This is a genomic window from Nonomuraea sp. NPDC005730 (assembly GCF_040630865.1).
GTDB lineage: Bacteria > Actinomycetota > Actinomycetes > Streptosporangiales > Streptosporangiaceae > Nonomuraea.
This window is the reverse complement of the sequence record NZ_JBEXYK010000025.1, coordinates 52,596-109,404: the sequence shown is the minus strand read 5'-3', so window position 1 is coordinate 109,404 and position 56,809 is coordinate 52,596. Positions and strand designations below refer to the sequence as shown.

Genomic DNA, 56,809 nt, shown 5'->3' with positions numbered 1-56,809 from the left:
CACCCGGTAGACGTCGAAGACGCCCTGGATGCTGCGCACGGCCTTGAGCACGTGGCCCAGGTGTTTGGGGTCGCCCATCTCGAAGGTGAACTTGCTGATCGCCACCCGGTCGCGCGAGGTCGTCACGGACGCGCTGAGGATGTTGACGTGCTGGTCGGACAGGGTGCGCGTGACGTCGGACAGCAGGCGCGGCCGGTCGAGCGCCTCGACCTGGATGGCCACCAGGAACACGCTGTCGTCGCCGGGCGACCAGCTCACCTCGACCAGCCGGTCGGGCTGCTCCCTGAGCTGCTGGACGTTGGTGCAGTCGGCCCGGTGCACGGACACGCCGTGGCCGCGGGTGACGAAGCCGACGATCTCGTCGCCGGGCACCGGCGTACAGCACTTGGACAGGCGCACCCACACGTCGGCGTCGCCCGCCACGACCACGCCCGCGCCGCCGCCGCGCGGACGGCCGCGCAGCCGGGTCGGCAGGGACGTCTCGGCGATGTCCTCCTCGGCGCTCTCCACGCCGCCGATCGAGGCCACGAGCTTCTGCACGACCGTCTGCGCGGCGATGTGCCCCTCCCCCACGGCCGCGTAGAGCGCCGAGACGTCGGGGTAGCGCAGGTCGCGAGCGAGCGCCAGCAGCGCCTCGCCGGACATCAGGCGCTGCAGCGGCAGGCCCTGCTTGCGCATGGCGCGGCCGATGGCCTCCTTGCCCGCCTCGATCGCGGTCTCGCGGCGCTCCTTGGAGAACCACTGCCGGATCTTGTTGCGGGCCCGGCCGGACTTGACGAACTTCAGCCAGTCGCGCGACGGCCCGGCGTCGGGCGACTTGGAGGTGAAGATCTCGACCGTGTCGCCGTTGCCGAGCCGCGACTCCAGCGGCACCAGCCGCCCGTTGACGCGCGCGCCGATGCAGCGATGCCCGACCTCGGTGTGGACGGCGTAGGCGAAGTCGACCGGCGTGCCGCCCTCGGGCAGGGCGATGACCTGGCCCTTCGGGGTGAACACGTAGACCTCGGAGACCGACAGGTCGAAGCGCAGCGACTCCAGGAACTCGCCCGGGTCGGAGGTCTCCTTCTGCCAGTCGAGGAGCTGGCGCAGCCAGGCCATGTCGCTGCCCGGCTTGACCTTGCCGGTCGGCCCCGGCGCGCCGACCTCCTCCTTGTACTTCCAGTGGGCGGCCACGCCGTACTCGGCCCTGTGGTGCATCGCGTGGGTGCGGATCTGCAGCTCGACCGGCTTGCCCTCGGGACCGATCACCGTGGTGTGCAGCGACTGGTACATGTTGAACTTGGGCATCGCGATGTAGTCCTTGAACCGGCCGGGGACCGGGTTCCAGCGCGCGTGGATCGTGCCCAGCGCCGCGTAGCAGTCGCGCACGCTGTCGACCAGGACCCGGATGCCCACCAGGTCGTAGATGTCGTCGAAGGCGACGTCGCGGGCGATCATCTTCTGGTAGACGGAGTAGTAGTGCTTGGGCCGGCCCTTGACCACCGCGCGGATCTTGGCCTCGCGCAGGTCGCCGGAGACCTTCTCGATGACCTCCTGCAGGAACAGGTCGCGCCGCGGCGCGCGCTCGGACACCATGCGCGCGATCTCGTCGTAGCGCTTGGGGTAGAGCATGGCGAACGCGAGGTCCTCCAGCTCCCACTTGATCGTGTTCATGCCGAGGCGGTGGGCCAGCGGCGCGAAGATCTCCAGCGTCTCGCGGGACTTCTGGTGGCGCTTGTGCTCGGGCAGGTAGCGCATGGTGCGCATGTTGTGGAGCCGGTCGGCGAGCTTGATGATGAGCACGCGGATGTCGCGCGACATCGCCACGACCATCTTGCGCACGGTCTCGGCCTGCGCCGCGTCGCCGAACTTGACCTTGTCGAGCTTGGTGACGCCGTCGACCAGCGAGCCGATCGTGTCGCCGAAGTCGCCGCGCAGCTCGTCGAGGCTGTAGGCGGTGTCCTCGACGGTGTCGTGCAGCAGCGCGGCGCACAACGTCTCGTCGTCGGTGCCCAGCTCGGCCAGGATCGTCGCCACGGCGAGCGGGTGGGTGATGTACGGGTCGCCCGACTTCCGCTTCTGGTCGCGGTGGTGGTAGGCGGCCATGTCGTAGGCGCGTTCGATCAGGCGCAGATCGGCCTTGGGATGGGTGGCCCGGACCGTGCGGAACAGCGGCTCCAGCACCGGATTCATGGCCCCACCCCCAAACCGCCGTCGACGCACCGCAGGAACGCCGGGCGCGTCGGCATTACCAGCGTCGGTTACGTCGGGCGCGACCACATCACGGGGCACTCAGACTCCTCACGATCGAGTCCAGATCCCCCCAGTGTATCCAGGCTGTGAACCCCGACTCGCTCGGGCCGTCTCAGACGATCACCAGGGAGTGCAGGTCGACGGCCGGCAGGCGCTCGCGCCCCTTGAGAAACGCCAGCTCCATCAGCACCGCGATGCCGACGACGTGCGCGCCCGCCCGCTCGACGAGCTCGATGGTGGCCTTGGCCGTGCCGCCGGTCGCCAGCACGTCGTCGACGATGAGCACCCGGTCGCCGGGCGCGAAGGCGTCGCGGTGCACCTCGATGGTGGCCGAGCCGTACTCCAGGTCGTAGGACTCCTCCAGCGTCGCGGCCGGCAGCTTGCCCTTCTTGCGCACCGGGACGAACCCGGCCGCCGCCCGGTAGGCCACCGGCGCCGCCAGGATGAAGCCCCTGGCCTCGATGCCGACGATCTTGTCCACCTCGGCGAGGCCGGCCAGCTCCTCCACCACGGCCGCCATCGCGACCGGGTCGCCGAGCAGCGGGGTGATGTCCTTGAACAGCACGCCGGGCTTGGGATAGTCGGGGACGTCCCTGATCCGGTCCAGGATCAACTGGCTGAGCTCGCTCATCGTGCTTCCATCGCCTTCCTCGTGGGTGCCGCGCTCCATGATGGCCTACTCCGGCCCCTCCTCGGACCGTCCGCCGTCCCCGACGGCCCCTGGCGGGCCTCAGGCGCCCACCCGGGGACCAGGCCCGGCGCCCGGGTGCCCCACGACCCCCTCCGGCGCCGTACGGCCCCTCTGAACGCGACGACGCCCCCGCCCTGACGGACGGGGGCGCCGGGACGAGCCCCGGACGGGCTCAGCCCTTCGCTACGGCTGCGCTTTTGGAACCCTTCGCCCCCTTGCCGGAGGTGGAGGCGAGCCGGCGCGCGATGGCCTGGTACTTCGGCTCCCGCTCCTTGAGCGTCACCAGCATCGGCGTGGCCACGCACAGGGACGAGTAGGTGCCGACGATCATGCCGACGAACAGGGCCAGCGACAGGTCCTTCAGCGTGCCCGCGCCGAGCAGCGTGGTGCCGATGAACAGGATGGCCGCCACCGGCAGGATCGCGACCAGCGAGGTGTTCAGCGACCGGATCAGCGTGTGGTTGAGCGCGTTGTTGGCCGCCATGGAGTACGTCATCTTGGAGGTCGTGCCCAGCTTGGCCGTGACCTCCTTGATCATGTCGAACACCACGACCGCGTCGTAGAGCGAGTAACCGAGGATGGTCAGGAAGCCCAGCAGCGTCGCCGGCGTGACCTCGAAGCCCGACCAGGCGTAGACGCCGGCGGTGATGACGAGGTCGTGGATGAGCGCGACGATCGCCGACAACGCCATCTTCGGCTCGAACGCCATCGACAGGTACAGGATGATCGCGAGCATGAAGACGCCCAGGCCGATCCAGGCCTTCTGGGAGACCTCACCGCCCCAGGAGGCGCCGATCGACTGGACGCTGACGTCCTTGACCGGGACCTTGTAGTCCTTGGCGATCGTGGTCTGCATCTGGTTGAGCGTCGACTCCGTCAGGGTCTCGGTGGTGACCCGCCAGTTGTCGCGGGCCCGCTGCACGATCACCTGATGGGCGCCCTGCGCGCGGAAGTCCTCGCGGACCTCCTCGACGGTGCCGCTGCTGGCCGGGAACGTGAAGACCGTTCCGCCCTTGAACTCGACGCCCAGGTTGAGCCCGTTGAACAGGATGCCGGCCAGGGAGACGAGCAGCAGCAGGCCGGACAGGCTGTACCAGAGCCTCCACTTGCCGACGAAGTCGACATCGATCTCGCCGCGGTAGAGGCGACGCCCCAGTCCCATCTCAGGCCTCCTGCGGAGTGGTCGTGGCGGCCGGCTCGGTGCTCATGCGCTCTGCGTCGAGGCCGGACAGCGGGTGCCCCTTGGCGAAGAACTTCAGCCTCGCCAGCAGGGCGATGAACGGCTTGGTGAACATGAACACCACCACGATGTCGATCAGCGTGGTCAGGCCCATCGCGAAGGCGAACCCGGCCACACCGCCCACCGCCAGGAAGTACAGCACGATGGCGGCGATGAACATGACGGCGTCGGCGATCAGGATCGTGCGCCGGGCACGGACCCAGGCCACCTCGACGGCCGCGCGAAGCGTCCGCCGACCTTCCTTCATCTCATCACGTATGCGTTCGAAATACACGATGAAGGAGTCGGCGGTGATGCCGATCGAGACCACCAGGCCGATGATGTGCGGCAGCGAGAGCCGGAAGCCGGCGTTGTGGCCGAGCACGACCACCGCCGTGTACGTCAGGATCGAGGCCACGACGAGGCTCAGCACGGCCACGATGCCGAGGCCGCGGTAGTACAGCAGCGAGTAGACGACCACCAGGGCGAGGCCGATGATGCCGGCGATCAGGCCGCCTTCGAGCTGGTCGGCGCCGAGCGTCGAGGACACGGTGTCGATCGAGCTGCGCTGGAACTTCAGCGGGAGGGCGCCGTACTTGAGCTGGTCGGCCAGGTTGGTGGCGCTGACCTGGTCGAAGCCGCCGGTGATCTCGGCGCGGCCGCCGGGGATCGGGCTGATGATGTTCGGGGCCGTGATGACCACGCCGTCGAGGACGACCGCCACCTTGTTGCGCGGCTCCTGTGCGTTGTAGGCGGTGGTGGTGAGCTTGCTCCACTCGCCCGCGCCCTTGCTCTTGAAGTCGAGCTGGACGATCCACTCCACGGTGCCCTGGCGCACGCCCGCCGAGGCGGTGTCGATGTCGGTGCCGACGACCTTGGCGACGTCGAGGACGTACTTGAAGCTGCCGTCGGTCTCGCAGGCCGCGTACTGCTTGTTCGGGTCGTCCTGGACGCCCTGGCCGCGGTTCTTGGGGTCGGCGCAGTCGAGCTTGTGGAACTGCTGCAGCACCGCCGGGTCGATGCCCTGGGTGTTGATGCCGGCGTTGGGGTCCTGGTTCGGCTGCGTGGGCGGCGTGCTCGGCGACGGCGTCGGCGTGGCGTTCCTGCCCTTGGTGTTCTGCTTCTGGCCCGTCTGGTTCTGGGCCGTCTGGTCGCGCCCGGTCTGCGTGGCCTCGGGCGTGGCGCCCGGCGTCGGCGCGGTCAGCGCGGACGACAGCGCCTTGCCCGTCGGGGACGCGCTCGGCGTGGTCGCCGACTGCGTGCCGGACGGCTTGCCCGACGGCCTGGCGGTCGAGGACGGCTTGGCGGAGGGCGAGGCGCCCGGCGTGGGCGCCTCGGTGGTCAGGTTCTGCGGGACCTGCGTGGCCTCCATGGCGAGCACCTGGCGGAAGCGCAGCTCCGCCGTGGTGGCGACCAGCTTGATGGCCTCGCTCTGTCCGACGCCCGGGATGGAGATGATGATGTTGTCGCCGGACTTGGCGACCTCCGCGTCGGAGATGCCGGTGCCGTTGACCCGGTCGCGGATGATGTTGACCGCGCGGTCGAGGATCTCTTCAGGCGGAGACTGACCGGACTGGGTCACGGGTGACAACGTCACCGTCGTTCCGCCGGCGAGGTCGAGTCCCAGCTTGGGCGTGAACGCCTTCTGCAGGAACATCGTCCCGCCCAGGGCGAGGATGAGCGCCAGCAGCACCAAGAGCGTGCGCCCTGGTCGGCTGTGGCGGCTGGTCGGTCGGGCCACTGGTCGTCGATTCTCTCAGATAGGGGTTTGTCGCAGAGCTTAGTCAGGACTGCTTGCTGCTGGAGCCCTGATCGCCGTTGGGCTCGACGGTCGCGTCGGACTCCTTGGCGTCACCGTCGGCGAGGTCGGTCGCGACCGGCTCGTCGGCCACCACCGGGGCGTCACCGGGCTGGACCACACGGCCGATGGCCGCCTTGACCCAGCGCGTCTCGATGCCGGGCGCGACCTCCAGCACGACGTCCTCGTTGTCCACCGCGACGACCGTGGCGAACAGGCCGGTCGTGGTCATGACGCGGGCGCCCGGGGTCAAGGAGTTCTGCATCTGCTGCGCTTCCTGCTGGCGCTTGCGCTGCGGACGGATCAGCAGGAAGTAGAACACCACCACCAGAAGGATCAGCGGCAGGATGCTTCCGAGTTGTCCCATGTCCATAGGGGCGACCTTCCATAGTCGTTCAAGAATTTGACACCGGCCTCGCGCCGGAAATTCCGTTGCGTAGCTCTCGGGCCGCGCCGCTCAGCCCGTCAGCCTACACAGCCAGCCAAGCCACGGAGTGTAGGCGCTTGTTATGAAACGCGGCAACGAGGCAGCGATTCGGCGCGCGGGGAAGTTCCCGATTCGAAATGGTTGCAACCGTTTCGTGATCACGGTGAAACGACGGCCCCGAACGCGTCCGGCGGTGGTGTCATACCCATGTGTGTCCAGGCGGAAGCGGTCGCGACCCGGCCGCGCGGGGTCCTGGCCAGCAGCCCCTGCCGGACGAGGAACGGCTCGGCCACCACTTCGACGGTCTCGGGCTCCTCCCCCACGGCCACGGCGAGCGTGGACAGGCCGACGGGACCGCCGCCGAACTTGCGCAGCAGCACCCCGAGCACCGCCCGGTCGAGCCGGTCGAGCCCTTCGGCGTCGACTTCGTAAAGGTTGAGCGCCGCCGAGGCGATATCCCGATCGATCACGCCGTCGGCGCGCACGTCGGCGAAGTCGCGGACGCGGCGCAGCAGCCGGTTGGCGATGCGGGGCGTGCCGCGCGAGCGCCGCGCGATCTCGTGGGCGGCCTCCTCCGGCAGGACGACGCCGAGCAGCCGCGCCGACCGGTGGAGCACCTGCTCCAGCTCGCCGACCTCGTAGAAGTCCATGTGGGCGGTGAACCCGAACCGGTCGCGCAGCGGCGCCGGCAGCAGCCCGGCCCGCGTGGTGGCGCCGACCAGCGTGAACGGCGCGATGTCGAGCGGGATCGCGGTCGCGCCCGGCCCCTTGCCCACGACGATGTCGACCCGGAAGTCCTCCATGGCCAGGTAGAGCATCTCCTCGGCGGGCCTGGCCATGCGGTGGATCTCGTCGATGAACAGCACCTCGCCCTCCGTCAGCGTGGACAGGATGGCGGCGAGGTCGCCGGCCCGCTCCAGGGCGGGGCCGGAGGTGATGCGGAGCGGCATGTTGAGCTCGGCCGCGATGATCATGGCCAGCGTGGTCTTGCCCAGGCCCGGCGACCCGCTCATCAGCACGTGGTCGGGCGGACGCTGCCGGCGCATGGCGCTCTCCAGCACCAGGGACAGCTGCTCGCGCACCCGGCCCTGGCCGATGAACTCGCCCAGCCGCTTGGGCCGCAGCGCCGCCTCGATCTGCAGCTCGTCGCCGCCGGCGTCGGCGGAGACCAGCTCGCGCTCATAGTCCATGGCCACCGCTCCTTCCCGCGCGCCGGGACGTCGTCTCGGACTTCATGATCATCTTACGCTGAGGGACCGGAGCGCGGCCTTCAGCAGCGCGGCCACCTGCGGCTGACGCCCGGCGGCGAGGTCGGCCTCGGCCTCGGGCGCGACCCCGGCCACGGCCTCGTCGGCGTCCTTGCCCGAATAGCCCAGGCCCACCAGGCCGGAGTGCACCTGATCGCGCCACAGGGCGGCGCGCCGCTCACCGCCGATCGCCGCGTTGACGGCCTCCTCGGGGGTGCCGAGGCGGTCCTTCAGCTCCAGCACGATGCGCTGGGCGCCCTTCTGCCCGATGCCCGGCACCCGCGTGAGCGCCTTGAGGTCGGCGGCGGCCACGGCCACCCGCAGCGCGTTGGGCGTGTGGACGGCGAGCATCGCCAGCGCCAGCTTCGGGCCGACGCCGCTGGCCGTCTGCAGCATCTCGAAGACGGCCCGCTCGTCGTCACCGGCGAAGCCGTAGAGGGTCAGCGACTCCTCGCGCACCACCAGCGAGGTGGCCAGCCTGGCCTGCTCGCCCACGCGCAGCGTGGCCAGCGTGCCGGGGGTGCAGTGGGCGAGGATGCCGACGCCCCCGACCTCGATCACGGCTCCGTCGGGCGCGACCGACGCCACCCTGCCCGCCACCGACGCGATCACGACTCGATCTCCTTCTCCACGAAACGGTCAGCCCGCGATCTCCGCACGGGTCAGCGCCCCTTGCCGGCGCGGGCCATGGCCTCGGCCAGCCGGTGTTGGGCGGCGCCGCGCCAGATGTGGCAGATGGCCAGGGCCAGCGCGTCGGCGGCGTCGGCCGGCTTGGGCATCTCGGCCAGCCGCAGCAGCCGGGTGATCATCGTACCGACCTGCTTCTTGTCGGCCGTGCCGCTGCCGGTGACGGCGGCCTTGACCTCCGAGGGCGTGTGCAGCGCGACGGGCAGCCCGCGCCGGGCCGCGCACAGCACGGCGATCCCGGCCGCCTGCGCGGTGCCCATGACCGTGCGGACGTTGTGCTGGGCGAAGACGCGCTCCACGGCCACGGCGTCGGGACGGACCTCGTCGAGCCATCGCTCGATGCCGGCCTCGATGCCGACCAGCCTGGTGCCGAGCTCCTCGTCGGCGCCCGTGCGCACCACCCCGACGGCCACCAGCGACAGCGGCGCGCCCGGCCGCCCCTCGACCGCGCCCAGGCCGCACCGGGTCAGCCCCGGATCGACGCCCATCACCCGCACCGGCTTGCCTCCCGCGCCGCCGAACATCTGTTCGGCACGAGACTCTACCCCGGCTGAGCTGGCCGCGCACCGTGAATCGCCCGCCGCGAACGGCGGGCGGGCCCGTCAGAAGTAGTCGAGCATGTACGGCTTGGCGGCGAAGGCCGCGTCCAGCAGCTCGTCGTGACCGTCGTCGCCGGACATCAGGCCGGTCCTGCGCAGTGTCGTGGTGGGCACGCCCGCGTACAGGGCGGAGAAGCCGCCCACGCTCAGCGCCGCGCCCCCGCCGGCGGCCGGGACGTCCGGGACGGCCGTGCCGGCGCCGCCGGAGAACTCCAGCCGGAAGGAGCCGCCGCCGCGCAGCGGGTCGTCCACGGAGACCACGGCCCCGCCCGTCACGGCGGCGGGAAAGCCCCTCCGTCCGACGGCCGCGGCCACGTCGAGCACCCTGAACATCCAGCGCACCTGCCTGACGTGGTCGGTGGAGCGCTCGCCGAGCAGCCACAGCACCGGGTCGTCGGGGGCGACCGGCGCGGTGACCTTCCTGGCGATGGACGACGAGCTGCCCACCATCGACCACAGCGTCCTGGCCGTCTCCCCGGACCCGGCGACCAGGTTCTCGACGTGCATGTCGTCGCCGTTCCAGCGGTAGACGAGGTAGCCGTCGGGGGCCAGGTAGAGGAAGTCGTCCTCGTTGGACAGCCAGACGCGCCAGGCGTTCTCGTCCCAGGCGACTGGGCCGCTGGAACGTGCCGCCTCGTGCGTCCGGTGGAGCAGGGAGACCACCTCGGCGGCGTCGCCGGGACCCATCCTGCGCAGCTTCACCTCGCCCGACGGCCTGATGCGGCGCAGCGACTCGGCGGGCAACGTGATCATGTGCCGGGCTCCGGCGTGCTCGTAGCCGAGCGAGCGGTACAGGGGCGTGGTGGCCGGGTAGAGCGCCGAGACGGCGTCGCCGTGGGCGGCGGCGCGGTCGATGACGGCGCGCATGATCGCGGTGCCGACGCCGTGGCCGCGGTCCTCCGGGTTGACGGTGACCCCCGCGACGCCGGCCATGGGCTGCGGACGGCCGTACCACCATTGGGTGAAGCGGCGCAGCCGGGCCGAGGCGGCGAGCCTGCCGCCCTCGAACGCGCCCAGGTAGCGGCCCTCGACAAGCGTGGGCGTCACGGTGTGGCGCCACCGCTCGGCCTCCGCGCCGGAGATCGGGCCGAAGGAACGTTTACGCAGGTCGAGAACGTCATCGAGGTCGTCGGGGGTGAGATCGCGAATTTCCACAACCCCTCAACCTACGGGCTGGTACGGGCAGGTCGCGAACCGTTGACGCCGATGGCGAGCCGGTCGAGGTACAGCAGCTGGGCGGCCACGACGGCGGCCAGCGCGACCGCGACGACGAGCAGCGGGGTGCTCGTCCCGACGTCGGGGACGCCGTGGTAGCCGCCGAGCCGGCCCATCTGCGTGACGGGCGCGGTGAACAGCTCCGGGCTCTGGGCCACGAGCAGCGGCCAGAGCACGTCCTGGGCGTTGACCAGCGTGACGGCGCCGGCCAGCACGCCCGCCATGGGCAGGGACGGCAGCAGGACGCCGCCGAAGAAGTCCCTGTCGTTCCGCTCGGAAAGCCCCTTGCACAGCAGCGTCAGCACCAGCAGCGCCGGAACGCTGACCAGCAGCGGCGGGAAGAGGGCGAAGAAGGTGTCCACGAGGCGCAGGTTGCGCATGTTCTGCCAGTCGGCCACGCCGAGGGGGCCGGTGCCGACGAACAGCCAGGGCGCGAACGGCAGCAGCAGCCACTCGCTGCGCGCGCCCAGGGGGCGCAGGCCGCCGATGCCGAGGGCGGCCAGGTAGGCGACGCCGACCGACACCAGCGCGCCGGCCACGGCGGGGACCCAGGTGTTGACCTGCACGCGCAACCCGCCGGATGCCGCGCCGTCGCCGCCCGCGAGCACGCCGGAGATCCACGGCCAGGCGCAGACCAGCCCGACGGCCACCACCAGCACCAGCGCCACGGCCCCGACGACGACGCCACCTCCGGTCCGCGCCCGCCCGGGATCAGAGACCCGCCCGGAATCCGAGGCGGGGAACGCTCCACGCTGATCCCGCTTCGGGAGCACGGTGACACGGAGGCGGGCGGCCACGGCGACGACCACGGCGACGATGCCGAGCACGCCGAGAAGTACGCCCGTCAGGGCCGCGACGGCCGCGCCAGGGCCGAACTGGGCCATTCTGAAGGCGAAGTCGTACTGGAGGCCCGCGAGGGTCTGTGTGGCGCGCTCAGGGCCTCCCCGGGTGAGCGCCATGCCGATCGAGAACGCCTGCGCCCCCACGGCGACGGTCGCCAGCGCCACCAGCACCGCCACCACGACCGTGGCGCGCCCGGCGGTGCCGCCGCGCAGCGCGGGCAGGAACGCCGTCAGCGCCAGCGCGCACACCACCCCGAAGGTGGCGGCCACGACGACGAGCCGCAGCGTCCCCGGGGCCGTGGCGGGGTCGCGCAGGCCCTCGGCCAGCGTGGCGATGCCCGGACCGTCGGGCATCGTCCCCCGCAGCCAGGCCGCCGCCACGCCGATCGGGGAGAACGTGACGATCGCCAGCGACGACACGACCAGGCCCGCGCGCCGCGGCAGGGGGCCGCCCCGGTCGAGCGCCAGCGCCAGCAGCGGCCCCACGACCACGGCCACCAGCAGCGGCCCGGCGGTCAGCGAGAGCGTGAAGCCGAGCGCCCGCCAGAACTCCTCCCCGCCCAGCACCTTGCCGTAGTTGTCCAGGCCCACGAACCTGCTCGGCTGCAGCACGCCGCCGCTGTGCAGGCTGAGCACGATCGTCTGGACCGTCGGCAGGACCAGCGTGATCAGTGTGCCGAGCAGCGCGGGCACGGCCAGCAGCCAGCCCAGCGCGCGGTAGGACGCCGGGGGCCGGGCGGCCGGGGGCACGGGGACGGGGGTCGGTGGGATGGGGGAATTCACGTCGCCCGACCCTAGCCGCGTCAGGGCGCGGGCGCACGCGTAACGGCCGGGTGGGCATTTGGTGTCGAACGCCCCCGAGCCCGGCAAGCGCCAGGTCAAGGACGGAAACCGGCCCCGGGAAAGGGTGAGGGCCCGGAGTCGCCCCCGGGCCCTCGGTGGCGCGGGGTCAGTCGAGGGCGGCCAGGACGTCGTCGGAGACGTCGAAGTTGGCGTAGACGTTCTGGACGTCGTCGCTGTCCTCCAGCGCGTCGATCAGGCGGAACACCTTCTTGGCGCCCTCCTCGTCGAGCGGCACGCTCATCGTCGGCAGGAAGCTCGACTCGGCGGAGTCGTAGTCGATGCCCGCCTCCTGGAGCGCCTTGCGGACCGGCACGAGGTCGCCGGCCTCGGAGACGACCTCGAAGGAGTCGCCCATGTCGTTGACCTCTTCGGCGCCCGCGTCGAGCACGGCCATCAGGACGGTGTCCTCGTCGAGGCCGTTCTTGGGCACGATCACGACGCCCTTGCGGTTGAACATGTACGACACCGAGCCCGGGTCGGCCAGCGAGCCGCCGTTGCGGGTCAGGGCGACGCGGACCTCGGAGGCGGCGCGGTTGCGGTTGTCGGTGAGGCACTCGATGAGCACCGCGACGCCGCCGGGCGCGTAGCCCTCGTACGTGATGGTCTGCCAGTCGGCGCCGCCGGCCTCCAGGCCGCCGCCGCGCTTGCGCGCCCGCTCGATGTTGTCGTTGGGCACGGAGTTCTTCTTGGCCTTGAAGATGGCGTCGAAGAGGGTGGGGTTGGCGTCCGGGTCAGGGCCACCGGTCCGTGCCGCCACCTCGATGTTCTTGATGAGCTTCGCGAACAGCTTGCCGCGCTTGGCGTCGAGCGCGGCCTTCTTGTGCTTCGTCGTCGCCCATTTGGAGTGGCCGGACATTACCTAGAGCTCCCTCACCATGTCTACGAAGTAACGGTGCACGCGCGTGTCCCCGGTCAGCTCGGGGTGGAACGACGTCGCGAGCAACGGCCCTTGACGGACCGCGACGATCCTATCCCCAGGCTCGGCCGTGCCCAGCACCTGAACGTCGGCGCCGACCGATTCCACCCACGGAGCACGGATGAACACAGCGTGTACGCGTTCGTCGGCGAAGTCCAGGTCCGACTCGAACGAGTCCACCTGGCGGCCGAAGGCGTTGCGCCTGACCACCATGTCGATGCCGCCGATGGTCTGCTGGCCCTCGATGCCGTCCTCGATGCGGTCGGCCAGCATGATCATGCCGGCGCACGAGCCGTAGACGGGCAGGCCCTCCTTGATCCGCATCCGCAGCGGTTCCAGCATGTCGAAGGTGTCGGCGAGCTTCCACATGGTGGTCGACTCGCCGCCGGGGATCACCAGGCCGTCGACCGCGTCGAGCTCGGCCGGGCGGCGCACGGCGACGGCCGACGCGCCGGCCTCCCGGAGCATGCGCGCATGCTCGCGCACGTCTCCCTGGAGAGCGAGTACACCGATCGTGGGCACAGCGATCCTTCCGTCAAGGTCCGGTTTCCGACAATTCAACACCATGATGGCCCGGCATCTTCCTACCACAGCACTCTGGCGTAAAAGCGAGGTCAGGCGGCGGCCTGCACGGCGTCCACGCGGGCCAGGGCGCTCAGGTGGTGGCGACGGGCGTACAGGAAGGTCATGCCGATCGCGCAGCAGGCGGCGCCGACGACGTAGGGGACGGCGACGCCGATCTCCTCGCCGAGCTTGGTCGCGATGAACGGCGCCAGCGCGCCGCCCATCCAGCGCACGAAGTTGTACCCGGCCGAGGCGACGGGCCTCGGGGCGTCGGAGACCTCCATGGCCGACTCGGTGAAGACGGTGTTGTTCAGCCCGATCGGGATGCCGGACAGGACGGTGAACACGACGATCCCGGCGGGCGCCCCGGCCGTCCCCGACACGGCGATGCCTACCTGGAAGAGCGCGAGCAGGCCCAGGGCCAGGTGCAGCACGTTCACCGAGCCGATCCTGCGCTGCAGCGGCGGCGCGCCGAACACCGAGGCCAGCGCCACGCAGACGCCCCAGCCGAAGAACACCGCGCCGATGCCGTACGGCGACATGTGCAGGATGAACGGGGTGAAGGCGAGGATCGTGAAGAACGCGAAGTTGTAGAACAGGGCGGTGAAGGCGGTCGTGGACAGCCCGCCGTGGGCCAGGGCCCGGATGGGGGCGCTGAGCCTGGTCTTCACCGCGGGCCTCGGCCCCGTCCTGAGCAGGGTGGCGATCAGCACGAAACCGGCGGCCATCAGCGTGGCGGTGCCGAAGAACGGCGCTCGCCAGTTCCAGTCGCCGAGCAGCGCGCCGACCAGGGGCCCGGCCGAGATGCCGAGACCGAGCGCGGCCTCGTACAGGATGATGGCCGACTCCGCGCCGCCGTTGGCCGCGCCGACGATGACGGCCAGCGCGGTGGCCACGAACAGGGCGTTGCCGAGGCCCCAGCCGGCGCGGAAGCCGACGAGCTCGGCGACGCTGCCTGAGGTGCCGGCCAGCGCGGCGAACAGCACGACCAGCGCCAGCCCCGCCAGCAGCGTGCGTTTGCCGCCGATGCGGCTGGAGACCCAGCCGGTGATCAGCATGGCCACGGCGGTGACCAGGAAGTAGCTGGTGAACAGCAGGGACACCTGGCTGGGCGTGGCGTGCAGCCCTTGGGCGATGGAGGGCAGGATGGGGTCGACGAGGCCGATGCCCATGAAGGCCACGACCGCGGCGAACGCGGTGGCCCAGACGGACATCGGCTGGCGCAGGATTCCGCCGCCGGTTTGCATGTTGTCCCCTTACTGGGTGGTTCTGTCGATGCCGAGCCTGGCCAGGACGGGCAGGGCCGCCGCGAGCACGTCGCGCTCGTCGTCGGTGAGCGCGGCCAGGTCCTGGGCGAGGCGGGCGATCCTGACCCGGCGCACGGCGTGCAGCCGGTCGCGGCCCTCTCCGGTGAGCTCGACCGTCCTGACGCGGGCGTCGGCCGGGTCCGAGCCGCGCGCCACCAGGCCCGCGTACTCCAGCCGGTTGATCTGCACGGTCATGGTCGGCAGCTGGACGGCGTGCTCCTCGGCCAGCTCGGTCATCCGGCGCGGGCCGTGTTCGAGCGAGCCGAGCACGGCGTACTGCTGGGTGGTGACGGGCTGGCCGGCGCTGGAGCGCCGCAGCAGCAGGACCAGGTGGCGCAGCACCTTGGAGACCTGCTCGGCCATCTGGGTGGGATCGTCCCTCATACTTAGCCCAACTAACTTAGCCTGGCTAATATTCCGAGCGAAGAAAAGGCGGCGTCCCAGCCCCCCGGGGACGCCGCCTGCCTCAGGGCTACGGGCGTTCGGTCTCCAGCCGGACGGTGTCCTCCACCGTCACCTGCTTCCTGGCGCCGATCGCCGGGTCCAGCGGCCGCAGGTACGTCTGCCGCACCCCCGGCACCCGGTCCTCCACCACGAACGTCGCCCGCGTGTACGCCTGCGCCCCAGGCTCGCGCACCTGCGGCACGACCTTGAAGTCGGCCGTGAGCAGGTCGCGCTCGATCTTCGTCAGCACGTATCCGCGCTGGTTGTTGTAGAACTTCAGATGCGGGTTGATCGTCAGGTACGGATGCGTCGCCGGGTCGGAGTCCGCGCCGTCACCGCCCGTGGTGATGGAGGTGGCCACGAGTTCGGAGCCCACGGTGGGCCCGGTCGGGTCGTCGTAGTCGAGCTTGAGGTCGCCGGCCCAGTGGGCGTGCACGTCGCCGGTCAGCACCACCGGGTTGCGGACCTCGGCGTCCACCCAGCCCTGGGTGATGCGCCGGCGGGAGGCGACGTAGCCGTCCCAGGCGTCCATCGAGGTGATCTTGGCGGGGCCCGCGTTGTTGTCGCGCTGGGCGAAGAACACCTGCTGGCCCAGGATGTCCCACTGGGCGCGCGAGCGGTGGAAGCCCTCGATCAGCCACTGCTCCTGCGCGGCGCCGGTGATCGAGCGCGCCGGGTCGATCGCGGCCGGGCAGTCGCGGTAGCCGTCGCCGCAGCCCTGGTCGTCGCGGTACTGGCGGGTGTCCATCATGTGGAAGGTGGCCATCCGGCCCCACCGGATCCGCCGGTAGAGCTGCATGTCGATGCCGCGCGGGATCGAGGTGCGGCGCAGCGGCATGTTCTCGTAGTAGGCGCGGAAGGCGGCGGCGCGGCGGGCCAGGAAGTCCGGCTGGGGCACCTCCGGCTTCTCCGGCACCTCGTCGGCCCAGTTGTTGTCCAGCTCGTGGTCGTCCCAGACGACCAGCCAGGGCGCGGCGGCGTGCGCGGCCTGCAGGTCGGGGTCGGCCTTGTACTGGGCGTGCCGCTGGCGGTAGCCGGCCAGGGTCTCGGTCTCGGGGCCCTCGTGGTCGCGGACGTTGCCGCCCGGGATGGTGTAGGTGTCCTTGGTGTACTCGTACTGGTAGTCGCCCAGGTGCAGGACCAGGTCCGGGTGCTCCTCGGCCAGCCTGCGGTAGGAGGTGAACCAGCCGTGCTCGTACTGGGCGCAGGAGACGAAGGCCATCGACAGCGCGCCGCCGTAGGACAGCGGGTGCGGGGCCGTGCGCGCCCGTCCCATGGGCGAGACGTACGGGCCGACGCGGAAGCGGTACCAGTAGTCCCGGTCCGAGCTCAGCCGGTCGACCTCGACGTGCACGCTGTGCCCCCACTCCGGCACGGCGACGGCCACCCCCGACCGGACGACGCGGCGCCCGCGCTCGTCGGCGTAGACCTGCCACTGCACCGGGAACGGGCGCTGCGGCATGCCGCCGAAACCGTCCTCGGCCAGCGGCCGCTGGGCCAGCCTGGTCCACAGCACGAACCCCTCGTGGTCGGGGTCGCCGCAGGCCACGCCGAGCGTGAAGGGATCGGTCGACAGCCCGCGCGAGGCCAGTGCCTGCGCGGTCTCTGCGGCGGGATCGGGCTCGGCGCTCGCCGACGTGGCGGGGATCGCCGCGGCGGCGCCCGCCGCCAGGCCGGTGACCAGGAAATGCCGTCGGTTCAGCTTGGACACGGTGCGCTCCTCGGGACGATCAAGGGTGAGGGACGCCCGTAGCCTGACCGAGTCTCATGACAGGCCGGTGAACCGCGGACAACACGAAAGAGGCGACATCCTTCGCGAATGCCGCCTCTTACGAAGCTTTTCATCGTCACACGACGATCATGGACCTACGGCGGGCCGCCGGCCTGCGGCGACGCGCCGGTTCACCAGCCGCGCTCGGCCAGGCGGTGCGGCTGCGGGATCTCGTCGACGTTGATGCCGACCATGGCCTCGCCGAGACCGCGCGAGACCTTGGCGACGACGTCGGCGTCGTCGTAGAACGTGGTGGCCTTGACGATGGCCGCGGCACGCTTGGCCGGGTCGCCCGACTTGAAGATGCCCGAGCCGACGAACACGCCCTCGGCGCCGAGCTGCATCATCATGGCGGCGTCGGCCGGGGTGGCGATGCCGCCCGCGGTGAACAGCACGACCGGCAGCTTGCCGCTCCTGGCGACCTCGGCGACCAGCTCGTAGGGGGCCTGCAGCTCCTTGGCGGCCACGTAGAGCTCGTCCTCGGGCAGCGAGGTGAGGCGCTTGAGCTCACCGCGGATCGTGCGCATGTGGGTGACGGCGTTGGAGACGTCGCCGGTGCCGGCCTCGCCCTTGGAGCGGATCATGGCCGCGCCCTCGGTGATGCGGCGCAGGGCCTCGCCCAGGTTGGTGGCGCCACAGACGAAGGGCACGGTGAACTGCCACTTGTCGATGTGGTTGGCGTAGTCGGCCGGGGTGAGCACCTCGGACTCGTCGACGTAGTCGACGCCGAGCGACTGCAGGACCTTGGCCTCGGCGAAGTGGCCGATGCGGGCCTTGGCCATGACGGGGATCGACACGGCGGCGATGATGCCGTCGATCATGTCGGGGTCGCTCATCCTGGACACGCCGCCCTGGGCGCGGATGTCGGCGGGCACACGCTCGAGGGCCATGACGGCGACGGCGCCGGCATCCTCAGCGATCTTGGCCTGCTCCGGGGTGACGACGTCCATGATGACGCCACCCTTGAGCATCTCGGCCATGCCGCGCTTGACGCGGGCCGTTCCGGTGACGGGGGTGCTTTCAGGCGTGCTGGACAAGGTCTTCCTCACGGGCTCTCAGGGCGGACGGTAAGTTATCAAACCCATCGTAGGTCCTGATGGACCCCTCCCCCGACATGCCACGATGTCAGGATTTGCCGCTCAAGTTATACAGAACGGTCATCAAGGGGTGACGGGCTTGCGGCTGGCGAGCGCGACCCAGACCTGGCCGGGGGCGAAGTTCATCGGCTCGCCGCTCTCAGTGGTGAACGTCGTACCGCTCTCCTCCGATTCCCGTTCCCAGTTGGCCGCGTAGGCTTTGCCGTCGCGCAGCACGACGGCCTTGCCCTTGCCGGTGGTGTGCACGAGCGGGGTGTAGCTCTGGTGGAAGTCGTGGAACTGCGAGCGCTCGGTCTTGGTGTACTGCACGACGATCGTGGGCGCGCCGAGCTGGCCGCCCTCGGCCGCCATGTCCTTCTTGCCGTCCTGCCAGATCAGCCACTGCTTCTTGGCCTCCGACCAGGCGAAGGTGAAGCGCGCCGCGGGCCACCTGACGGTGTACGACTTCTTGTCCACGCCGCCCTCGGCGGGCGCGTCGCCGAAGGTGAAGCCGATGTCCTTGGCCTCGGTGGCCTTGGGGGCGCCCGACAGCAGCTTCTTGGTGTTGGCGAACAGGTTGTAGGGGGCGTAGCGGCCCGGCTGGCGGAAGTAGGCGCCGGGGTTGCGGGTGTCGCCCACGTCGTACAGCGGGGCCTTGGCGATGAACGGCAACATCTTGGTCTGCGCGCCGGAGTAGGCGAACGCCGGCTTGCCGAACTGCGGGACGATGTGCAGGTCGGAGATGCGGGCGCTGCGCACCGGGCCCACCTTGGCCGGGATCTTCGAGGAGAAGATCGCCATGAGCCGGGTCAGGCCGGCCTCGACCTGCTCGACGTAGACGACGTCGGCGCTCTTGAGCCCCATCTGGGGCTTGCCGGCGGCGGTGTTCTCGATCTTCACCGCGAGCACCGGCTTGAGCTCCTCATAGGGCTGCCCGGTGAACGGGTGCCCCTCGGCCTGCTCGGTGGGCTCCTCGGAGGGGGCGGCGGTGGCCGCCTGCGGCGCCTTGCCGGGCGCGGGGGGCTCGTCGGACGAGCAGGCCGCGACGGGCCCCAGCACGGCCGCCCCTGCCAGAGTCACCGAGATCATCCGGGATAGCCGCACCTTGCAACAACTCCTCGCCTTTGCCCAGAAATCGGGAGAAGCTTACCGGCCTCCCCACATTTGGTCATTCAGGCGACATAGTTGCGGGCGGATTGTCATCGATCTCGAAGAATTCCGGGAACTCGGTGTGCCCGGCCAGCCGCAGCGTCCTGGCCAGCAGGCGCCGCTGCGCCGTACGGGTGACCCCGACCGCGTTGTTGTAGAAGCGACGCGAGTAGACGACCTTGGCCACCGCCGCGTCGAGCTCCTCCAGCAGGTCGCCGCCGCCGGGCGCCTCGGCCAGCTTCTCCCTGAAGCGCTCCTGGTCGGCCGCGGCCCGCAGGGCCCGCGACAGGTCGCTCTCGGCGTGCTCGCGCTCCTCGGGCCCGGCGATCCTGGCCTCGTGGGCGGCGGCGGCCAGCACCAGCGAGGTCGCGGGGTCGAGCAGCCGCGAGCCGGCCAGTTCGAGCACCACGGCCCGGCGCCGCATGAGCGCGGCCTCCAGCGCCTCGCGGGCCAGTTCGAGCCGGATGTGCAGGCGGTCGAGCCGGCCCGCGCGCCAGGAGATGTAGACGGCCGTGAGCACGACGACGATGCCCACGATCAGCACGATCATGGTGGATGTCACAACGGATCCCTACAGGAGCTCTCGGCAGACGGTCACAGGTCCTCCTCCACCCGGCCCGCGCCGCTGGTGGTCACCGTCTCGTAGACGCGCACCACGTCGCGGGCGACCGTGGACCAGTCGTACTTCCTGACCGCCACCAGCGCCTCGGCGGCCAGCTTGGCGCGCCGCTCGGGGGCGTCGAGCAGCGCGGCGGCCTCGCGGGCGAGGGAGGCGGCGTCGCCGTTGGCGAACAGCGCGCCGGCCTGCCCCTCGCCCAGCACCTTGCGGAAGGCCGGGATGTCACTGGCCAGCACCGTCGCCCCCGACGCCATGGCCTCGGCCAGCACGATGCCGAAGCTCTCGCCCCGGGTGTTGGGGGCGCAGAACACGTCGACCGAGTGGTAGGCGCGGATCTTGTCGGCCTCGCTCACCATGCCGAGCACGGTCACCCGCTCGTGGAAGGGCTTGGGCACCTTGTCGTAGACGTCTTTGGCGTCGCCGGGGCCGGCGATGAGCAGCTTCAGGCCGGGACGCTCGGCGGCCAGCGTGTTGAAGGCGTCGAGCAGGATCGGCAGGCCCTTGCGCTCTTCGTCCATGCGGCCGAGGAAGCCGATCGTGGCGCCGTCGGGGCCCCAGCCGGGCAGCGGCTCGGCCTCGGTGTAGCGGGCCACGGTCACCCCGTTGGGGATCAGCACGGTGTCGCCGCCGAACTGCTCGACCAGGCTCTTGCGCGCCGCGTCGGAGACCGCGATGCGGCCGCTCAGCTTCTCCAGGGCGCTGCGCAGCAGCGGCTCGGCCACCGCGATGGCGCGCGAGCGGGTGAAGGAGGCGTGGAAGGTGGCCACGATCGGCCCCTTGGCCGCCCAGCAGGCCAGCACGCCGAGGCTCGGGATCAGCGGCTCGTGGATGTGCAGCACGTCGAAGTCGCCCGTACGCACCCAGCGCCGCACCCGCGCGGCCGACAGGAACCCGAACGACATCCGGGCCACCGACCCGTTGTAGGGCACCGGCACCGCCCGGCCGGCGCCCGTCACGTACGGGGGCAGCTCGTCGTCGTCGGCGGCGGGCGCGATGACCGAGACCTCGTGCCCCTGCGCCATCAGCGCCTGGGCCAGGTCGTCGATGTGCTGTTTGACCCCGCCGGGCATGTCCCAGGAGTAGGGGCAGACGATGCCGACCTTCATCTCGGCAGGTCCTCCAGCCAGAGCCGCTGCAGCATGTGCCAGTCCTCCGGGTGCTCGGCGATGCCCTTCTCGAAGACGTCCGTCATGGCCTGGGCGACGGCCGCCACCTTCTCCTGCCGGGTGCCCTCGGCGGGCACCGGGATCTCCTCGTGGATGTGGATGCCCCAGTCGTCGCCCACGAAGTAGACGGTGGCCGGCAGCAGCGCGGCGCCGGTCTGGACGGCCAGCAGCGGCGGCCCGGCCGGCACCTTGGTGGTGGCGCCGAAGAAGCGCACCTCGATGCCGCTCTTGGTCAGGTCGCGCTCGGCGGGCAGGCAGACCACGCCGCCCTTGCGCACGCGGCCGGCGAGGGTGCCGAAGTTGTGGCCGTCGCCGCCGGTGAGCGGCAGCACCTCCATGCCGAGCCCCTCGCGGAAGGCGACGTAGCGGCGGAACAGCGACTCGGGCCGCAGCCGCTCGGCGACCGTGGTGAACGGGTGGCCGACGCCGACCAGCCAGGCGCCCGCCGCGTCCCAGTTGCCCATGTGCGGCAGGGCCAGCACCACGCCCCGGCCCGCGGCCAGGGTGTCGTGGACGTGCTCGGCCCCGATGACGTGGGTGCGCCGGACGATCTCCGGCCGCGGGATCGAGGGCAGGCGGAAGACCTCGTGGAAGTAGCGGAAGTAGGAACGCATGCCGGCCCTGCTCAGCTCGCGCAGCTCCGCGCTGCCGGCGTCGATGCCGGTGACCCTGGCCAGGTTGGACTCCAGGCGGCGCACGGACTTGCCGCGCTTGCGCCACACCCGGTCGGCCAGGAGGCGGAAGAGCGCCGCCGTGGGCCGCTCGGGCAGCAGCGGGACCAGCTTCCAGCCCGCCGCGAAGCCCGCCGCCACGATGCGGTCGCCGATGGAGGTCTTCTCGCTCATCGCTCCCTCGTCTGCCGGTGGACGTGCACGACCCGCTGCACGACGGTGATGGTGGAGGCCGCCGCCAGCAGCCACATCCCGAGCGGCAGCACGTACGGCACCCCGATCCCCGAGAAGAAGGTCGCGACCAGGGCCACGACCAGCCGCTCCGGGCGCTCGGCCAGCCCCACGTCCGCCGTGAGCCCGAGGCCCTCGGCCCTGGCCTTGGCATAGGAGACCAGGGACCCGGCGACGAGGCAGGCCAGCGTCACGCCGGCCATCAGCGTGTCGCCCGCGGCGACGAAGTACAGGATCAGGCCGGCGAAGATGGCGGCGTCGGCCACCCGGTCGAGCGTGGAGTCGAGGAAGGCGCCCCAGACGGTGCCCCCCTTGCCTCCGAGCCGGGCCACGACGCCGTCGAGCAGGTCGAACAGCACGAAGACGGTGATGAGCAGCGCCCCCCAGGCCAGATGGCCCAGCGGGAACAGGAGCAGGGCGGAGATCACCGTGCCGAGGGTGCCGATCGCCGTGACGGCGTTCGGGCCGATCCCGCGGCCGACGAGAGCCCTGCCCAGCGGGGTGAGTATCCGGGTCATGGCCGGTCGCAGGAGTTTGAGCATCGCGGTCCGATCGTAGGCCATCGCGTGAGCGGCCACTTTCTTTGCCCCGCACCCCTTGTGATATTCGCCACAGGGGTATTTGGTGAACACACCGCGTCCATGCGGTTCCTGACACCCTCCGCGCGGGCGCGGCGTTGGATGCACCGACGACGTGGGAGGCGAAGTGGCGGATAGGAACTCCGGCGGGGCCATGGGAGCCGCGGGCAGGGCACCCACGGCCGACAGGGCGGATGCGATACGCAACGTCGTGCTGGTCGGCCACTCAGGAGCGGGCAAGACCACCCTGGTCGAGCAGCTGCTCGCGGCGACGGGCACCGTCCAGCGACCGGGCCGGGTGGAGGACGGCAACACGGTCAGCGACTTCGACGAGGTCGAGATGCGCCAGCAGCGGTCGGTCAACCTGGCGCTGGCGCCGCTCGTGCACAACGGCATCAAGATCAACCTGCTCGACACCCCGGGTTACGCCGACTTCGTCGGCGACCTGCGCGCCGGGCTGCGCGCCGCCGACGCCGCCCTGTTCGTCGTGTCGGCCTCCGAGGGGATCGACGGGCTCACGCAGATGCTCTGGGAGGAGTGCGCCCAGGTCGCCATGCCCAGGGCGGTGGTGATCACCAAGATCGACCACCAGCGCGCCGACTTCGACGACGTGCTGGTCACCTGCCAGGACGTCTTCGGCGACGGCGTCGCGCCGCTCTATCTGCCGGTGATCACCAACGGGCACGTCAACGGCCTGATCGGGCTGCTGTCGCAGAAGTTCTACAACTACGCGACCGGCGCCCGCACCGAGAAGGAGCCGGGCGCCGAGTACGAGGCGCAGATCGAGGAGCGGCGCGGCGAGCTGATCGAGGGCATCATCCAGGAGAGCGAGGACGAGTCGCTCATGGACCGCTACCTGGAGGGCGAGCCCATCGACACCAAGGTCCTGGTGGACGACCTGGAGAAGGCGGTCGCGCGCGGCAGCTTCTTCCCGGTGTTGTGCAGCGGGCTGGGCAACGGCCACGCGGTGGGCATGACGGAGCTGCTGGAGCTGGTGACCCAGGGCTTCCCCTCGCCGCTGGAACACCGGATGCCCGAGATCACCGACCTGTCCGGCAAGCCGGTCGGCGGCATCGCGTGCGACCCCGACGGCCCGCTCGTGGCGGAGGTCGTCAAGACCACCAGCGACCCGTACGTGGGCCGCATCAGCCTCGTCCGCGTCTTCTCCGGCACGCTGCGCCCGGACATGACCGTGCACGTCTCCGGCCACGGCCTGGCCGACCGCGGGCACGAGGACCACGACGTCGACGAGCGCATCGGCACGCTGACCAGCCCGCTCGGCAAGACCCAGCGCCCGGCGGCCAAGGGCTCGGCCGGGGACATCGTGGCCGTGGCCAAGCTGTCGCGGGCCGAGACCGGCGACACGTTGTCGGAGGTCGACCGTCCGTTGCTGATGACGTCCTGGCAGATGCCCGATCCGCTGCTGCCGGTGGCGATCAGGGCGAAGTCGAAGGCCGACGAGGACAAACTGGCCCAGGCGCTCGGCCGGCTGGTGGCCGAGGACCCGACGCTGCGCCTGGAGAACAACGCCGAGACCAGGCAGCTCGTGCTGTGGTGCATGGGCGAGGCGCACACCGACGTGCTGCTCGACCGCCTGGCCAACCGGCACGGCGTCGAGGTCGAGCGGGTCGAGCTGCGGGTGCCGCTGCGCGAGACGTTCGGCGGCAGGTGCCAGGCGATGGGCCGCAACGTCAAGCAGACCGGCGGGCACGGCCAGTACGCGATCTGCCACCTGGAGGTCGAGCCCCTGCCCTCGGGCGGCGGGTTCGAGTTCGTGGACAAGATCGTCGGCGGGGTGGTGCCCCGGCAGTTCATCCCGTCGGTGGAGAAGGGCGTGCGGGCCCAGATGGAGCGCGGCGTGGTGGCCGGCTACCCCATGGTGGACGTGCGCGTCACGCTCTACGACGGCAAGGCCCACTCGGTCGACTCCTCCGACATGGCCTTCCAGATCGCGGGGCAGCTCGCGCTGAAGGAGGCGGCCGCGAAGGTCCCGACCCTGCTGCTGGAGCCGGTGGACGAGCTGTCGGTGCTGGTGGCCGACGACTACGTGGGCTCGGTGATGTCCGACCTGTCCTCGCGGCGCGGGCGCGTGCTCGGCACCGAGCCGGTGGGCACCGGGCGCACGCTGGTCAAGGCCGAGGTGCCCGAGCTGGAGATCACCCGCTACGCCATCGACCTGCGCTCGATGTCGCACGGCACCGGCACGTTCACGCGCACGTTCCTGCGCTACGAGCCGCTGCCGCCGAACCTGGCGAGCAAGGTGGCGGCCACGGAGTGAGCGGCGCAGAGCCGGGAGGGCACCATGTCCCTCCCGGCCCGCACGTTTCATCACCACACCTACCGTTTCGTAACAGAAGCATCACGACTGCATTTCTTTTTTCAGGTCCGATCACGCGGGAGCAGCTGCCAGACTGGGTTGCACTATGCGAACTGGACGCCCACTCCTAGCCGCTGCAGCCCTCGCGGTCGTGACCACCAGCGCCGCCTACGTGTTCGGCCCCGGTGCGACCGAGAGCCCCGCAGCGACCAAGAAGACGACGACCACCGCCCCCGCCACCGCCGAGGCGACGGCGGCCTGCAAGCCCGACCCCCGCTACCCCAAGCGCCAGCTGCGCGGGGTGTGGATCGCGACGGTCAAGAACATCGACTGGCCCTCGCGCGCCGGCCTCGGCCAGGCCCGCCAGAAGGCCGAGTACGTCAAGATCCTCGACAGCGCGGTCAAGCGCAATCTCAACGCCGTCTTCGTCCAGGTCCGGCCCGCCTCCGACGCGCTCTACCGGTCCTCTCTGGAGCCCTGGTCGCAGTACCTGACGGGCACCGCGGGCAAGGACCCGGGCTGGGACCCGCTCCCGTTCCTCATCGACGAGGCGCACAAGCGCAACCTGGAGTTCCACGCCTGGTTCAACCCCTACCGCGCGGCCGAGAGCGCCGACCTGTCCAAGCTCCCGGCGAACCACCCGGCCCGGCAGCACCGCGACTGGACGGTCAAGTACGGCGGCGGCCTCTACTACAACCCCGGCCTGCCGCAGGTGCGCGAGCACGTCACCAAGGTCATCACCGACGTGGTCAGCCGCTACGACGTCGACGGCGTGCACTTCGACGACTACTTCTACCCCTATCCGGGGGGCGGCGGCACGTTCGACGACAAGGCGGCCTTCGCCAAGTACGGCAAGGACCAGAAACTGGCCGACTGGCGCCGCCACAACGTGAACAAGCTGGTGGCCAAGGTCGACGCGGCCGTCCACGACACGAAGAACCACGTGAAGTTCGGCATCAGCCCCTTCGGCATCTGGCGCAACGAGTCCAACGACCCCGACGGGTCGGCCACGGCCGGCATGTCCGCCTACGACTCGATCTACGCCGACGCCCGCTCCTGGATCGAGGACGGCACGGTCGACTACGTCGCCCCGCAGCTCTACTGGCCGCGCGGCTTCAAGGCGGCCGACTACAAGACGCTGACGGCCTGGTGGGCGGGCGCGGTCAAGGGCACCGACGTCCAGCTCTACATCGGCCAGGCGCTCTACCAGGTCGGCACCAAAACCAACGCCGCCTGGGCCAACCCGGGCGAGCTGTCGGCGCACCTGACGGTGAACCGGCGCTACGAGCAGGTCGACGGCGACATCTACTTCAGCGCCAAGCAGCTCCTGACCAACCCGCTCGGCGCGATCGACCGGGTGGCCAAGGAGCACTACAGCCGTCCGGCGCTGCTGCCGATCATGGAGGACCGCGGCGGCGAGGCCCCCGGCAAGCCGGCCGGCGTCAAGGCGAACGGCTCCACCGTCTCCTGGACGCCGTCCGAGGGGGCGCGGGCCTACACGGTGTACCGGGTGCCGGAGTCGGGCAAGGACTGCCACACCACCGACGCCCGCAACCTGGCTGCCGTGGTGACGGCGGCGTCGTACCCGGCCAAGCCGGGCACGTACCTGATCACCTCGCTCGACCGGCAGCACCACGAGAGCAAGCCGGTGAAGGTCAAGGTGGGCAAGGGCTGAGCCCGCCCCGCCACGCTCGTCCGTCGACGCCGCGCCCGGGATCCGGGCGTGGCGTCGCCGTGTTCGCGGCGGGGAGCTCAGCGGCCGGTCTGCTCCCACGCGCGGGCCAGGGCGGCGACCGCCTGGTCGAGGAGGGCGGGCGGCAGGGCGAAGCTGAGGCGCAGGCGGTCGCGGTGGCGGCCGTCCGGGGAGAACAGTGAGCCGGGGGCCACGGCCACGCCCTGCTCGCGGGCGGTGGCGGCGAACCTGTCGGTGTCGGCGCCCGGTAGGCGGGCCCACAGCGACAGGCCGCCCGGGGGGCGTGACCAGGTCCATGACGGCAGGCGCGCGGACAGCGCGGCGGTGAAGTGGTCGCGGCGGCGGGCCAGCTCGGCCAGCCAGGCCGGCACGGGGTCGCCGTCGAGGAGGTCGGCGGCCAGCCGCTGGGAGACGGCGCTGGTGGCCAGGTCGGCGTCGAGCTTGGCCTCCAGCAGCCGGGCCAGCAGCGGGTCGGGGGCGGTGAGCCAGCCCACCCGCAGGCCGCCCCACAACACCTTCGACAACGAGCCCACCGTCACCGTGCCGTGCGGATGGGCCAGGGCCAGCGGCCCGGGCGGCGTCCGGCCGTCGAACACCACGGGCGCGAGGGTCCGGTCCTCCACCAGCGGGACGTCCGCCGCGGCGGCCAGCTCGGCCACGTGCCGCAGGTCGGCCACGCGGCCGGTCGGGTTGTCCACGGGCAGCGCGTACACGGCGGCCGGGCGGTGGCGGGCCAGCGCGTCGCGCACGGCGTCGGGGTCGGTGAGGTCCACGGGCACGGCGTGGGCCCCGGCGCGCCGGAACACGCTGAGCGCGCCCCCGTAGGCCGGGTCGCCGACCAGCACCCGGTCGCCGGGCCGCAGCAGCACCCGGGCCGCCAGGTCGATGCCCTGCTGGGCGCCCGAGGTCACCAGGATCTGGTGGTACGGCCCGGCGTCCAGGGCGGCCAGCACGGCGCGCAGCCGCGAGTCGCCCATGGCGTCGTAGCCGTGGCCGCTCGGCGCGCGCATCAGGGCGGCGGCGTCCAGCGGGGGCACCGCCAGGTGCGAGGGGTCGGGGACGACCGAGGTCGACAGGTCGGCCAGCACCGCGCCGCCCTGGAGCAGGCCGCCGAACGTCGGGACGCCCAGCACGTACGTGCCGCTGCCGTGCCGGCGTTCACACAGGCCCTCCTCGCACAGGGTGTTGAAGGCGGCGGCGACCGTCCCGCGGCTGAGCCCGACCGCCTGGGCCAGGTCGCGCTCGGAGGGCAGGCGGGTGCCCGGGGCGATGGCGCCGGTCTGGGCCAGGTCGGTCAGCGCGCCGGCGAGCCGCCGGCTGGCCGTGCCCTCGTGGAGCCGGAGCCGGTCGCGGACCAGGGTGACAAGGTTTTCTTCTCTTCCCACGCCACTATTATCCGGTTACTGTGCCACTTATCAATGAATTGGCCTACATCTTGTGATTGTTGGCGGCCATTTACGGAGAGGAGCGGCACGATGCGCGAAGCCGAGCACATCTGGATGGACGGCGAGCTGGTGCCCTGGGGCGAGGCCCGCGTGCACGTCCTGACGCACGCCCTGCACTACGGCACCGCCGTGCTGGAGGGCACCAGGGCCTTCGACACGCCCGAGGGCCCGGCGGTGTTCCGGCTGGACGAGCATCTGCGGCGGCTGGCGCGCAGCGCGCGGATCATCGGGATGCCGCTGCCGTACACGCTGGACGAGCTGCGCGCGGCCACGCTGGCCACGGTCGCGGCCAACGGCCAGTCCTCGTGCTACATCCGCCACCTGGCCCACCGCGGCTACGGCGAGATGGGCGTGGCGGCGCGCGGTTGCCCGACGGTGGTCTCGATCGCGTCGTGGGAGTGGGGCGCGCTGCTGGAGGCGGGCGTGCGGCTGATGACCAGCTCGTGGCAGCGCAACGACCACCGGGTGACGCCGACCGCGGCCAAGGCCACCGGCCCGTACCTGAACTCGGTGATGGCCAAGTCCGAGGCCATGCAGGCGGGCTTCGACGAGGCGGTGCTGCTGAACGCGGCCGGCAACGTCAGCGAGTGCACCGGCGCCAACGTCTTCGTCGTGCGCGACGGCGTCCTGACCACGCCTCCGCCGCACGCCGGCGCACTGGAGGGCATCACGCAGGACACCGTCGCGCGGCTGGCCGCCGACCTGGGGCTGACGGTCACCAGGGAGGATCTGCTGCGCACCGACCTGTACACGGCCGACGAGATCTTCGTCTGCGGCACGGCGGCCGGGATCGTGCACGTCAGCGCGGTCGACCACTGCGAGTTCGGCGGCCCCGGGCCGGTCACCGGCAAGCTGGCCGACGCCTACGAGGCGGCCGTGCACGGGCGCGACGACCGCTACCGCCACTGGCTCACCCCCGTGCGCGGCTGACGGACCGCGCCCGCCGCCGCCCGTGAGAAGGTAGGGGAACCGGTGGCGCCGGATCGCGACGTGCTCTAGCGTGCCACGGACGTCATCGAACGCGGGAGGTCGTCGGGGTGAGGCGCGCGCTCGTGGTGCTGGCCGTTCTGGCCGGTTCCGTACTGCTCGGCCTGCAGGGCACGGCCACGGCCGGCGGCTCGGCTCCCGGCGCGGGCAGGGTGGCGCTCATCGGCGTCTCCGGTCTCGCCTGGGACGACGTCAACCAGGGCGACGCGCCCAACCTGTGGGAGCTGACGCGCGGCGGCGCGATCGGCTCGCTGTCGGTGCGCACGGTCAGCAACATCACCTGCCCCTACGACGGCTGGCTCACGGTGTCGGCCGGCACCAGGTCGGCCGCCGGATACGCCTGCGGCGCCCCTCCCGCCCCCGAGACCCTCGGCGCGGGCGCGGTCATCCCCGACTACCGCTACCTCATCGACGTGGCCGGGCAGCGCAACGCCGGCACGCTGGGCGAGGCGCTGAAGGCGGCGGGCCGGTGCTCGATCGCGATCGGCCCCGGCGCCGCGCTCGCGCTGGCCGACCGGCAGGGCGCGGTGCAGCGCTACCACGCCTCCCCGCTCCAGGTCCGCACGGCCGACCTGGAGCAGTGCCCGCTGATCGCCATGGACGTCGACGACCTCGTGCACCCCTACCTGGCCAGTGGCAAGCTGCCCAAGGTGCCCGAGCAGCTCGGCCCGAAGGAGCGCCGCGACGCGCTGCGCCTGGCCGACGCCAAGGCCGGCGCGCTGCTGTCGATCCTGCCGCCCGGCACCACCGTGCTGCTCGCGGGCCTGTCCGACCACGGTTCCGTGCCCCATCTGCGGGTGGCTGCGCTGCGTGAGCCGGGGGCGCAGGGGCGGTTGCTGGGCGCGGCCTCGACCCGCCGTGCCGACATCTCGATCCTGCCCGACCTGACCGCGACCGTGCTCTCCCGGCTCGGCGTGCCGGCGCCGGCCACGGTCGTCGGGGTGCCGCTGCAGGTGGGCGAGGCCGGCGCGACGATCGACCGGCTGCGCCGGGCCGACGCGACCGCGCAGGCCATCCGGTCGGTCAAGGGCGTCTACTTCACCGTCGTGGCGGTGTTGCAGGTCCTGTTCTACGTGGTCGCGTTCCTGCTGCTGCGGCGGCGCAGGGGCCTGTCGCCGGTGCGCCTGGCCGCGGTCGCGCTGGCCGCCCTGCCGGTCTCCAGCTACCTGGTCAACCTGCTGCCCTGGTCGACCCTGCCGCAGCTGGTCGCCGGGGTGCTGGGCTGGGTCGCCGTGATCACCGCGCTGGCCTTCGGCGGGCCCTGGCGGCGCCGTCCGCTCGGCCCGCTCGCCGTGGTGGCCGGCATCACCGCGCTCACGCTCGCCGGCGACCTGCTGACGGGCACGACGTTGCAGCTCAACAGCGTCATGGGCTACAGCGCCGAGGTCGGGGCCCGCTACTACGGCCTGGGCAACATCCCGTTCGCGCTGCTGGCCACCGGCACGCTGCTGGCCACCACCGTGATCGCCCACCGCTGGCCGGGGCGGCTCGGGGTGGCCGCGATCGTGGTGCTCGGGGCGTTCGCGATGGTGCTGGGCGGCTCGGGCATGGGCAGCGACTTCGGCGGCGTGATCGCGTTCGTGCCGGGCATCGCGGTGACCGCGCTGCTGGTGGCCGGCAAGCGGGTGTCGATCGTGAAGCTGGGGGCGTTCTGCGTGGCCGGGGCGGTGATCGTGATGACGTTCGCCGTGCTCAACTACCTGCGTCCGCCCGACGAGCAGACGCATCTGGGCAGGTTCGTGGGCCAGGTGCTCAGCGGCGAGGCGTTCGAGGTGATCTTCCGCAAGCTCCAGGCCATGCTGGCCACGCTGCTCAGCCCCAACCTCATGCCCATCGTGATCGCGGCCGTGGCCTTCCTCGTCTACGCGATCCTGCGGCCCGAGCAGGCCAGCGCGGGCGTGGTGCCCGCGGCGTTCCGCCACTCCCCCGCCCTGCGGGCCGGCCTGATCGGCACGATGGTCAGCGGGGTGATCGGGATGCTGGTCAACGACTCGGGCGCCGCGGTGTTGTCGATGGCTCTGGCGCTGGCCGTGCCGCTGCTGCTCGCGGCGGGCATCGGCGCGCTCGGCCGCGAACAGCCGGCCGAGGCCCCCACCACCGCCCCCCTGGCCCGTACGGCCGACTAGTGCTCTGACCGCATACGTTCGCCGCTTCGTTCGCCCCAGGAGCGACGGGTGTTTCTGGGGGCGGTGTCACGCAAAAACGATTGCCTGGGGGGCCAGAGCTCATGTTGGCTGGCCGGCATGACTGAACTGCGTACCGATCGTCTCATCCTGCGCCGATGGCGTGACTCCGACCTTGAACCGTGGGCGGCCATGAACGCCGATCCCGAGGTCCGGGAGCACTTGGGCGACCTGCTCACCCGCGAACAGAGCGATGCCTCCGTGTCGCGATTTCAGGCCGAGTTCGACCAGCGAGGCTACGGGTGGTGGGCGGTCGAGGTCGAGGCCACGGGCGAGTTCATCGGCTTCGCCGGCTTGGACGAAGTGGACGACCACATGCCGTTCACGGGAGTGGAGATCGGCTGGCGGCTCGCCCGCTCGGCCTGGGGCCAGGGCTACGCCACCGAGGCTGCGCTGACTGTCCTGGCCCACGGCTTCGACGCTCTTGAGCTTCCGGAGATCCTCGCTGTCACAACGGCCACCAACCTCCGTTCCCAGGCGGTGATGCGCCGGATCGGCATGACCCGGGACCCGGCCGACGACTTCGACGACCGCACCGAGCCCGAAGGGCCACTGCGTCCGAACGTGCTGTACCGCATCGCCCGAAGTACGAGCATCTGACGCTCTCCACCACGACCGCCACACGGCGAACCTATGCGGTCAGAGCACCGGGGCGGGCGCCGGGTCAGCGTCCGGCCTGCGGGTGACGCCGCAGCACCATGAGAACGACCAGCGCCGCGGGCACGGCCAGCGCGAAGCCGGTGACCATGCCGACGCCGAGCCCGACGGCCTCCTGGAGCCGGCCCAGAGCCGCGTACAGCGCTCCCGCCGCAGCGGCGGACACCCCGAGAACCATCCCCGCGGCGCTCGCCGGCTCGCCAGGTGCCAGGTCCTGCGCGATGACGACGGTGATCGGGCTGCCGACGTACAGGAGGGCGCCGGCCAGCGCGGCGGCGAGGAAGTAGGGGACGCCGCCCGGTTCGAGCGTCACGATCGCGATCAACGGCACCGGCGCGGCGGCGAGCGAGCCGATCAGCGCGCGCCGGCGGCCGACCCGCGGCGCGAGCACGCCACCGAGCAGCGCGCCAAGCCCTGCGGCCAGCGAGAACACGGCGAGCGTCCAGCCGAGCAGCCCGGCGTCGGCCGCCACACCGTGCTCACGGACCAGCCAGAGGGGCATCGAGCTGGTGAAGGTCACGAAGGCCAGGCTCGCCAGGGTCGCGGCCAGGGTGAGCCCCCGATGGGACCGCGCAGCAGCCCGAACCGGAAGAGCGTCCGCAGGGGACGGCGGCCGTGCGACTCCCAGTCAGGCAGCAGCAGGAAGACCAGTACGGCGAACAGGACGCCGGGAACCATCAGCCACGGCGTGACCTCGATCCCGAACGCCGAGACCACGGAGAGGATCAGCACCGGCCCGAGGGCGAACCCGGCCATCCCGCCGGCGGTGAACAATCCCACGCCCAGCGTTCGATTCGGCACGGTGGGGCCACCGGCGACCGCCGTGCCCACGGGATGCAACGCCGCCGCCCCCATGCCGCCGATGATCAGCAGGGCGAAGACCGCCGCCAGCGCGGGCGCGACGCCGATCAGGCTGAGGAACAGCGAGGCCATGAGCACCCCCGTCGCCCCGACCACGCGCAGGCTGCGGTCCTCGGCCATCGCGCCGAAGAACGGCTGGGTGACCGACGACGAGATCGAGTGGACCGCGACGAGCACGGCCAGGAGGGCCGGCCCGCGGCGTCGGAGGCGCCACCGCCGGGATGCCGCAAGCAGGAGCCTCACGAACGAAAGGGACTCACGCGGCCGGTCCCTGACACACGGCCACGCTCGGGGCACGATTCAAGCCGAACGCGCCCGGAGCACGCTTCAAGCCGGACGCGCTCGGAGCCCGTCGAGGTCAGCGCTCCTCGGGGCGGTGCCGGGTGGTGGCTGTGCCTAGTGCGTCCAGGCGTCGGCCAGCAGTTGCCGGGTGTCGTGCAGGAGCTGGGGCAGCACCTTCGTCTGCGCCACGACCGGCATGAAGTTCGTGTCGCCGCCCCACCGCGGCACCACGTGCTGGTGCAGGTGGGCGGCGATGCCGGCGCCCGCGACCTGGCCCAGGTTCATGCCCACGTTGAAGCCCTGCGCGCCGCTGGCCTTGCGCAGCGCGCGCAGCGACCGCTGGGTGAAGTCACCCAGCTCGGCGACCTCGGCCGGGGTCAGCTCGTCGTAGCCGGACACGTGCCGGAAGGGCACGACCATCAGGTGGCCGGAGTTGTACGGGTAGAGGTTGAGGACGGCGTAGACGACCTCTCCCCTGGCCACGATCAGGCCGTCCTCGTCGCTCATCCGGGGGATCTCGTCGAACGGGCAGCCGTCGCCCGGCCCGGTGCCCGTCGGCTTGTTCTCGCCCTTGATGTAGGCCATGCGATGCGGGGTCCACAACCGCTGGAAGTTGTCGGGCGCCCCGGCCCCTGCCTGATCGTGCATACCAAGCAGCATAGGACCCCGCGCGGAGCGCCCGCTCTTCCGGCGTGATCCCCTGCCCTTCGCGGCGGCCCTAAGGTGTGGGCATGGCACAGCGACTCGAACCCATGCCCGCCGACTGGCAGCGCGCCCTGGCCGTCGTGGCCCACCCCGACGACCTGGAGTACGGCTGCGCCGCCGCCGTCGCCACCTGGACCGACGCCGGGCGCGAGGTCTCCTACCTGATCGCCACCCGCGGCGAGGCGGGCATCGACACGCTCGACCCCGCCGCGTGCGGGCCGGTGCGCGAGCGCGAGGAGCGGGCCAGCGCCGCCGTGGTGGGGGTGACCACCGTGGAGTTCCTCGATCACGCCGACGGGGTCGTCGAGTACGGGACGGCGCTCAGGAGGGACATCGCCGCCGCCATCCGCAGGCACCGCCCGGAGCTGGTGATCACCCTCAACCCCGACGACACGTGGGGCGGCACGTACTGGAACACGCCCGACCACCGGGCTGTGGGCCGTGCGGTGCTGGACGCCGCCGGAGACGCCGGAAATCGCTGGATATTTCCCGACACCGACGCCGCGCCCTGGAACGGCGTGCGCTGGGTCGCCGTCGCCGGCTCCAACTCCCCCACCCACGCCGTGGACGTCACCGACGGGCTGGAGCGGGGCGTGCGGTCGCTGCTGGAGCACCGCGCCTACATCGAGGCCCTCACCGATCAGGCCCCGGAGGTCTACGCCCGCGAGCTGATCGAGGGCTCCGCGCGGGAGGCCGGCGAGCGCTTCGGTGGCCGCCCGGCGGTCGCGTTCCGCCTGTTCCCCCGCTGACTTCCGGCCGGGGCCTGAGCCGCCCGGAGAACGGCTCAGGCCGGGAAGGCTTCCCGGCCTGGCCGGAAACGGCGGGCCAGGGAATGCCGGTCCCGGCCGAGCCGGGACCGGCGGGTCACACCTGGACGCGGCGCTCCACGGCGTTGACGATCTCGGCGATGGCCTCCTCGACGGGCACGCCGTTCTTCTGCTCGCCGTTGCGGTAACGGAAGGACACCGCGCCGTTGGCGATGTCGTCGTCACCGGCCAGCAGCATGTAGGGGACCTTCGCCTTCTGCGCGTTGCGGATCTTCTTCTGCATGCGGTCGTCGGCCGCGTCGACCTCGACCCTGATGCCCCGCTCGCGCAGCCGCTTGGCGACGTCCTGGAGGTAGGGCACGTGGGCGTCGGCGATCGGGATGCCGACCACCTGCACCGGCGCCAGCCACGCGGGGAACGCCCCGGCGTAGTGCTCGACCAGGACGCCGAAGAAACGCTCGACCGAGCCGAACAGCGCCCGGTGGATCATGACCGGCTGCTGCCGGGAGCCGTCGGCCGCCTGGTACTGCAGGTCGAACAGCTCGGGCAGGTTGAAGTCGAGCTGGATGGTGGACATCTGCCAGGTGCGGCCGATGGCGTCGCGCACCTGGACGGAGATCTTCGGCCCGTAGAAGGCCGCGCCGCCCGGGTCCATCACCAGGTGGAGGTTCTCGGCCTCGGCCACCTCGCGCAGCGTCGTGGTGGCCTCCTCCCACACCTCGTCGGAGCCGACGAACTTCTCCGGGTCCTTGGTGGACAGCTCGAGGTAGAAGTCCTCCAGGCCGTAGTCGCGCAGCAGGTCGAGGACGAAGCGCAGCAGCGAGGTCAGCTCGTCGCGCATCTGCTCGCGGCTGCAGTAGATGTGGGCGTCGTCCTGGGTCAGGCCGCGCACCCGGGTCAGGCCGTGGACCACGCCGGACTTCTCGTAACGGTAGACCGTGCCGAACTCGAACAGCCGCAGCGGCAGCTCGCGGTAGGACCGCCCGCGCGCCCTGAAGATCAGGTTGTGCATCGGGCAGTTCATCGGCTTGAGGTAGTAGCGGGCGCCCTCCAGCTCCATGGGCGGGAACATCCCGTCCTTGTACCAGTCGAGGTGGCCCGAGACCTGGTAGAGGCTCTCCTTGGTGATGTGCGGGGTGTTGACGAACTCGTAGCCGGCCTCCTCGTGCCTGCGCCGCGAGTAGTCCTCCATCACCTTGCGGATCACGCCGCCCTTGGGGTGGAAGACCGCCAGGCCCGAGCCCAGCTCGTCGGGGAAGGAGAACAGGTCGAGCTCGGCGCCGAGCCTGCGGTGGTCGCGCCGCTCGGCCTCCTCCAGCCTCTTCAGGTATTCGTCCTGCTTGTCGCGGGACTCCCAGGCGGTGCCGTAAATGCGCTGGAGCTGCGGGTTCTTCTCGCTGCCGCGCCAGTAGGCGCCGCCGGAGCGCATGAGCTTGAACGCCGGGATCGACCGGGTGGAGGGCACGTGCGGCCCCCGGCACAGGTCTTTCCAGCACAGCTCGCCGCTCTTGGGGTCGAGGTTGTCGTAGATCGTGAGCTGCCCGGCCCCGACCTCGACGCTCTCCTCGTCGGCCGCTCCGCCCTTGAGCCCGATCAGCTCCAGCTTGTACGGCTCGCCGGCCAATTCCTCGCGCGCCTGCTCGTCGCTGACGGCCCGGCGGGAGAACAGCTGCCCCTGCTTGACGATCTCCCGCATGCGCTTCTCGACGCGCTTGAGGTCGTCGGGGTTGAACGCCTGCTTGACGTCGAAGTCGTAGTAGAAGCCGTTCTCCACGGGCGGGCCGATGCCCAGCCTGGCCTCGGGGAACAGCTCCTGCACCGCCTGGGCCATGACGTGCGCGGTGGAGTGGCGGACGATGGCCCGGCCGTCCTCGCTGGAGACCTCGATCGGCTCGACCACGTCGTCCTGGGCCAGGGGGTACGCGAGGTCGCGCGGCTCGCCGTTGACCCGGGCCGCGATGACGGTGCGGCCGTCGGCCTCCAGCGCCTCACCGGCCGTCGTGCCGGCCGCGACCACACGCTCGGCTCCGGCGAGGGTGATGCGTAGCTCGGCTGACACGGTGTCTCCCTTGGATCGCGCTCGATGCCCGGCACCGAGGCTGGTTCGATGGTGAACACCGATGCTATCGCGGGTGAAACCCCAGCCTTGTCAGGTCCTGGCGGGTGCCGTGGAAGAGGTTCCGGTCGAGCGGACTGCTGGCATATTGGTGAATTGTCCAGTCGCGCCACGGCGGCGGCACGAGGGGTTCGCCGCGCGGCCTCTCCGGGGAGGCGATCCACAGCGGGTAGTCGGCCAGGCCGGCGCAGTTCCCCGAGCGGGCGAACCAGTGGGCGGTGTAGATGAAGGGCCGCAGACCGGCGTGCCGCTCGACGTGGTGGCACCAGCGGCGCGCGTACCTGGCGACCTGCTCGGGGCGCCGCCCGTCGCCGGTCTCCAGGTCGAGCGCCACCAGGTCGCCCCTGCGCAGGCCGCCCGCCGACCTGAGCACCGCCAGGAAGTGCCGGGCGTGCTCGATCGGGTCGCCCTTGGGCCGGGCGAAGTGGTACGCGCCGCACACCAGCCAGCTCTCGCGCATTCCCGACCAGTTGCGGGCGAACCACCGGTCGGTCCAGTCGCCGCCCTCGGTGGCCTTGGCGAAGGCGAAGGAGACCCCGGCCTCGGCGTGACCGGCCCAGTCGACGGAGCCCTGCCAGTTCGACACGTCTATGCCATGCAGCAAGCGCTTCACCTTGCCGGAGTTTATTGAGATGTCCCCCTATGAACCCTTCGACGCGCCGATGAGCAGCTCACGGGTGCGGTCCCGCTCGGCGAAGGTCGCGCCGACGAAGTCGGTCACCCCGGCCTGGCGCAGCCGTTCGAGCTGGGCGAGCACGGACTCCTCATCGCCGACGACCGCGACGTTCCCGGGCCCGGCGGCGCCCTCGCGGTCGAGCATGGCCCGGTAGGAGGGCAGCGTGCCGTAGACGGCGAAGATCTCGTTGGCGCGCTCGACCGCGGCGGCGGGGTCGTCGGTGACGCAGACGGGCAGCGCGCAGACGATCCGCGGCGCCGGGCGGCCCGCCTCCGCGGCGGCGGCGGTGATGGTCGGGGCGACGTGCTCGGCCACCGTCTTCGGGCCGGTCATCCACAACACCGTGCCGTCGGCCACCGTGCCGGCCAGCTTCAGCATGCGCGGGCCGAGGGCGGCGACGAGCACCGGGAAGCCCGCGCCCGGCGTGGTGAGCCGCACGTCGGCCCTGATCGTCTCGCCCACCGCCTTGACCTGCTCGCCCCGGCCGGCCGGGAGCAGCACGTCGAGGTACTCCTTCATGTGGCGGTAGGGGCGCTCGAAGCTGAGGCCGAACATGTGCTCGATGACGACCTGGTGCGACAGGCCGATGCCGAGCGCCAGCCGGCCGCCGAGCGCGGCGTTGGCCGTCATCGCCTGCTGGGCCAGGGCCGCCGGGTGCCGCGGGTAGGTGGGCACGACAGAGGTGCCGAGCTCGATGCCGGGCACCTGGGAGCCGGCCACGGCCAGCGCGGTGAGGGCGTCGAGGCCGAAGATGTGGGACAGCCAGGCGGAGGCGAAGCCGTCCTCGGCCGCCTGGGCGATCTCGTCGCGGAGCGCGCCGAGCGGGTCGGGCCCTTGCCGTTCATTCAGGAAATATCCGAAACGCATGGAAACAGAACTCCATTCTGGAGGCAGACGCGCCTGTATCTTCCCACGCCCGCGGGCGCGCTCACCCGTACGAAGGGGGCGGATTTGTAAAGTGGCCTCATGACGCACGATCGCGCAGGACAGCCCGCCCAGCCCGCCGACCTGGTCGACGTCGCCCGGCTGGTGACCTCCTACTACGCCCTGCACCCCGACCCCGCCGAGGTGGCGCAGCGGGTGGCGTTCGGCACGTCGGGCCACCGCGGGTCCTCGCTGCGGACGGCCTTCAACGAGGACCACATCCTGGCCACCAGCCAGGCCATCTGCGAATACCGCGCCGCCCAGGGCACCGACGGGCCGCTGTTCCTGGGCATCGACACGCACGCGCTGTCCGAGCCCGCCCGCGTGTCGGCGCTGGAGGTGTTCGCGGCCAACGGGGTCGAGGTGCTGATCGACTCCCGCGACGGCTACACGCCGACCCCCGCCGTCTCGCACGCCGTCCTGCGGCACAACCGGGGCCGCGCGTCCGGGCTCGCCGACGGCGTGGTGGTGACGCCGTCGCACAATCCGCCCTCCGACGGCGGCTTCAAGTACAACCCGCCGCACGGCGGCCCCGCCGACACCGACGCCACCTCCTGGATCCAGGACCGCGCCAACCAGCTGCTGGCCGACGGCATGAAGGGGGTGTCCCGGATCTCCTACGCCAAGGCCCTCGACGCGGCCGGCCGCTACGACTTCCTCGGCACGTACGTCGACGACCTGCCGTCCGTGGTCGACCTCGACGCGATCAGGTCGGCCGGGGTGCGCATCGGGGCCGACCCGCTGGGCGGGGCGAGCGTGGCCTACTGGGGCGAGATCGCCGAGCGCCACCGCCTCGACCTGACCGTGGTCAACCCGCTGGTCGACCCCACCTGGCGGTTCATGACGCTCGACTGGGACGGCAAGATCCGCATGGACTGCTCGTCGCCGTACGCGATGGCGTCGCTGATCGCGCAGCGCGACAGGTACGACATCGCCACCGGCAACGACGCCGACGCCGACCGCCACGGCGTCGTCACCCCCGACGGCCTGATGAACCCCAACCACTACCTGGCCGTCGCCATCTCCTACCTGTACGCCCACCGCGAAGGCTGGCCCGCCGCGGCGGGGATCGGCAAGACGATGGTGAGCAGCGGCGTCATCGACCGGGTCGCCGCCTCGCTCGGGCGGCGCCTCTACGAGGTGCCGGTCGGTTTCAAGTGGTTCGTCCCCGGGCTGCTCGACGGCTCGCTCGGGTTCGGCGGCGAGGAGAGCGCGGGGGCCTCGTTCCTGCGGCGCGACGGCTCCCCCTGGTCCACCGACAAGGACGGCCTCATCCTCGCCCTGCTGGCCTCGGAGATCCTGGCGGTGACCGGCGAGTCGCCGAGCGCGCACTACCGCCGCCTGACCGAGCGGTTCGGCGAGCCCGCCTACGCCCGGGTCGACGCGCCCGCCACCCGCGAGGAGAAGGCGGTGCTGGCCAAGCTGTCGGCCGACCAGGTGACGGCGTCGTCGCTGGCCGGCGAGCCGATCACCGCGGTGCGGACCGCGGCCCCCGGCAACGGCGCGGCGCTCGGCGGCGTGAAGGTCTCGACGGACAACGCCTGGTTCGCCGCCCGCCCGTCGGGCACCGAAGACGTCTACAAGATCTACGCCGAGTCCTTCAAGGGCCCCGACCACCTGGCCAAGGTGCAGGAGGAGGCCCGCTCGCTGGTCTCGGCCGCGCTGGGCTGAGCGGCCGGGCGCCTCAGCGGGGCAGCTCGCGGGCGGTGGCGGCGGGCATGCCGGTGCGTCCGAGGTCGGCGTGCCGGCCCGCCAGCACGCCCGCGCGGTAGCCCGTGCCGCTGGTCGTCGGGACCGACATGCGGATGCGCGGGTAGTGGGCGGCCACCGCCAGGTCGACCTCGGCCCGGCGGTCGGCCAGCACCAGCGCGGTGCCGGCCCCGGCGGCCTCGGCCTCGGTCGCGGCGCGCCACTCGGCCTCGCGCAGCAGCCGGTACACCTCGTCGGTGAACCCCAGCAGCCACGAGCGCCGGTAGGCCCGCGCGGCGGCAAGCTCGCCCGGCGGCCGTACGCGGGCCAGGCCGGAGGCCATCTGCAGCAGCAGCGACGTGGCCAGCACGTCGGCGCGTTCGAGGTCGGCGGCGAAGCCGAACACGTGCACCCGCTGGCCGCCGTCGCCGCGGCCGATCAGCAGCGGACGGCAGCGGACGGCCTGGGCGACCAGGCTGACCAGGCGGGCCTTCTCCCTGGCCCACGGGGCGGGCAGGGTGACGATCCGGTCGCCGGGGGTCTGGCGGGTGCCGGGCGGCGGGAGGGTGTCGATGCCGTACTTGGCCATCAGGGCGGAGGCGGCCGCCAGGAAGGTGGCCCGCTCGTGCTCGTTGTCCGTGCGTTCGGCCTTGGCCAGGAGTTTCCTGACGCGTTCGAGCGTGCGCTCCCGCAACCGAGCTCCCCCTACTTGGCCAGCACCCGCCCGTCGTCGGCGATGGCCGGGAAGGCGCCGGTGTCGACGATGCCGTGCTGCTGGTACAGAGCCTCGATCAGGGCGTGCGCCTGCGGCTCCAGCTTCCACAGGGCACGATACTCGCGCGCGGTGGCCAGCGAGATGCCGATCTCCTGGGCGATGTCCACCGAGCGCGGCACGATGCGCTTGGCGATCTGCCGGTCCCAGAACTCCCGGGCGGCCCTGATCTGGGCGGCGCGCTGGGCGGTGTCGACGACCTGGGGGGTGGCGTCGAACACCTCGACGTCCTCGTCCTCGTCCTCGACGAGCTCGGCCAGCGCGGGCGGCAGCGCCGGGCGGGCGGGCACGGGACGGTGGTCGGCCTCGGGCTCCCACGGCACGCGCGGGTCGGCGTCGATGAGCGCGGTGGTGTTGTACAGGGCGGCGATCTGGGCCAGCAGCGCCTCCTGGCGCGACTGGTCGACGGCCAGCCCGGTGTGCTCGACGGCCTGGTCCATGGCCTTGTCGAGCTTGGCCAGCGCGCCGCGCATCTTGCGCTCGGAGGCGCCGCCGTCGCGCAGCGCCTTGGCGCGCTTGGCGGCCAGGGCGACGCGGGTGAGCCGGCGGTGGGCGTCGACCTCGGAGGCGGTACGGTCGCTGACCTCGGCCAGGCCCATGCGGACGAGCAGGCGTTCGGGGGTCAGGCGCCAGTTGATGCGGCCGGTGCCGCGGATGCGGTGGCGTTCGATGGCCATGCCGCGTTCCCAGAGCCAGGCGGCGACCAGCGGGGCGGCCAGGCGGAAGACGGCCTCGGGCAGGCTGCGGGCGTCCATGCTGGACAGGACGGCGGTCAGGCAGGTCAGCGCCCAGACCGCGATGCCGTCGATGCCGGCGGAGAAGTTCTCCCGCATGTTGCGGCGGGCGCGGACGGCCGAGGTGATGATGGCGACCTCGATGAAGGCGAACAGCAGCAGCCGGAGCGGCCCGTCCAGGCCCAGCACGTCGCCGGAGAAGCGCCACATGCCCTGGGCGGACACGCCGGTGGCGATGGAGGCGGCGACGACGGTGAGCACGTCCTCGATGGGACGGGGGGCGACGTAGCGGGCGAATAACCAGGTGCCCGCGCGCCAGGCCATCCTGAGCACCAGGAACGCCAGCACGAGCCCGGCCAGGCCCAGCAGGGCGATGACGGCGGTGGCGAACGGCTTCTCGGCGACGAAGGCTGCTATTTCCTCAAATGTCGGCATCAGTCACTATCCGCGAGGCTCAACTCCAGCTTGTCTTGCGACGAGATCATCGCAGACTGTCGCCCCCTTGTACGCCAAACGCCACGGATTTCCCCTGTCTCCCACCGGTTCCTGTGACACACGCCGTACCAGAAGGGAGTTGTGGCTAGTCGGCGGCCCGCGACCCGGCGCACAATGAGGCGCACCCCGGCCTCACCGCACGGCCTCCCCACGGGCTCACGGACGGGTGGCCGGACGGGCGGCCAGATGGACGATCGGGCGGGTGGCCAGGTGGGACGTGAGGGTGAGCGGCAATTTCGTCCTTTCGGAGGGCAACAGCCGCCTGTCCGGATGGGACCATCTACCGAGGGATTTATCCCAACATAGTGCGATGTATCCCAGCAGGACGGATATCCATGTCTGACTCAGAGTTCCCCTTCGTCCAGTTCATGCGCGAGGACTTCGACCCGGTCGCCGAGCTCGGCCGCATCCGGGCCGAACACGCCGTCTTCCCCATGAAGATCCCCGGCGACCAGACCGTGCACCTGGTCACGCGCTGGGAGGACGTACGCGGTGTCCTCGGCGACCACGAACGGTTCAGCAACGACTTCGCCGGCATCTCCGGCCTGGGCTCCAACCAGGAGGATCCCGGCGGCCTCGGCTTCCGCGACCCGCCCGAGCACACGCGGCTGCGCAAGTACCTGACCCCCGAGTTCACCATGCGCCGCCTGCGCCGGCTGGAGCCGCGCATCGAGGCGATGGTCGAGGAGCACCTGGACCGCATCGAGGCCAAGGGCCCGCCCGCGGACCTGGTCGAGGACTTCGCGCTGCCGATCCCGTCGCTGGTGGTGTGCGAGCTGCTCGGCGTCCCGTACGAGGAGCGCGCCGACTTCGTCAAGATCAGCAAGGACCGGTTCGACCTGTCGGCCGGCCCCGAGGCGTCCCTGCAGGCGATCAACGACGCGATGGCGTACCTGGTGGACCTGGTCGCCCGCGAGCGGCGCGACCCGGGCGAGGGCCTGCTCGGCCAGCTCCTGCGCGAGCACGGCGACGACCTCGACGACCGCACGCTGGCCAGCATGTCCGACGGCCTGCTCACCGGCGGGCACGACACCAGCACCAGCATGCTCGCGCTCGGCGCGCTCTGGCTCATGCGCCACCCCGAGCAGGCCGCCAAGGTCCGCGAGGTGGACGGCTACGTCAACGACGTCGTCGAGGAACTGCTGCGCTACATGACGGTCGTGCAGGTGGCCTTCCCGCGCTTCGCCCGCGAGGACCTGGAGCTGCACGGCGTGCCGATCAAGAAGGGTGAGATGGTGCTGTGCTCGCTGACCGGCGCCAACCGCGACCCCTCGCTGGGCCCCGACATGGACGAGGTGCGCCCCGGCCGCGAGACCGCCGGCTCGCACCTGGCCTTCGGCCACGGCATCCACCGCTGCATCGGCGCGCCGCTCGCCCAGATGGAGATGCGCATCGCCTTCCCCGCCCTGCTGCGCCGCTTCCCGGACCTGCACGTCTCGGGCGAGGTGCCGTTCAGGGAGCTGGCCATCGTGTACGGGGTCAAGGAGCTACCCGTCGCCTGGTAGAGCGGTTACGTTCACAGTGTGAACGAGCCCGTCATCGACCCCGTCATCGACCTCGCCTCGATCGGCGCCGTCGTGTTCGACACCGACGGCGTGGTCACCGACACCGCCCGGGTGCACGCGGCCGCCTGGAAACACGTCTTCGACGCCTTCCTGCGCGGCCGCTGCGACCCGTTCGACATCCGTGACGACTACCTCCGGCACGTCGACGGCCGGCCGCGGCTCGACGGCGTGCGCACCTTCCTCGCCGCGCGCGGCCTCACCGTGCCCGAAGGCGATCCCGACGACGAGCCGGGCGCGCCCACCGTGCACGGGCTCGGCCTGGCCAAGGACCAGATCTTCATCGCGCAGGTGGACAAGTACGGCGTGGCCGCCTTCCCCGCCACCGTGGCCCTGCTGCACGAGCTGCGCCACCGGGGCGCCCGCACGGCCGCCGTCTCGGCCAGCCTGCACGGCCGCCGGCTGGTGACCGCCGCGGGCGTGGCGCACCTGTTCGACCTGGTCGTGGACGGCGGCGACGCGGCCCTGATGAACCTGCCGGGCAAGCCGGACCCCGCCCTGTTCCTGGAGGCCGTGCGCCGCCTGGCGCTGCCCGCCGGACGGGCCGCCGTGGTGGACGCGGCGCTGCCCGGCGTCCAGGCGGCCGGCAGGGGCGGCTTCGGGCTGGTCGTGGCGGTCACCCGGAACGGTCCGGGCGACGTCGCCGCGCTGGCCGGGCACGGCGCGCACGTCGTGGTGCCCGATCTGGGCGAGCTCGGCGTGCGCGGCCGGGTCCTACCCTTGAGGGCGTGACGGTTCTGATCGATCCCCCCGACTGGCCGGGGCCGCGCGGCCTGATGTGGTCGCACCTGGTGAGCGACAGCTCGCTGGAGGAGCTCCACGCGTTCGCGGCCCGGCTCGGGGTGCCGGGCCGGGCCTTCGACCGGGACCACTACGACGTCCCCGAGACCGTGCACGCGCGGGCGGTGTCGCTGGGCGCCGAGCCGGTCAGTTCGCGCGAGCTGCTGCGCCGCCTGATCGCCGCCGGTCTGCGCCGCCGCAAGCGCCACGCGCCCTAGCCTGCCTCAGCCTTCCGCCAGGCGGTCCAGCTCGGCGGTCATGTTGGCGCGGGCGGGTTCCTCCCACAGCTCGCGGGCCCGGTCCGTACGGTAGAGCCGCGGGGCGGCCAGCAGCCTGCGCAGCACCTGCGCGCGGCCCCGCCGGAACAGGTCGTCGGGCACGTGCGCGTACTCGCGGCGGATGTCGGCGGCGTAGGCGTCGTAGCCGGGGCGGCCCAGCACGGCCAGGTCGGCGTCGCAGAGCACGGCGCCGTCGCGGTCGCCGGCGGCCACCGTGTCGTGGGCGGCGGTCAGGCGGACCAGCCGGGCGGTCGCGGCGACCCGGCCGGGCGGCACCCCGCAGCGTGGCAGGCGCGCCTGGGCGAGCTGGGCGCTGCGCTCCTCGTCCCAGCCGGGCCTGCCGTCGTAGACGGCGTCGTGGAACCAGGCGGCCAGGCGCACCGCGGCGGGGTCGGCGGCCTCCCCGGCCAGGTCGTCGACGGCGGCCAGCACGGCGGCCAGGTGGCCGAGGGTGTGGTAGCGGCGGTGGGGCTCGGCCCAGCGGGCGATCAGCTCGGCGCCGGCGGCCCGCGCGGCCGGGGAGCCGCCCGCGAGCGCGAGCCAGCCGGCGGCGAGCCGGGCCCTCGACGCGGGGGCCGGGCGGTCGTTGATCACGCCTCCACCGTAGTGCCCAGGGCGGTACGTCCCGGCTTTGTGTCCTTGAATACACCCGGTATTTACCCGGCTGTCCCGCCGCTCTGCCTCTCCGTACGGGGACCTGGTTCCCCCCGGAGAGGAGACAGCGACATGGCGACCGGTGAGTTCCAGGTGATGAAGGTTCCGGCCGAGCAGTTGAGCGGCGTGCTGCACGGTCAGGTTGTCGACCCGGGCGCCCAGCCCACGAACGTCGTGAGATGCGGCGAGGGCTGGACCGTTGACGTGAGCTGGGAGGTCGCCGGCGAGCTGGTCGACTGGCTGGCGGGACGGTGGCATGTGGAGATCATCGCCGACCTGCTGGGAGGTGGTGAGACCCGTCATCCCTCGCCTCCCGTGGAGATGACGTTCACCCCTGGCTCGGGACGGTACACCGCGTCGGTCCCGATGCGCGGCCAGCTCGGCCCGGGCACCTATGACCTGGTGGTCAACCTCACCACGACGACGGCCGCCGGCTCCGCGGGGGCGCTCGGCGGCTTCGTCGTGATCAGCAAGATATCGGTGAAGGAATGACGGCCGCCGCCCCGGGCCCCTCCCGGGGCGGCGGGCGCCCCGGGGGGGGCCCGGATCGCCCTGCAACCACACCGCAAGTCACCGGCCCTACGCTCCGGGCGGCGGTCACGGGGAAAGCGAGACCGCCGCCCTGTATCCGCCGCCCTGTATCTCACGTCACCGGACGCGCTCTGACCCGGTGAGGATCGACGGTCCCAGGGGGGACCACTGACGGGAGACCTCATGTCCGAAGTGGAACAAGCGCTTGCGCCAGGCGCTCCGATGACGGCGGACGACGTGCTGCGCATCGCCGCCTGCAAGGACAGGAACCCTGCACTTGAGGCCATGGTCATCGCCCATGGCTACCACCGTGTCGCCGGGGACCTCGCCCAGCACCTGGGCCAGGACGCGACCAACTGGTACTGCTACGCCAAATGGACCTCCAAGGCGGTCGCCGAGAGCCTCGACCTGGCCCCGGGCTCGCCCTTCCTGACCGGTTTCGGCGACCGGCTGCACGTGCCCGCGCGCCTGCGCCGCCTGTTCCGCGCCATGTTGCTGACCCTGCTCGGCCCCAGCTACCAGCTCGGGCTGGCGCTGGCCAACCGGGCGATCTTCCTGGAGACCGCGAGCCTGGCGGCCAACCTGTGGAACGGCACGCCCGACTGCTACGTCAAGGTGAGCCCGGAGTCGGAGAACACGCCGATGCCGCCGGAGTTCCTGTCCGGGCTGCTGGAGGAGGCCGACGAGCGCTACCTGCGGGACGCCGCCCTGCTGCTGAGGCAGGCGCACGCGGCCACCGACCCGGACGAGCGGGCCGAGCTGATGTTCGGGGCGAGCGTGGCGCTGTCGGCGTACGAGCAGAAGCGCGCGCAGAAGGCTCTGGAGCTGGTGCTGTACCGGCCGGTGCGGTGGCTGACCCGGATGTCGTGGCGGTCGCTGCGCTCGCTGGTGACCCGGCGGCCCTACCCCCGCTTCCCGCTGTTCAGCGCCCGGCACGAGGACCAGCCGTGGCTGACGCGCGTGCTGGAGGCCAAATGGTCCTCGCTCTACACCCGTCACCTGTTCGCCGTGCGCACGCCGCTCAGCGACGTCAAGGTCGGCCGGCCGCTCGCCCCGCCGCCGGGCGTGGACATGGCGCTCGCCTGGCGGCCGATCAGGAACGAGAAGGTGCGCGAGCTCGCCGAGGAGTTCATCCCGGACGACGTCGAGCAGGCCACGGCCGGGGTGATCGACTGGGTGTCCTACCCCGACCGCATGCGCTTCATCGTCGGCTACTTCCGCACCTACCAGCGGGTGGGCGCGCTCTACGACCCGCCGTTCGGGCCGGAGCTCACCGCGGCCCTGGAGGCGGAGACGGCCCGCGGCACGCTGCCGGAGCCGGTCCCCGAGGCTCCGCAGGCCGACCGGCTGCTCCCCGGGATGCGGCGCAAGGTCTACGCCTTCCCCGAGGAGACCGATCCCGACGCCTACGAGATGGCGCGCTTCGACTTCGAGCCCTTCCTGGAGGCGATCCCTCTTGACCGGTCAGGAAACTAGGACTCAGTCCAGGAAGTCCCTGGTGATCTCGCGGTCCTGCAGGAGCCCGCGCAGCCTGGCGAAGCAGCGGGCGCGGGTGGGGCCGATGCTGCCGACCGGCCGGCCCAGCCGGCGGGCGACGTCCACGTAGTGCGGCTCGGAGGTTTCCGTGAGTGCTCGAAACAGCACGCGCTGGGCCGCGGGCAGCTCCTCGACCAGCTCCTCCAGCGTGCCGGCCAGCCAGATCCTGGCCAGTTCCCTGTCCACGTCGTCCGTGCTGCCGAGCGTGTCGAGGTCGGGCGTGCAGATCTCCCGGGTGCGCCTGGTCAGCTTCAGGCACTCGCGGAAGGCGATCGTGGCCAGCCAGCCGGGCATGCGCTGGGGGTCCGCGACGCTCTTGAGGTTCTGCCAGGCCAGCAACCAGGTGGTCTGGAGCACGTCCTGGGCGTCCTCGTGGCCGAGCCGGAAGCGCCGGATCCTCGACCGCAGCATCGGCGTGAACTCCTCGACCAGCCGCTCCCACGCCTGGGCGTCGCCCTCCTGGGCGTCCGACACGAGGGTGGCGGTGTCGCGGCGCTCCAACGTATCCAACTGCATCATCGTCTCCCCGCCGGCCGGGGTCCATGGGGGTCAACCTCGTTCGACCGGCCCCCCAACGGTGCTCCCGGCCGCCTTCGCACACTGTCGCGGACGACACAGTGCGGGTGTGGCGCTCGTCACATTCGGGAGATCGCTTACCACTTACTGCCCGATCGGCGTTCGCGTCCTAAAGTTCTTCCATGAGCGCCAGCAGCGGGGCGGTTCCACACGACGTCCAGGCGGTCGCCGCCGTGCTGGCGGAGGTCCCGCTGTTCCGCGTGCTCGGACAGGCCGGAATCACGAGCACCGTGCGCGCCGGGGTGGCGCGCCGATACCGCAACGGGCAGATCATCCTGCACCAGGGCGATCCGGGCGAGTCCCTGTACGTGCTGCTCGACGGCCTGGTGAAGGTCGTCTTCACCACCGAGCACGGCGACGAGATCGTGCTCAACATGCTGGGCCGTGCGGACACCTTCGGCGAGATGGCGCTGCTGGACGACTCGCCGCGGTCGGCGTCGATCATCGCCGTGCGCCCCTGCTGGATCTTCGCGCTGCCCAGGGCGCGGCTGCTGGAGCTGATGCGGGAGCATCCCGGGCTCGCCGACGAGTTCCTGCGCATGCTCGGGCAGATGGTGCGCCGGCTCACCGGGCAGGCCGCCGACCTCGCCTTCCTCGACCTGGGCGGGCGCCTGGCCAAGCTGCTGCTGCAACTGTCGGTCAAGCGCGGCCAGACCCAGGGCCCGGTCGTGGACATGCCGGGGCTGACCCAGTCGGACCTCGCCGCGCTGATCGGCGCGTCCCGCCCGGCGGTCAACCGGGCCCTGCAGTCGCTCGCCGCCCGCGGCCTCATCGCCATGAAGGGGCGGACCATCACGTTGCTGGACGTCGAGGCGCTGCGCAAACGCGGGGGCCTCTGACCGGATCTGGAGTACGGGGAACATGAACGAGCACGACAACGCCCCCGCCGAGCGCTGGCCGGCGGAACGGTTCCGGCAGTTACGGCAGCAGGCCGACCCGGACATCGACAAGATCGTGGCCGGCTACCTGGAGACCAGGCCCGCAGGCGAGAACGCCCTGTCCCTGCTGCGCGCGGTCGTGGTGGAGCTCGGCCGGGCCAAGCGAGAGGCACGGGCCCCCTCGGGCGAGACCGGCCCCTCGGCCATCTTCGACGCCATCGACTTCAGCAAGGACCTGCCCGAGTGGGGCGGCGACGCCGAGCTGCTGGCCCGCGGCCAGGCCGTCTTCTCCGACTACGGGCTGTACCAGTCGGTCGCGCTGTTCTGCAAGTGCCTGCCCATGGCCTACGTCGAGATCTCCAGCGCCAAGGTGCTGGCCGGCGTGAGCGACCTGGCCACGCACAGCCTCACCCGCCGGGTCGCCGAGACCGGCCAGATGCTGGTGGACGTCATGGGCCTGAAGGCCACCGACAGCCTGACGCCGGGCCGTCCGGGGCACACGACGGCGATCGGGCTGCGCATCCTGCACTCGTTCGTGCGCGCGCTGGCCACCGAGCACTTCGGCGACGACTGGGACACCGCCAGGTTCGGCCCGCCGGTCAACCAGGAACTGCTGCTGGCCACCATCTTCGACTTCTCGGTCGTCACGTGGGAGGCTCTGGAGAGCATGGGGGTGCGCCTCAGCGACGACGACAAGGCCGCCCATCTGTACACGTGGAGCGTCTTCGGCCACCTCATGGGCGTCGAGGCGTGCCGCGACCGGCCGCTCACCCTCGACGACGTGCCGCCGGTCAGCGAACGGCTCGGCCGCCTGTACGAGTCGAGCGAAGAGGGCCGCAGGCTGATGGCCGTGCTGCTGGCGGAGATGGAGGAGTTCATGCACCTGGGCTGGCGCAAGCTGCCGCGCAGCCTGGTGCACTGGGTCTTCCGCGACGCCCGCTACAACGGCGCCCAGGTTCCGGCGCTGCTCGACGTGCCGCCGCCGGCGTGGTGGTTCAACGCGCTGTTCACCGCGGCCAGGGCCGGCAACCGGTACGGCCGCCTGATGGGCCCGGTCGACGCGGTGGTGCGCTGGCTGGTGCGCCGGGCGGGCAAGCACATCGTCATCGCCATGATCGACCGCTACTCGGGCGGCCACGCCGCCTTCCAGATCCCCGAGGAGCTGGCCTCCCAGTGGCGCGTCCGGCAGTCGAAGACGGCGCGCCGCACGCGCAGGCTCCGCCACAGCGTCCGCAAGGGCGTGCGGAAGGGCGTGGGCAAGGCCGCCAGGGCCCCCGTGCGGAAGGAGGGACCACCGGCGTGAGCACCCCGCACGAGCCGGGCACGCTGACCACGGCGACCATCCTGTTCACCGACGTGGTCAGCTCCACAGCCATGCGGATCAGGCTCGGCGAGGAACGCGCCAACGTCGTCTTCCGCCGGCTCTACCAGCTGCTGCACTCGGTGGTGACGGCCAGCGGCTCGACGTTCACCAAGAGCCTGGGCGACGGGCTGATGGCGGTGTTCGGCTCGGCCACGGCCGGGCTCGACGCGGTCATCGCCGTCGAGCAGGCCGTCGCGGCCGAGAACGAGCGGGCGCTGGAGAAGATCTCGATCAGGGCCGCGCTGGCGGCGGGCGACGTGTGCTGGGGCGCCGACGACGTCAGCGGGCTGCCCACGGTGGAGGCGGCCCGCCTGGTCGCGGTGGCCGAGGGCGGCCAGGTGCTCTGCACCGACCTGGTGCGCCGCCTGGCCCAGGGCCGCAGCCGGCACGAGTTCAAGGACCTGGGCCGGCTGCCGGGCAAGGGCCTGCGGGAGCCGATGCACACCTACGAGCTCCACTGGCAGAGCGCCGACAACCAGCACGCCGGCGGGCTGGCCCCCTGGCTGGACAGCGGGCACGTGCTGCCGTTCGTCGGCCGGGACGAGGAGCTGCGGGCGCTGGAGGAGGAGCTGGGGGCGGCCGAGTTCGGCAGCGGGCTGGTGATCCTTCAGGGCGATCCGGGGGTCGGCAAGACGCGGCTGGCCTCGGTCGTGGCGCGGCGGGCGCTCAAGCGGCAGTTCACCGTGCTGGCGGGGCGGTGCACCGATCCGGCGCGGCAGGCGTACGAGCCGATCGCCGGGGCGGTCGAGCGGCTGGCCCGCACCTCGCCGGCGCTGTTGTTGCGGGCCGGGGTCGACCAGCAGTGCGGGCAGCTCGTCCGGCTGGCGCCCTCGCTGGCCGCTCCCCCGCTGTCGCTGGCCGTGCCGCCCGCCACCGAGCCGGTCTCCGAGCGCTACCACCTGATGGCCGCGGCCCGTACGCTCATCGAGCGCCTGGCCACCGTACGGCCGGTGCTGCTGGTGATCGACGACCTGCAGTGGGCGACGCTGGAGTCGCTGCAGATGCTGCACTCCCTGATGTGGGACGCCGACTCGCTGCCGCTGCTGATCCTGGCCACCTCGCGCCCGGTGCCCGTCGAGTCGGCGATGCCCGAGCTGCACAAGCTGACCGCCGACGGCCGCCTGGTGCAGGTCTCCTCCTTCGGCATGGACGAGGTCAGCCGGGCCCTGTCGGAGGTGCGCAGCGACGGCGACCCCGAGCTGCTGTACCGGATCACCGGCGGGAACGCGTTCCTGGTCACCGAGGTGGCCAGGGAGCTGGCCGCGGGCGCCGACCTCGACGCGCTGACCGTCCCCGACTCGGTCACCCGCATGGTCCGGGCGCGCCTGGCGCAGCTCCACCCCGACGCCCGCGACCTGGTCAGCCTGCTGGCCGTGGGCGAGCGCATGGAGTCGGCCGCGCTGCGCCTGGGCCTCGGCCTGGACGAGGCGCGCTTCGTGGCCGCCGTCGAGGAGGCCATGGGCGCGGGCCTGGTGACCATGGCCGACGGCGGCCAGTGCCAGTTCTCCCACGAGCTGACCCGTGCCGCCCTGTACGCCACGCTGTCGGCCCCCCGCGCCGGGCTGCTGCACGGCCGGGTCGCCGACGCCCTGTGCCAGGCCGACCCGCAGGCCATGGAGTCGCGCCCGTACGTCGTGGCCACCCACCTGCTGGCCGCCGCCGAGCACGGCCGCGACCCGCGCCGGACGGCCGAGGCCGCCGAGGCGGGCGTGCAGGCGGCCCGCCACGCGCTGGCCGGGCTGGCGCACCGCGAGGCGGTCACCTGGTACCAGCGGGTGCTCGGCCTGCTGGCGGACTTCCCGGGCGCCTCCCCCGAACGGCGTGCCGAGCTGCTGATGGACTGCGGCCGGGCGATGTGGCTGGCCGGGCACCCCGAGGCGAGGGAGACCCTGCACCAGGCCGCCGAGCTGGCCAGGGAGTGCGGGCGCGACGACCTGATCGTGGTGGCCGCGCTCGGCGGCGACCGCGGCTTCTCCAGCATCTCCGCCGCCCCCGACCAGCGCCGCATCGCGCTGCTGACCGAGGCGCGCAAGCTGGTCGACTCGACCGACCTCAGCACCCGGGCGCTGCTGGCCGCCCTGCTCGCCTCCGAGCTGATCTGGGCGCCCGACGGCGAGCGGCGCTTCGCGCTGAGCGACGAGGCGGTCGCGCTGGCCCGCAAGTCGGGCGACCCGCGCACGCTGGCCAGCGTGCTCGGCATGCGCAGCCTGACGATCATCCCGGCCGACCCGCTGCACCAGCGCCACCGCGACGGCGACGAGATGCTGGAGGCGGCCCGCCGCACGGGCGACGACCTGGCGCTGTTCCACGCCTACGTCCAGCGCACCCCGCCCGTGCTGGACAGCGGCGACACCACGCGCGCCGCGACGCTGCTCGACCAGGCCGACGAGCTGGCCCGCCGGCTGGCCCAGCCGCAGCTCAACTGGCTGATCGGCTACTCCAGGGCGGGCCTGACGCTCATGCAGGGCGACCTGGCCCAGGCCGAGACCGAGGCGCTGTCGGCCATGCGGCTCGGCACCGAGATCGGCCGCCGCCTGGAGGCCGTGGCCATCTACTCCGAGCAGATCTCCGAGATCCGCCGTCTGCAGGGCCGGCTGTGGGAGCTGCGCGACCGGCTGCGCCGCGCCGCCCAGGCGCCCCGCGTCGACCCGGTGCACGCCGTGCTGCGCTACCTGTGCGAGATGGGCGACGAGGAGGCCGGGCCGCTGCTCGACCGCATCCTGGCCGACCGCGGCGGCGTGCCGCCGCGCAACATGGCCCACCGGCCCGCCCTGGACAACCTGGCCGTGGCCGCCGCGCATCTGCGCCGTCCTGAGCTGGCCGAACGGCTGTACGCTTCGCTGGCCGCCGACGGCGAGACGTTCGGCCACGGCACGGTCGCCCACCACTGCGGCCACCACTACCTGGCCCACCTGTGCGTGACGATGGGCGACCCGGCGCGGGCGAGCGAGCACTTCGAGGCCGCCGCCGAGGTGCACGAACGCAGCGGGGTGCCGCTCATGCTGGCCGAGTCGCTGCTCGACTGGGCCGACCTGCTCGACACCGCCGACGTCGGCGGCCCCCGGCCGGCCGCGCTGCGCGAGTGGTGCGCCTCCCTGCTGCCGGGCCGCGGCGCTCTCCTGCTCGACCGCCGGCTGCCCGCGCACCCCGTTTAACCTGCGGCGACATCGGGCAACCCGGCACGGGGGGCGCGATGAAGAGGTACGGGGTGCACGGATGGCCGGGGGATTTCCACCGATCGGGGCGTACGCGTTCCTGTCGGACTGTCACACGGCGGCACTGGTCGCGCCCGACGGGGCGGTGGAGTGGATGTGCGCGCCGCGCTTCGACGGTCCGAGCGTGTTCGCGCGCATCCTCGACCGGCGGCTCGGCGGGGCGTGGGAGTTCGACGTGGCGGGCGCGCGGGTCGAGGGGCGCGGCTACGTCGAGGAGACGCTGGTGCTGCGCACCCGCTGGGTCGGCCGCGACTGCGAGGTCGTGGTGCACGACTTCTTCGCCACGTCGCCGCCGGGGACGGGCGGCAGCGGCGTGGTGCCCGTCCGGCTGCTGGTGCGGTGGGCCAGGTGCGAGCGGGGGCGGGCGGTCGTGCGCTCGCGGGTGCTGGCCAGGCCCGACTACGCCACCCGGGAGGCCCGCTGGACGCCGCGCGACGGCGTGCTGGCCGAGGAGTCCGGCCTGCTGCTGACCGGCATGAACGGGCCGATCGACGGGCCGACGGACGGGCTGATCGACGGGCCGACGGCACGGCCGCTGGCCGAGACCACGCTCGGCGAGGGCGAGTCGTGGGCGGTCGCGCTCGACTACGCGGGGCAGGGGCACACACCCGTCAGCGACCCCGAGCGGCTGCTGGCGGACACCGTGCGGTCGTGGCGTTCGTGGTCGTCGCGCTCGGCCTACGACGGGGTGGGGGCGCGGCAGGTGCGGCACAGCGCGGTCGTACTGCGCGGGCTGCTGTTCGACGAGAGCGGCGGGCTGCTCGCGGCGCCCACGACGTCGCTGCCGGAGTGGCTCGGCGGGCAGCGCAACTGGGACTACCGCTACGTGTGGCACCGCGACGCCGCGCTCATGGTGCTCGCGCTGCTGCGGCTCGGCCATCGCGAGGAGGCGGGCCGCTACCTGACGTTCCTGCTCGGCCAGTGCGCGATCCACGAGGGGGACCTGCCGCCGGTGTTCGGCGTCGGCGGCGGGCCGGTCGCCGGCGAGACCGTCCTCGGCCACCTGGAGGGGTACGCGGGCTCGCGTCCGGTGCGGATCGGCAACGGCGCCGCCGGTCAGCACCAGCTCGACGGCTACGGCCACGTCCTGGACGCGGCCATGGCCTACCACGGCGTGACCGGCGAGCTGAGCGGCGGCCCGGTGTTGTGGCGGCTGGTGGAGCGGGCCCGCGAGCGGTGGCGGGAGCCGGACGCCGGCATCTGGGAGGTGCGCGACGGCGAACGCCACTGGACCTACTCCAAGCTGTACGCCTGGGTCTGCTTCGACCGCGCGGTCCGGCTGGCGGAGGCCATCGGCGAGCACGGCGAGCACAACCTGCCCCTGGCGCAGTGGCGGGCCGAGCGCGAGGCCGTCCGCGCCGAGCTGCTCGACCGCGGCTACAACGCCGACGTCGGCGCCTTCACCCAGTCCTACGGGTCCGACCAGGCCGACGGCTCGCTGCTGCGGCTGCCGCTGCTCGGCTTCCTGGCCGGCGACGACCCCCGCGTGCTCGGCACCCTCGACCACATCCAAACCCGGCTGGGCGAGGGCGGCGCCCTCGTGCACCGCTACGACCCCGAGACCACCCGCGACGGCGTGGACGGGCCGGAGGGGGCGTTCCTGATGTGCTCGTTCGAGATGGTCTCGGCGCTGGTGCTGGCCGGGCGGACGGCCGAGGCCAGGGACCGGTTCGAGACGCTGTGCGCGCGGGCCGAGCCGCTCGGGCTGTTCGCCGAGGAGATGACCGGCGACGGGCACATGACGGGGAACTACCCGCAGGCGTTCACGCATCTGGCGCTGATCGAGGCGGCGCTCAACCTCGACGCCTCCGGCACCGTCGACGCCCTGCACGACTGGGCCGAACACGGCGGCTGACCCGAGGCTCCGGGGCCCCGGCAGCCTTGCCGAAGGCGGCTGCTAGGGTGCGGCGGGTGAGCGGTCGCGCGGTACTCGTCACGGGAGCGTCCAGGGGCATCGGCAGGGCGGTGGCGATGGCGTTCGCCGCCCAGGGTGACCGGGTCGCCGTCCACCATCGCGACTCCGCGCGGGCGGCCGGGCGCGTGCTCGGCGAGCTGGCGGGCGCGGGGCACGTCGTCGTCCAGGCCGATCTGGCCGACCCCGAGGGCGTGCGGCGCATGGCCGACGAGGCGGCCGGGGCGCTGGGCGGGCTCGACGTCCTGGTCAACAACGCGGGCGTCTACCATCTCCACCCCATCACCACGACGTCGTACGAGGAGTGGCAGGCCGCCTGGCGCCAGGCGTTCGAGGTGAACCTGCTGGGCCCGGCCAACCTCGCCTGGTGCGCCCTGCGCCACATGCGCGCCGGCGGCCGCATCGTGAACGTCAGCTCCCGCGGCGCCTTCCGCGGCGAGCCCGACGCCCCCGGCTACGGCGCGAGCAAGGCGGGCCTGAACGCCATGAGCCAGTCGCTGGCCGTGGCCCTCGCCCCGCACGGCATCGCGGTCGCCTCCGTGGCCCCCGGCTTCGTCGCGACGGACATGACCACCGAACACCTCAAGCCGCCCGCGGGGGACGCGATCCGCGCGCAGAGCCCGTTCGGCCGGGTCGGGGAGGCGGACGAGATCGCCGCCGCCGTGCTCTACCTGGCCTCCCCGGCGGCCGAATGGGCCAGCGGCACCGTCCTCGACCTCAACGGCGCCTCCTACCTTCGTTAGCGCCCGGAAATATCGGGAAATCCCCCCATTTTTCGGCCTGGCCGGGTAGCTTGCCGCACGGACATTCCCGAAGACCGAGAGAGGACGACCGGTTCGATGAAAACGCGCAAGCACATCGCACGGCTCATCGTCGGCGCGGGCACACTGGCGGCGGTGCTCACCGGGACCAGCGGGGTGGCCCACGCCGCCGGACCGTACCCGTACGCGGGGGCGGACGACGTCGGCCGCCGGCTGACGGTGTGCGCGGACGACCTGATGGTCCGCGACTTCGTCGGCACCCTGCACCGGGGTCAGAGCTTCACCGTCAAGGGCTTCGACGGCGCCTACAAGGAATGGGTGTACGGCTTCGCCTACGGCAACGTCAACGCCAACGGCTGGGTCGAGAACGGCTGGTTCTGCGACGCCTGACGGCACCGCGTACACCACGGCCCGTGACCAGGAAAGCCCCGGTCACGGGCTTTTTTCGGCTTCGGCCGGTACCGCGCGGTAGCGCGCCACTACATCCGTCGTCGTAGAGGCGGCCGGCATTTGATCCCGCTGGGGTAGCGGCAGATGAGTCCGCCGGTGGGACGCCACGGAGCCCCGGCCGGACGACGATTACCAGACATGAGAACCCGAGTCAGGTACCTCCATGGCGCCGCGTTGCCGGCGACCGGGCTGCTCGCGGGCGCGTTCGGATACGGTGCGGCCAACGTGGTGCCCACGTTCGGAGCCGTGCCGCTGGACGTGCGCCTGACCTTCCACACCACGATGATGAAGGTCAACGAGCCGGTCACGCAGAGCGCGATGGCCCTGGCCATCCTGACCACCTTCGGGCCGGCGCTCGCCGGCCGTGACCTGCCGCGCCGGCCGGCTTCCGGCGCCGGCTCCGTGCCGGCCGGCCACGCGGAGGTCTTCCAGCGGTGGGAGCTGTTCCACACCCTGCGCACCCTGACCGCGCTGGCCGCCTTCGTGCTGGTCGTCGTCGCCGCGGTCGCCGCCCGTCCCTCGACCTCGTCCCGTTAGGAGAACGTCATGTTCCTGCGTATCGCGCTCGCCGCGCAGACCGTCGCCCTGCTGCTGCAGGCCGTCACCGCCGGGCTGCTGCTGAGCACGCCGGGCGGCCGGGCCGCCCACAGCGCCACGGCGCTGGCCGTCGCGGCCACCGTGCTGCTGTACCTGGTCGCCGCGGTGATGACCAGGCAGC

General features: G+C 72.1%; 52 protein-coding genes (2 of these 52 only partly in view). 20 read left to right on the top strand and 32 right to left on the bottom strand.

What is annotated here, in order from left to right:
- From ABZ444_RS26890 to pgsA, 21 genes are all read right to left on the bottom strand, one after another.
- Window positions 1–2,172 carry the 5' portion of a bifunctional (p)ppGpp synthetase/guanosine-3',5'-bis(diphosphate) 3'-pyrophosphohydrolase gene (locus tag ABZ444_RS26890; protein WP_358002277.1) on the bottom strand. The gene continues 18 nt to the left of window position 1, outside the view, so the window shows 2,172 of its 2,190 coding nt (coding positions 1–2,172); the start codon lies at window positions 2,170–2,172; its stop codon lies off the left edge, out of view.
- A 172-nt stretch (window positions 2,173–2,344) separates the two neighbouring features.
- Window positions 2,345–2,863, bottom strand: coding sequence for an adenine phosphoribosyltransferase (locus ABZ444_RS26885; RefSeq protein ID WP_358002274.1), 519 nt, complete (start codon window positions 2,861–2,863; stop codon window positions 2,345–2,347).
- A 232-nt stretch (window positions 2,864–3,095) separates the two neighbouring features.
- A complete protein-coding gene (gene secF / locus ABZ444_RS26880; protein ID WP_358002271.1) occupies window positions 3,096–4,085 on the bottom strand; it encodes a protein translocase subunit SecF in 990 nt (329 codons plus the stop codon).
- 1 nt (window position 4,086) lies between these two features.
- A complete protein-coding gene (secD, locus tag ABZ444_RS26875; protein WP_358002268.1) occupies window positions 4,087–5,883 on the bottom strand; it encodes a protein translocase subunit SecD in 1,797 nt (598 codons plus the stop codon).
- A gap of 43 nt (window positions 5,884–5,926) precedes the next feature.
- Window positions 5,927–6,313 (bottom strand): preprotein translocase subunit YajC, encoded by a 387-nt coding sequence (gene yajC / locus ABZ444_RS26870; RefSeq protein WP_358002265.1) that lies wholly within the window; start codon window positions 6,311–6,313, stop codon window positions 5,927–5,929.
- A 212-nt stretch (window positions 6,314–6,525) separates the two neighbouring features.
- Complete coding sequence (gene ruvB / locus ABZ444_RS26865) at window positions 6,526–7,557, bottom strand: Holliday junction branch migration DNA helicase RuvB (RefSeq protein WP_358002262.1); 1,032 nt, start codon at window positions 7,555–7,557, stop codon at window positions 6,526–6,528.
- A 48-nt stretch (window positions 7,558–7,605) separates the two neighbouring features.
- Window positions 7,606–8,226, bottom strand: coding sequence for a Holliday junction branch migration protein RuvA (gene ruvA, locus ABZ444_RS26860; protein ID WP_358002259.1), 621 nt, complete (start codon window positions 8,224–8,226; stop codon window positions 7,606–7,608).
- A 50-nt stretch (window positions 8,227–8,276) separates the two neighbouring features.
- Window positions 8,277–8,798 carry a crossover junction endodeoxyribonuclease RuvC gene (gene ruvC / locus ABZ444_RS26855; RefSeq protein ID WP_358002303.1) on the bottom strand — a complete coding sequence of 174 codons (522 nt, stop codon included), beginning with the start codon at window positions 8,796–8,798 and terminating at the stop codon, window positions 8,277–8,279.
- A gap of 105 nt (window positions 8,799–8,903) precedes the next feature.
- Complete coding sequence (locus ABZ444_RS26850; protein WP_358002256.1) at window positions 8,904–10,055, bottom strand: GNAT family N-acetyltransferase; 1,152 nt, start codon at window positions 10,053–10,055, stop codon at window positions 8,904–8,906.
- 11 nt (window positions 10,056–10,066) lie between these two features.
- Window positions 10,067–11,740: a sugar ABC transporter permease gene (locus ABZ444_RS26845; protein WP_358002253.1), complete on the bottom strand. Its 1,674-nt coding sequence runs from the start codon at window positions 11,738–11,740 to the stop codon at window positions 10,067–10,069.
- A gap of 166 nt (window positions 11,741–11,906) precedes the next feature.
- Entirely contained in the window at window positions 11,907–12,656 is a 750-nt protein-coding gene (locus tag ABZ444_RS26840) for a YebC/PmpR family DNA-binding transcriptional regulator (RefSeq protein WP_125635615.1), read from the bottom strand.
- 3 nt (window positions 12,657–12,659) lie between these two features.
- Window positions 12,660–13,283, bottom strand: a complete 624-nt coding sequence (gene pdxT / locus ABZ444_RS26835) for a pyridoxal 5'-phosphate synthase glutaminase subunit PdxT (protein ID WP_358002248.1) — start codon at window positions 13,281–13,283, stop codon at window positions 12,660–12,662.
- A 47-nt stretch (window positions 13,284–13,330) separates the two neighbouring features.
- Window positions 13,331–14,527 carry an MFS transporter gene (locus tag ABZ444_RS26830; RefSeq protein ID WP_358002245.1) on the bottom strand — a complete coding sequence of 399 codons (1,197 nt, stop codon included), beginning with the start codon at window positions 14,525–14,527 and terminating at the stop codon, window positions 13,331–13,333.
- A gap of 9 nt (window positions 14,528–14,536) precedes the next feature.
- Entirely contained in the window at window positions 14,537–14,971 is a 435-nt protein-coding gene (locus ABZ444_RS26825) for a MarR family transcriptional regulator (protein ID WP_358002242.1), read from the bottom strand.
- An 88-nt stretch (window positions 14,972–15,059) separates the two neighbouring features.
- Complete coding sequence (locus ABZ444_RS26820; protein WP_358002239.1) at window positions 15,060–16,742, bottom strand: alkaline phosphatase D family protein; 1,683 nt, start codon at window positions 16,740–16,742, stop codon at window positions 15,060–15,062.
- Window positions 16,743–16,933: 191 nt separating this feature from the next.
- The gene (gene pdxS / locus ABZ444_RS26815; protein WP_358002236.1) at window positions 16,934–17,851 is read right to left on the bottom strand and encodes a pyridoxal 5'-phosphate synthase lyase subunit PdxS; all 918 of its coding nucleotides are present in this window, start codon (window positions 17,849–17,851) and stop codon (window positions 16,934–16,936) included.
- A 111-nt stretch (window positions 17,852–17,962) separates the two neighbouring features.
- Entirely contained in the window at window positions 17,963–18,967 is a 1,005-nt protein-coding gene (locus ABZ444_RS26810) for a DUF3048 domain-containing protein (protein ID WP_358002233.1), read from the bottom strand.
- Between the two features lie 79 nt (window positions 18,968–19,046).
- Entirely contained in the window at window positions 19,047–19,589 is a 543-nt protein-coding gene (locus tag ABZ444_RS26805; RefSeq protein WP_358002230.1) for a hypothetical protein, read from the bottom strand.
- A 32-nt stretch (window positions 19,590–19,621) separates the two neighbouring features.
- Complete coding sequence (locus tag ABZ444_RS26800) at window positions 19,622–20,752, bottom strand: glycosyltransferase family 4 protein (RefSeq protein ID WP_358002227.1); 1,131 nt, start codon at window positions 20,750–20,752, stop codon at window positions 19,622–19,624.
- The gene (locus tag ABZ444_RS26795; RefSeq protein ID WP_358002224.1) at window positions 20,749–21,657 is read right to left on the bottom strand and encodes a phosphatidylinositol mannoside acyltransferase; all 909 of its coding nucleotides are present in this window, start codon (window positions 21,655–21,657) and stop codon (window positions 20,749–20,751) included. Before ABZ444_RS26795 ends, ABZ444_RS26800 begins: the two co-directional genes overlap by 4 nt.
- Window positions 21,654–22,277, bottom strand: coding sequence for a phosphatidylinositol phosphate synthase (gene pgsA / locus ABZ444_RS26790; protein WP_358002220.1), 624 nt, complete (start codon window positions 22,275–22,277; stop codon window positions 21,654–21,656). The genes ABZ444_RS26795 and pgsA overlap by 4 nt, the downstream gene beginning before the upstream one ends.
- A gap of 142 nt (window positions 22,278–22,419) precedes the next feature.
- Between pgsA and ABZ444_RS26785 the strand changes: the two genes are divergently transcribed.
- Together ABZ444_RS26785 and ABZ444_RS26780 are read left to right on the top strand one after the other, a co-directional pair.
- Window positions 22,420–24,570: an elongation factor G-like protein EF-G2 gene (locus ABZ444_RS26785; RefSeq protein WP_358002217.1), complete on the top strand. Its 2,151-nt coding sequence runs from the start codon at window positions 22,420–22,422 to the stop codon at window positions 24,568–24,570.
- Between the two features lie 190 nt (window positions 24,571–24,760).
- On the top strand, window positions 24,761–26,284 hold the full coding sequence (locus ABZ444_RS26780; protein WP_358002214.1) for a family 10 glycosylhydrolase: 1,524 nt from the start codon (window positions 24,761–24,763) through the stop codon (window positions 26,282–26,284).
- Between the two features lie 77 nt (window positions 26,285–26,361).
- On the opposite strand, the gene ABZ444_RS26775 is transcribed toward ABZ444_RS26780, so the two are convergent.
- Window positions 26,362–27,687, bottom strand: coding sequence for a PLP-dependent aminotransferase family protein (locus tag ABZ444_RS26775; protein ID WP_358002211.1), 1,326 nt, complete (start codon window positions 27,685–27,687; stop codon window positions 26,362–26,364).
- A gap of 90 nt (window positions 27,688–27,777) precedes the next feature.
- Between ABZ444_RS26775 and ABZ444_RS26770 the strand changes: the two genes are divergently transcribed.
- The 3 genes from ABZ444_RS26770 (at window position 27,778) to ABZ444_RS26760 (ending at window position 31,517) form a co-directional block, all read left to right on the top strand.
- Window positions 27,778–28,677 carry a branched-chain amino acid transaminase gene (locus ABZ444_RS26770; RefSeq protein WP_358002208.1) on the top strand — a complete coding sequence of 300 codons (900 nt, stop codon included), beginning with the start codon at window positions 27,778–27,780 and terminating at the stop codon, window positions 28,675–28,677.
- A 107-nt stretch (window positions 28,678–28,784) separates the two neighbouring features.
- Window positions 28,785–30,860, top strand: a complete 2,076-nt coding sequence (locus ABZ444_RS26765) for a hypothetical protein (protein ID WP_358002206.1) — start codon at window positions 28,785–28,787, stop codon at window positions 30,858–30,860.
- 117 nt (window positions 30,861–30,977) lie between these two features.
- On the top strand, window positions 30,978–31,517 hold the full coding sequence (locus tag ABZ444_RS26760; protein WP_358002203.1) for a GNAT family N-acetyltransferase: 540 nt from the start codon (window positions 30,978–30,980) through the stop codon (window positions 31,515–31,517).
- Between the two features lie 64 nt (window positions 31,518–31,581).
- Here ABZ444_RS26760 and ABZ444_RS26755 read toward each other — a convergent pair whose 3' ends face one another.
- The 3 genes from ABZ444_RS26755 to ABZ444_RS26745 all read right to left on the bottom strand — a co-directional run bounded on the left by ABZ444_RS26755 (window position 31,582) and on the right by ABZ444_RS26745 (window position 33,365).
- Entirely contained in the window at window positions 31,582–32,094 is a 513-nt protein-coding gene (locus ABZ444_RS26755; RefSeq protein WP_358002200.1) for a hypothetical protein, read from the bottom strand.
- Window positions 32,091–32,678 (bottom strand): MFS transporter, encoded by a 588-nt coding sequence (locus ABZ444_RS26750; protein ID WP_358002197.1) that lies wholly within the window; start codon window positions 32,676–32,678, stop codon window positions 32,091–32,093. The genes ABZ444_RS26755 and ABZ444_RS26750 overlap by 4 nt, the downstream gene beginning before the upstream one ends.
- Before the next feature lie 153 nt (window positions 32,679–32,831).
- On the bottom strand, window positions 32,832–33,365 hold the full coding sequence (locus ABZ444_RS26745) for an HIT domain-containing protein (protein ID WP_358002194.1): 534 nt from the start codon (window positions 33,363–33,365) through the stop codon (window positions 32,832–32,834).
- Between the two features lie 83 nt (window positions 33,366–33,448).
- On the opposite strand from ABZ444_RS26745, the gene ABZ444_RS26740 reads away from it, so the two are divergent.
- Entirely contained in the window at window positions 33,449–34,171 is a 723-nt protein-coding gene (locus tag ABZ444_RS26740; protein ID WP_358002191.1) for a PIG-L deacetylase family protein, read from the top strand.
- 115 nt (window positions 34,172–34,286) lie between these two features.
- Here the strand turns inward: ABZ444_RS26740 and thrS are convergent, their stop codons facing one another.
- The 3 genes from thrS to ABZ444_RS26725 form a co-directional block, all read right to left on the bottom strand.
- Window positions 34,287–36,248 (bottom strand): threonine--tRNA ligase, encoded by a 1,962-nt coding sequence (thrS, locus tag ABZ444_RS26735; RefSeq protein ID WP_358002188.1) that lies wholly within the window; start codon window positions 36,246–36,248, stop codon window positions 34,287–34,289.
- A gap of 64 nt (window positions 36,249–36,312) precedes the next feature.
- Window positions 36,313–36,909, bottom strand: coding sequence for a glycoside hydrolase family 25 protein (locus ABZ444_RS26730; protein ID WP_358002186.1), 597 nt, complete (start codon window positions 36,907–36,909; stop codon window positions 36,313–36,315).
- A 36-nt stretch (window positions 36,910–36,945) separates the two neighbouring features.
- The gene (locus ABZ444_RS26725) at window positions 36,946–37,848 is read right to left on the bottom strand and encodes an LLM class F420-dependent oxidoreductase (protein WP_358002184.1); all 903 of its coding nucleotides are present in this window, start codon (window positions 37,846–37,848) and stop codon (window positions 36,946–36,948) included.
- Between the two features lie 99 nt (window positions 37,849–37,947).
- Here ABZ444_RS26725 and pgm point away from each other — a divergent pair, with 99 nt between their 5' ends.
- Entirely contained in the window at window positions 37,948–39,576 is a 1,629-nt protein-coding gene (gene pgm / locus ABZ444_RS26720; RefSeq protein WP_358002182.1) for a phosphoglucomutase (alpha-D-glucose-1,6-bisphosphate-dependent), read from the top strand.
- Between the two features lie 13 nt (window positions 39,577–39,589).
- On the opposite strand, the gene ABZ444_RS26715 is transcribed toward pgm, so the two are convergent.
- On the bottom strand, window positions 39,590–40,288 hold the full coding sequence (locus ABZ444_RS26715) for a DUF2786 domain-containing protein (protein WP_358002180.1): 699 nt from the start codon (window positions 40,286–40,288) through the stop codon (window positions 39,590–39,592).
- A gap of 11 nt (window positions 40,289–40,299) precedes the next feature.
- On the bottom strand, window positions 40,300–41,535 hold the full coding sequence (locus ABZ444_RS26710; RefSeq protein ID WP_358002178.1) for a hypothetical protein: 1,236 nt from the start codon (window positions 41,533–41,535) through the stop codon (window positions 40,300–40,302).
- Between the two features lie 395 nt (window positions 41,536–41,930).
- On the opposite strand from ABZ444_RS26710, the gene ABZ444_RS26705 reads away from it, so the two are divergent.
- From ABZ444_RS26705 to ABZ444_RS26695, 3 genes are read left to right on the top strand one after another with little or no spacing between them, the layout of a single operon-like run.
- Window positions 41,931–43,100 carry a cytochrome P450 gene (locus ABZ444_RS26705; protein WP_358002176.1) on the top strand — a complete coding sequence of 390 codons (1,170 nt, stop codon included), beginning with the start codon at window positions 41,931–41,933 and terminating at the stop codon, window positions 43,098–43,100.
- Between the two features lie 18 nt (window positions 43,101–43,118).
- A complete protein-coding gene (locus ABZ444_RS26700; RefSeq protein WP_358002174.1) occupies window positions 43,119–43,889 on the top strand; it encodes an HAD family hydrolase in 771 nt (256 codons plus the stop codon).
- Window positions 43,886–44,155: a DUF4031 domain-containing protein gene (locus ABZ444_RS26695; protein ID WP_358002171.1), complete on the top strand. Its 270-nt coding sequence runs from the start codon at window positions 43,886–43,888 to the stop codon at window positions 44,153–44,155. The genes ABZ444_RS26700 and ABZ444_RS26695 overlap by 4 nt, the downstream gene beginning before the upstream one ends.
- Window positions 44,156–44,161: 6 nt before the next feature.
- Here the strand turns inward: ABZ444_RS26695 and ABZ444_RS26690 are convergent, their stop codons facing one another.
- Window positions 44,162–44,809, bottom strand: a complete 648-nt coding sequence (locus ABZ444_RS26690) for a metal-dependent phosphohydrolase (RefSeq protein WP_358002168.1) — start codon at window positions 44,807–44,809, stop codon at window positions 44,162–44,164.
- Between the two features lie 132 nt (window positions 44,810–44,941).
- Here ABZ444_RS26690 and ABZ444_RS26685 point away from each other — a divergent pair, with 132 nt between their 5' ends.
- Both ABZ444_RS26685 and ABZ444_RS26680 read left to right on the top strand, forming a co-directional pair.
- Window positions 44,942–45,361, top strand: a complete 420-nt coding sequence (locus ABZ444_RS26685) for a hypothetical protein (protein WP_357964138.1) — start codon at window positions 44,942–44,944, stop codon at window positions 45,359–45,361.
- A gap of 261 nt (window positions 45,362–45,622) precedes the next feature.
- On the top strand, window positions 45,623–46,876 hold the full coding sequence (locus tag ABZ444_RS26680) for a hypothetical protein (protein WP_358002165.1): 1,254 nt from the start codon (window positions 45,623–45,625) through the stop codon (window positions 46,874–46,876).
- Between the two features lie 3 nt (window positions 46,877–46,879).
- Here ABZ444_RS26680 and ABZ444_RS26675 read toward each other — a convergent pair whose 3' ends face one another.
- Window positions 46,880–47,446 carry a sigma-70 family RNA polymerase sigma factor gene (locus ABZ444_RS26675; RefSeq protein WP_358002162.1) on the bottom strand — a complete coding sequence of 189 codons (567 nt, stop codon included), beginning with the start codon at window positions 47,444–47,446 and terminating at the stop codon, window positions 46,880–46,882.
- 188 nt (window positions 47,447–47,634) lie between these two features.
- Here ABZ444_RS26675 and ABZ444_RS26670 point away from each other — a divergent pair, with 188 nt between their 5' ends.
- From ABZ444_RS26670 to ABZ444_RS26635, 8 genes are all read left to right on the top strand, one after another.
- Window positions 47,635–48,351 carry a Crp/Fnr family transcriptional regulator gene (locus ABZ444_RS26670; RefSeq protein WP_358002159.1) on the top strand — a complete coding sequence of 239 codons (717 nt, stop codon included), beginning with the start codon at window positions 47,635–47,637 and terminating at the stop codon, window positions 48,349–48,351.
- A gap of 22 nt (window positions 48,352–48,373) precedes the next feature.
- On the top strand, window positions 48,374–49,693 hold the full coding sequence (locus ABZ444_RS26665; RefSeq protein WP_358002156.1) for an oxygenase MpaB family protein: 1,320 nt from the start codon (window positions 48,374–48,376) through the stop codon (window positions 49,691–49,693).
- Window positions 49,690–52,908, top strand: coding sequence for an AAA family ATPase (locus tag ABZ444_RS26660; protein ID WP_358002153.1), 3,219 nt, complete (start codon window positions 49,690–49,692; stop codon window positions 52,906–52,908). The genes ABZ444_RS26665 and ABZ444_RS26660 overlap by 4 nt, the downstream gene beginning before the upstream one ends.
- Before the next feature lie 61 nt (window positions 52,909–52,969).
- Window positions 52,970–54,823 (top strand): glycoside hydrolase family 15 protein, encoded by a 1,854-nt coding sequence (locus tag ABZ444_RS26655; RefSeq protein ID WP_358002150.1) that lies wholly within the window; start codon window positions 52,970–52,972, stop codon window positions 54,821–54,823.
- A 56-nt stretch (window positions 54,824–54,879) separates the two neighbouring features.
- The gene (locus ABZ444_RS26650; protein ID WP_358002147.1) at window positions 54,880–55,623 is read left to right on the top strand and encodes an SDR family oxidoreductase; all 744 of its coding nucleotides are present in this window, start codon (window positions 54,880–54,882) and stop codon (window positions 55,621–55,623) included.
- 96 nt (window positions 55,624–55,719) lie between these two features.
- Complete coding sequence (locus ABZ444_RS26645) at window positions 55,720–56,031, top strand: hypothetical protein (RefSeq protein ID WP_358002144.1); 312 nt, start codon at window positions 55,720–55,722, stop codon at window positions 56,029–56,031.
- Between the two features lie 198 nt (window positions 56,032–56,229).
- Window positions 56,230–56,628, top strand: a complete 399-nt coding sequence (locus ABZ444_RS26640; RefSeq protein ID WP_358002142.1) for a DUF1772 domain-containing protein — start codon at window positions 56,230–56,232, stop codon at window positions 56,626–56,628.
- Between the two features lie 9 nt (window positions 56,629–56,637).
- A protein-coding gene (locus ABZ444_RS26635) for a hypothetical protein (protein WP_358002139.1) crosses the window boundary here: on the top strand, window positions 56,638–56,809 show its start. Its footprint extends 176 nt past the window's final position; the window shows 172 of its 348 coding nt (coding positions 1–172); its start codon is at window positions 56,638–56,640; its stop codon lies beyond the right edge, outside the window.

What these genes read in the sequence shown, in the direction of transcription:
- ABZ444_RS26885 (WP_358002274.1), bottom strand. Translation starts at nt 2,863, where the DNA reads ATGAGCGAGCTCAGCCAGTTGATCCTGGACCGGATCAGGGACGTCCCC.
- secF (WP_358002271.1), bottom strand. Translation starts at nt 4,085, where the DNA reads ATGGGACTGGGGCGTCGCCTCTACCGCGGCGAGATCGATGTCGACTTC.
- yajC (WP_358002265.1), bottom strand. Translation starts at nt 6,313, where the DNA reads ATGGACATGGGACAACTCGGAAGCATCCTGCCGCTGATCCTTCTGGTG.
- ruvB (WP_358002262.1), bottom strand. Translation starts at nt 7,557, where the DNA reads ATGGACTATGAGCGCGAGCTGGTCTCCGCCGACGCCGGCGGCGACGAG.
- ABZ444_RS26840 (WP_125635615.1), bottom strand. Translation starts at nt 12,656, where the DNA reads ATGTCCGGCCACTCCAAATGGGCGACGACGAAGCACAAGAAGGCCGCG.
- pdxT (WP_358002248.1), bottom strand. Translation starts at nt 13,283, where the DNA reads ATGGTGTTGAATTGTCGGAAACCGGACCTTGACGGAAGGATCGCTGTG.
- ABZ444_RS26830 (WP_358002245.1), bottom strand. Translation starts at nt 14,527, where the DNA reads ATGCAAACCGGCGGCGGAATCCTGCGCCAGCCGATGTCCGTCTGGGCC.
- ABZ444_RS26825 (WP_358002242.1), bottom strand. Translation starts at nt 14,971, where the DNA reads ATGAGGGACGATCCCACCCAGATGGCCGAGCAGGTCTCCAAGGTGCTG.
- ABZ444_RS26810 (WP_358002233.1), bottom strand. Translation starts at nt 18,967, where the DNA reads ATGATCTCGGTGACTCTGGCAGGGGCGGCCGTGCTGGGGCCCGTCGCG.
- ABZ444_RS26800 (WP_358002227.1), bottom strand. Translation starts at nt 20,752, where the DNA reads ATGAAGGTCGGCATCGTCTGCCCCTACTCCTGGGACATGCCCGGCGGG.
- ABZ444_RS26795 (WP_358002224.1), bottom strand. Translation starts at nt 21,657, where the DNA reads ATGAGCGAGAAGACCTCCATCGGCGACCGCATCGTGGCGGCGGGCTTC.
- pgsA (WP_358002220.1), bottom strand. Translation starts at nt 22,277, where the DNA reads ATGGCCTACGATCGGACCGCGATGCTCAAACTCCTGCGACCGGCCATG.
- ABZ444_RS26770 (WP_358002208.1), top strand. Translation starts at nt 27,778, where the DNA reads ATGCGCGAAGCCGAGCACATCTGGATGGACGGCGAGCTGGTGCCCTGG.
- ABZ444_RS26760 (WP_358002203.1), top strand. Translation starts at nt 30,978, where the DNA reads ATGACTGAACTGCGTACCGATCGTCTCATCCTGCGCCGATGGCGTGAC.
- ABZ444_RS26745 (WP_358002194.1), bottom strand. Translation starts at nt 33,365, where the DNA reads ATGCACGATCAGGCAGGGGCCGGGGCGCCCGACAACTTCCAGCGGTTG.
- ABZ444_RS26740 (WP_358002191.1), top strand. Translation starts at nt 33,449, where the DNA reads ATGGCACAGCGACTCGAACCCATGCCCGCCGACTGGCAGCGCGCCCTG.
- ABZ444_RS26725 (WP_358002184.1), bottom strand. Translation starts at nt 37,848, where the DNA reads ATGCGTTTCGGATATTTCCTGAATGAACGGCAAGGGCCCGACCCGCTC.
- pgm (WP_358002182.1), top strand. Translation starts at nt 37,948, where the DNA reads ATGACGCACGATCGCGCAGGACAGCCCGCCCAGCCCGCCGACCTGGTC.
- ABZ444_RS26710 (WP_358002178.1), bottom strand. Translation starts at nt 41,535, where the DNA reads ATGCCGACATTTGAGGAAATAGCAGCCTTCGTCGCCGAGAAGCCGTTC.
- ABZ444_RS26705 (WP_358002176.1), top strand. Translation starts at nt 41,931, where the DNA reads ATGTCTGACTCAGAGTTCCCCTTCGTCCAGTTCATGCGCGAGGACTTC.
- ABZ444_RS26685 (WP_357964138.1), top strand. Translation starts at nt 44,942, where the DNA reads ATGGCGACCGGTGAGTTCCAGGTGATGAAGGTTCCGGCCGAGCAGTTG.
- ABZ444_RS26680 (WP_358002165.1), top strand. Translation starts at nt 45,623, where the DNA reads ATGACGGCGGACGACGTGCTGCGCATCGCCGCCTGCAAGGACAGGAAC.
- ABZ444_RS26670 (WP_358002159.1), top strand. Translation starts at nt 47,635, where the DNA reads ATGAGCGCCAGCAGCGGGGCGGTTCCACACGACGTCCAGGCGGTCGCC.
- ABZ444_RS26665 (WP_358002156.1), top strand. Translation starts at nt 48,374, where the DNA reads ATGAACGAGCACGACAACGCCCCCGCCGAGCGCTGGCCGGCGGAACGG.
- ABZ444_RS26655 (WP_358002150.1), top strand. Translation starts at nt 52,970, where the DNA reads ATGGCCGGGGGATTTCCACCGATCGGGGCGTACGCGTTCCTGTCGGAC.
- ABZ444_RS26645 (WP_358002144.1), top strand. Translation starts at nt 55,720, where the DNA reads ATGAAAACGCGCAAGCACATCGCACGGCTCATCGTCGGCGCGGGCACA.
- ABZ444_RS26640 (WP_358002142.1), top strand. Translation starts at nt 56,230, where the DNA reads ATGAGAACCCGAGTCAGGTACCTCCATGGCGCCGCGTTGCCGGCGACC.